This is a genomic window from Variovorax sp. P4_B10 (assembly GCF_056402375.1).
This window is the reverse complement of the sequence record NZ_JBFUHN010000027.1, coordinates 1-57043: the sequence shown is the minus strand read 5'-3', so window position 1 is coordinate 57043 and position 57043 is coordinate 1. Positions and strand designations below refer to the sequence as shown.

Below are 57043 nucleotides of genomic sequence, written 5' to 3'. Positions count from 1 at the left end.
GAGTCGCGGTAGCCGAAGGCGCACTGGGCGGCGTCGAGCGTGAAGCTGCGGCCGGTGTCCAGGTCGACCGCGTCGAGCGACTCGAAGCGGTCCTGCAGCTCGACGCCATAGGCACCGATGTTCTGCACCGGCGAGCCGCCCACCGTGCCCGGGATCAGCGCCAGGTTTTCCAGCCCCGGGTAGCCGCTTTGCAGCATCCACTGCACCGCGTCGTGCCAGGTTTCGCCCGCCCCGGCCTCGACGATCCAGGCGCGCGGCGTTTCCTCGACCAGCCGCAAACCCTTGATTTCCACCTTGAGCACCAGCGGCTTGACGTCGCCGGTCAGCACGATGTTGCTGCCGCCGCCCAGCACGAAGCGGGGACCGTTCTGCCACTCGGGATCGGCGCGCAGCTCGGCGATGTCGGCTTCGTCCGCAATGCGTGCCAGGCGCTGCGCGCGCGCGACGATGCCGAAACTGTTGTACGGCTGCAGGGGGACGTTGTGCTCCACGATCATGGGAGAATTGTCGCATCCAGTACAAGTCAAATCAGGAGAGAGCCCATGCCGTCTTTCGATACCGTCTGCGAGCCCAATCTGCCCGAAGTGAAGAATGCGGTCGAAAACACCGCCAAGGAAATCGCGACGCGCTTCGATTTCAAGGGCACCGCCGCCGCCGTCGAGCTCAAGGACAAGGAGATCACGATGATCGGCGACGCCGAGTTCCAGCTCGTGCAGGTCGAGGACATCCTTCGCAGCAAGCTCACCAAGCGCAGCGTCGACGTGCGCTTCCTCGACAAGGGCGACGTCCAGAAGATGGGCGGCGACAAGGTCAAGCAGGTCATCAAGGTCAAGAGCGGCATCGAGAGCGAGCAGGCCAAGAAGATCACCCGCCTGCTGAAGGACAGCAAGCTCAAGGTGCAGGCTGCGATCCAGGGCGATGCGGTGCGCGTCACCGGCGCCAAGCGCGACGACCTCCAGGCCGCGATGGCACTGATCAAGAAGGACGTGCCGGACATGCCCCTCTCGTTCAACAACTTCCGCGACTGATTTCATGAAAACCCTCGTCGTCGCAGCGCATCTCCTGGCTGCCGTTGCGATGGCGCATGCAGCCAACTCGGTGATGCTCACCGGCACCATCGGCAACCGCGCGATCCTGATCGTCAACGGCGCACCGCCGAAGACGGTGGCGGTCGGCGAGAGCTTCCAGGGCGTGAAGCTGGTGTCRCTGCAGGCCGAGCAGGCGGTGGTCGAATCGGAAGGCAAGCGCGTCACGCTGCGCATGGACACGCCCGTGAGCATCGGCGGCAATGGCGGCGGCTCCGGTGGCGGCAGCCGCATCGTGCTGCCGGCCGACAGCCGCGGCCACTACATGACGCAGGGCACCATCAACGGCCGCACGGTCACCTTCATGCTCGACACGGGCGCCACGTCGATCGCGCTGTCGGCCTCCGATGCACAGCGCATCGGGCTTGACTACAGCAAGGCCCAGCGGGTCCAGATGAGCACCGCCAACGGCGTGACGACGGGCTACCGGCTGCGGCTGCAGTCGGTGCGCGTGGGCGACGTCGAGGTCTACGACATCGACGCCATCGTGTCGCCCGAACCGATGCCCTTCGTGCTGCTGGGCAACAGCTTCATCAACCGCTTCTCCATGCGCCGAGACGCGGACCAGATGGTCCTGGAAAAGCGGTACTGATCGTCAAGCCTGCGCGGCGGTCACCACGACCTCGATCTTGTAGGCCGAATTGGCCATCTGGGCCTGCACAGTCGCGCGCGGCGGCGTGTTGCCGGCCGGAATCCACGCATCCCACACCTCGTTCATCGCCGTGATGTCGGTGATGTCGGCCAGGAAGATCTGCGTCATGAGGATGCGCGACTTGTCGCTGCCGGCCTCGGCCAGCAGGCGATCGACCATGGCCAGCACCTGCGTGGTCTGGCCGCGGATGTCCTGCGTGGTGTCGTCGGGCACCTGGCCCGCGAGGTAGACGGTGCCGTTGTGCACGGCCGTCTCGGACAGGCGCGGGCCAACGTGGAAGCGGGTGATGGAAGCCATGGTGTTCAAGCCTTTTTCTTCGAGCCGAGTTTCGACTCCGTGCCGGCCGCGAGCCGGCGGATGTTTTCGCGGTGCCGCCAGATCAGCAGCAGACTCATGATGATGATCGCAATCAGCACCGTGCGGTGGAGCGGCCACGCAATGTTTCCGCCCAGCAGGTAGTAGGCCGGCGCAAAAAAAGCCGCCACCAGCGACGACAGCGACGAATAGCGGAAGAAGACCGCGATGATCAGCCAGGTGGCGCCGGTGGCGAGCCCCAGCCAGGGCGCAATGCCCACCAGCACGCCCGCCGCGGTGGCCACGCCCTTGCCGCCCTGGAAGCCGAAGAACACCGGGTAGAGATGGCCCAGGAAGGCCGCCAGCCCCGCCAGCGCGGCAACGCCCTCGTCCAGCCCCCACTGCGCGCCGAACAGGCGAATCAGGAACACCGGCAGCCAGCCCTTGAGCGCATCGAGCAGCAAGGTGGCCAGCGCAGCGCCCTTGTTGCCCGAACGCAGCACGTTGGTGGCACCGGGGTTGCCGCTGCCATAGCTGCGCGGGTCGGCCATGCCGAGCGACTTGCTCACGATGACCGCGAAGGACAGCGAGCCGATCAGGTACGAGGCCAGGATGGCCATGAGGGACGGCAAATGAAAGCTCAAGACGGCGCTCCGCGGGGATGGTTGTTTTTCTTGGGTGACGACGGCGGCGTGCCGCAATCAGGTCTCGGGCGGCGATTGGATCACAACGTATTGCTTGCGGAACTCGAAGCCGCGGTCGGGCCATTGCGCCACGTACGCACGCAAGGCCTCCGCGCCGGCGGGCCAGTCCTCGCCGTTGACGCGGCAATCGGCCTGCACCCCGCCCTGCGCATCGCGTGCCGCATAGAGGCGCAGGCCATGGACGCCGTCCGCTTCGATCTGCGGCTTGTAGGCATCCCAGGTGTTGGTGAAGAGGCAGCAGGGGCAGAACGGATGCTCTTCTTCCTCGGTGGCCTCCCGCTCGGCCTGGTGCGCGACCGGCCCGAACAGCACGCGCCGCCGCCGGCCCTGCCCTCGGCCCTTCTCGGGTTCCCATTGCATCTGCAGCGAGGTGCAATGGGCCAGCTCGACCGTCAGCGCGTCCTTGAACACCACCAGATCGACCTGCGCCCAGAGATCGAAACCCCGGGTCAGCGATGCCGCGATGTCGTCGCCGTAGGAATGCTGGTACTCGAAGGTGCCGGCCGGCAGCAGGCTCGCATGCGCCACCTCGATGGTGGTCGAAGTGCGCACGCTCCCGTCGTCGCCAGGCTGATAGCTCGCAATCTGCGGCCACAGCCAGAGCCCTTCGCCCGGCAACAGGAGCCAGCCGTCGCGCTCGCGCACCGGCTTGAAGCCGCGTGCAGCCAGCGTCTCGAACAGCAGCGCGGAGAGATCGAAGACCTCGGTCCACCGCTCCTTGTCGTTCTCGAAGCCGACCTTGAAAGTCGGCCCACCGCCTTCATTGGCCGCGCAGTGGGAAGGAAAGAAATCGGAGGGCGATGACTTCATGGCGCCGGCTATTCTGCCAGCGCACATTGCACCGGCTTCGCCCCCAGCAGCGCCACGCACACCTGCGGGTCGATGCCCACCAGGTAGCCGCGCCGCCCGCCGTTGATCGCGATCTTCGGCAGTTCGAGGATGGTCGACTCGATGTAGACCGGCATCTCGCGCCGCGTCCCGAAGGGCGAGGTGCCTCCCACCATGTAGCCGCTGTGGCGCTGCGCCACGTCCGGCTTGCAGGGCTCCACCGACTTGGCGCCGATCTGCCGCGCGAGGTTCTTGGTCGACACCGTGCGGTTGCCGTGCATCAGCACGATCAGCGGCCTGGCGTCCTGGTCCTGCATCACCAGCGTCTTGACGACGGTGAAGGGGTCGAGGCCCAGCACCTCGGCGCTGTGCTGTGCGCCGCCGCGCTCGAGGTATTCGTAGGGGTGCTCGGTGAAGGCGACCTTGTTCGCGCGCAGCAGTTGCGTCGCGGGTGTTTCGGAGGTGTGGGTGCTTTTCCTGGCCATTCCTGCAGGCGATTCCGTTTTCTTTGGAATTTACTGTTTTACGATAAACTTTGGCCGTCTTGCATTAAGTATTGGCCCCAACATGCAGCATACGCCAGCCTCGATGGCACCCTCTTCGTTCTACCTGCGGCGCCACGCCCAGGTCGTGCACGCGCTCATCCTGGCCGGTGCCGCACTGCTGCTGGCACAGCCCGTCATGCTGCTGGCGTTCAACCAGGGGCTGGGGCCGTTCGGCGGTGCCGATTTTCTCGGCCTGCCGAGCCTGCCGATGGACGACCCGGCGCGCTGGCGCACCGCCGCCGTCAGCCTGCTGCCCGTGGGCGGCGGCCTGTACGCGCTGCGGCAGCTGTGGCGGCTGTTCGACGAATACGGGCATGGCCGGGTCTTCGGCCCCGTGGCCCAGGATGCGCTGGTGCGTTTTGCCTGGGCCGTGCTGCTGCTGGCGCTGCTGCTTCCGCTGGCGCGCGGCCTGATGACGATGGCGCTGAGCATCGGCAATCCGCCGGGGCAGCGCTTCGTGTCGATCACCCTCGCGTGGTTCGACGGCCTGCACATCCTGTTCGGCGCGGTGCTCGTGGCCATCGCACGCGTGATGGCCGAGGCCCGCCGCCTGGCCGACGACAACGCCGGCTTCGTCTGACAGCGCCATGCCCATCGTCGTGAACCTCGATGTCATGCTCGCCCGGCGCAAGATGCGTTCGCGCGAGCTGGCGGAACATGTCGGCATCACCGAGCAGAACCTCTCGCTTCTCAAGGGCGGCAAGGTGCGCGGCGTGCGCTTCGACACGCTGGAGCGCATCTGCGAGGCGCTGCAATGCCAGCCCGGCGATCTGCTCGAATGGCAGCCGGCCTCCGAGCCCTGATGCCGCGCCCCGCCCTGTCGGCGCTGGTGCTGGTCGTGGCGGCCCTGCATGCGGGCGTGCTGTGGCTGCTGCTGGTCGCCAGCCGGCCCCATGTGAAGCCGCCCGCCCCGATGAAGCGCATCGCGATGGCGCTGGTGCAGATCGTCACGCCGGCAAGGCCCATCGCTCCCACGCAGCCAACGACGGCACCGCGGACTGCGCCGACAGCCACCGCGCCGCGCGCCACGCCCCGACGCGCACCGCCCCCGGCACGCGGCAATGCCATCACCGTGACGCCGGAAGCCCCCGCCGAGCCGCCACAGGCAGCAGCCCCGCCCGCAGCAGCGCCGCTGGTGCTGGACGCCGAAGCCACGCGGCGCGCCATCCGCGACGTGGCCCGCCAACGCTCCTTCGCCGATCGCGCGAACCAGGACCTCCACGGCCCCGCACGCTCCGCTTTCGACACGCCGCTCGGCGCAGGCGTTGCCGGCGCGGCGCGGGGCGACTGCATGCGCGGCCAGTTCAAGGGAAGCAACATGGGCCTGCTCAGCCTGCCCATGCTCGCTCTGGCCGCAGCGCAGGGCGAATGTCACTGACCCGAGGTGATGGGCTCAGCACGCCGGGTCGCGGATGTCCCAGCGGATCTTGTCGATCTCGGCCAGCACTTCGGGCGACAGCGTGGTGCCGTACGCATCGAGGTCTTCCTCGAGTTGCGCCACCGAAGTCACCCCGATGATCGTGCTCGCCACCTGCCACTTGGTGTAGCAGAACGCCAGTGCCAGCTGCGTTGGCGTGAGGCCGTTGTCGCGCGCCAGCTGGTTGTAGCGCCGCGCCGCGCGCAGCGAATCGGGCCGGCCCCAGCGTTGCTTGCGCACCGACTCGTAGCTCGAGATGCGCGCGCCCTTCGGTGCGTCCGGCCCCTCGACGCCGCTCTGGTCGTACTTGCCGGTCAGCAGACCGAAGGCCAGCGGCGAATACGCCAGCAGCGACACGCCCAGCCGGTGCATCGTCTCGTCGAGCCCGTTCTCGTGCCCGCGGCCGATCAGGTTGTAGACGTTCTGCACCGACGCCACGCGCGGCAGCCCGTGCACCTCGGCCAGCCGCACGAACTCGTGCACGCCGTAGGGCGTCTCGTTCGAGAGGCCGATGGCGCGCACCTTGCCGGCCTTCACCAGCTTGCCGAGCGCTTCGAGCTGGTCGTGGATCGGCGTCTTCGAGGTTTCCTTGGCGGGGTCGTAGTACATGTTGCCGAAGAGCGGCACATGGCGCTCGGGCCAGTGGATCTGGTAGAGGTCGATGACGTCGGTCTTCAGGCGCTTCAGGCTGGCGTTGCACGAGGCTTCGATGTCTTCAGGCGTCATGCCGCTGCCTTCGCGCACCCAGGGCATGCCGCGCGACGGGCCGGCCACCTTGGTGGCCAGCACGAGCTTCTGGCGCGCACCGGGGTTCGCGGCAAACCAGTGGCCGATGATGGTTTCGGTGACGCTGTAGGTTTCCTGGCGCGTGGGCACCGAGTACATCTCGGCGGTGTCGATGAAATCGATGCCGCGCTCGAGCGAACGGCTCAGGATGGCGTGGGAGGTGGGCTCGTCCACCTGTTCGCCGAAAGTCATCGTGCCGAGGCAGATCGGGGTGACGTGAAGGTCGCTCTGACCGAGTTGGATCTTTTTCATGCGCGGGATGCTACCGCCCTCCACCGCGGCGCGCTGGCCGCACCTGAAAAGCCCGGCAACACCTGTCCTGTGCCGGACTGCGCGAAGGCAAGCGGCTCCTTATCATCGACGCCCATGTACCAAGCCCTCCGTCCCTCGCGCAGCGAATTCGTGCCCGTGCGCAACCTGAACTACCACGTGCGCCTCTGGGGCCAGCCCTCGGCCGAACGCCCGCCGCTGGTGCTGGTGCACGGCTGGATGGACGTGGCGGCATCGTGGCAATTCGTCGTCGACGCGCTGGCGCAAGACCGCTTCATCATCGCCCCCGACTGGCGCGGCTTCGGCCTCACCGACGGCGGCGGCGTCGACAACTACTGGCTGGCCGACTACCTGGCCGACCTCGAATGGCTGCTCGACCACTATGCCGGCGAAGGAGACAACGCCCGCCCGGTCGACCTCGTCGGCCACAGCATGGGCGGCAACGTCGCCATGCACTACGCGGGCGTGCGGCCGGCGCGCATCCGCCGCCTCGTCAACCTCGAAGGCTTCGGCATGCCCGCGCGCAAGCCCGACGAAGCGCCCGCCCGCTACGGCCAGTGGATCGACGAACTCAAGGGCCTGCACCGCGGCGAGAAGGCACTCGCCGGCTACTCGGCCATCGACGGCGTGGCACGCCGCCTCATGAAGACCAACCCGCGCCTCACGCAGGACAAGGCCGACTGGCTGGCCAGCCACTGGTCGGCCGGCCACCCGCAGCCCGACGGCAGCACGCGCTGGCAGATCCTCGGCGACGCGGCGCACAAGATCATCAATGCGCACATCTTCCGCGTCGACGAAACGCTCGCGCTCTATGCGCGCATCGCCGCGCCGACGCTGATGGTCGAGGCCTCCGACGACAGCCTGCACGGCTGGTGGAAGAACCGCTACACGCTCGACGAATTCCACGAGCGGCTGAAGTCCGTGCGCTCGGTGCGCATCGAGCGCCTGGGCGACGCGGGCCACATGCTGCACCACGACCAGCCGCAGCGCGTGGCACAGCTGATCGAGGAATTCCTGGCCAGCTGAACTCAGCCGCAGGGCGCCGCGGCAAGCATCCTTGCCGCGCGCAGGAAGTCGCCCGGCCTCACCGTGCTCGGGTTCCAGTTGCCCGCCACCGGCACCTGGCGCTTGTGTGCGATCACCATGCGCTGCTTCGGGATCACGAGGATGTACTGGCCGTGCACGCCCCACGCCATGTAGGCGCCGCCCAACGGGGAATCCGGCGGCTCTTCCAGCAGCCACCACAGGTAGCCATAGCCAAAACCGCGCCTCGCCACATGGGGCGGGTGCATCTGCGCGGAAGTGGTCACGGGCTGCGTGATCTGCGCGACCCAGGCGGCGGGAATCAATTGCTGTCCGCGCCAGTTGCCCTGGCGAAGCATCAGGTAGCCCAGGCGTGCCATGTCCCGCGTCGACAGGAAGAAGCGATACGCCAGGTGCTCGGACTTCGCGCTGTCGCCGCTGCGCCGGTGGCGGGCGATGTCGAAATCCTCGAGCATCAGCGGCGCCGCAAGATCATCGGCAAAGGTCCGGTAGATGCTGCGGCCTGTCAGCTTCTCGAAGGCGGTGCCTGCGGCGTTGAAGTCCCAGTTGTTGTACAGGAAGTAGCTGCCGGGCGCTTGCGATCCGCGCGCGGGCGCAAACGCGAGATCGTCCCCGCCGTTGGCCGCTGCGTGATAGACCCCTGACCGCGCCGTCAGCAAATCGCGCAGGCGTGCCTCGCGTTCGGTCGCCAGCAGGCCACCCAGGTCGTCGATGCCCAGATCGGCCAGGGTCCGGTCGAGGTCGATGGTGCCGTCGGCCACGTACTTGCCGTACATCATGGACAGCAGGCTCTTGCGCACGGAAAACACGATGCTGGCGGTGCCGACCGGTCCTTCGCTGAACAGCACGCGCCCATCCCGCACCGCCATCAAGGCGGTGGTGTCCAGTGTCTTCAGGTACGCGCGGGTGGCGTCGAGCTCACGGCTGCATGCGGCGCCCAGCTGCGAACGGGGAACGGCCTCCCACGACGAAAGCGGAAAGACTGCCGCGCCTGCATGACCGGCAGGAGACGATGTGCACGCACCTGCGAGCAGCAGGAACACTGCCGCAAGGCAAAGCGTGAAAACGCGCACCGGCTTACTTGCCGCCGCCGGTCGCGCGGCGCAGCGCCGCACGCGCCAGCAGGCGCGTGGAATCGAGCGTCGGCAGCGGCGAATTCGCGTCGCTCATGAGCAGCGGGATCTCGGTGCAGCCGAGCACCACCGCATCGCAGCCATCCTCGTTCTTCATGCGCTCGATCGTGCGCTGGAATGTGCCCACTGCCTCGGGCTTGAAGACGCTGTAGACCAGCTCCTCGATGATCACGCGGTTGATCTCGTCGCGCTCGCCATCGGTCGGACGCCGGTATTGCAGCCCGCGTGCCGACAACTTCCCGGGATAGACCTCGCTGTCGACCAGCCAGCGCGTGCCGGTAATGCCGATGCGCCGGAACCCGCGCTGCACCGCCTCTTGCGCAACCACTTCGGCAATGTGCAGCCACGGCAGCGGCGAGCGCTCTGCAACGTAGTCGAAGGCCTCGTGGATCGTGTTGTCCGGGCAGATCAGGAAGTCCGCGCCGATCTTCGCGAGCTTGTGCGCCGACGCGAGCATCAGGTCGCCCACGCCCTGCCAGTCGCCGCGGTAGATGTGGTGCGTGTAGTCCGACAGCGATGGCGTGTGCATCGACACCTCGGGATGGGCGTGCGGGCCGAGCAGCGCGGCGCCCTCCACGCAGATGGTCTTGTAGCAAAGCGCCGCGCCTTCGGCGGAGCAGCCGACGATTCCGATGTGCTGGGTCATGGCGGCATCCTACAAAAAACGGCGCCGCCACGCCCAACCCGGCCCGCTCAGGCGTGACCCGCTTCGCTGTCCAGGTGCGCCATCTGCGCGGCTGCATAGCGCTCGCCGGCTGCGGCACCCTTGGGCACCGCGCGTTCGATGGCCGCAAGGTCGTCCGCAGTCAGCGCAACGCCCAGCGAACCCAGTGCCTCTTCCAGCCGCGTGCGTTGCCGCGCGCCCACCAGCGGCACGATGTCGTCGCCCTGCGCCGCCACCCACGCAATCGCGATCTGCGCAACCGTGACGCCCTTGGCCTCGGCAATCTTGCGCAGCGCATCGACCAGCGCCAGGTTGCGCTCGACGTTCTCGCCCTGGAAGCGCGGGCTGTGCGTGCGGAAATCCGTGGCGCCCGCGCCTTCCTTCTGCCAGTGCCCGCTGATGAGGCCGCGCGACAGCACGCCGTAGGCCGTGATGCCGATGCCGAGCTCGCGGCAGGTCGCGAGGATGCCGTCCTCGATGCCGCGCGAGACCAGCGAATACTCGATCTGCAGGTCGCTGACCGGGTGCACGGCCGCGGCCCGGCGAATGGTCTGCGAGCCCATCTCCGACAGCCCGATGTGCCGCACGTAGCCGGCCTTCACCATGTCGGCGATGGCGCCCACCGTGTCCTCGATCGGCACGTTCGGGTCGAGCCGCGCCGGGCGGTAGATGTCGATGTGGTCCACGCCCAGCCGCTGCAGCGAATAGACCAGGAAGTTCTTCACCGCCTGGGGCCGTGCGTCGTAGCCGCTCCAGCCGCCGGCCGGATCGCGCATCGCGCCGAACTTCACGCTGACGAGGGCCGCATCGCGCTGCGAGCCCTTGAGGCCCCTGAGCGCCTCGCCGATCAGCATTTCGTTGTGGCCGCTGCCGTAGAAGTCGCCCGTATCGAGCAGGGTGATGCCCGCGTCCATCGCGGCGTGGATGGTGGCGATGCTCTCGGTGCGGTCCGAGGGGCCGTACATGCCCGACATGCCCATGCAGCCGAGACCGAGGGCGGAGACCTGCGGGCCCTTGGCCCCGAGTCGACGTGTGTTCATTGCGGTTCCTTTCGTTGGGGGTCGCTCACGATTGCGAGCGGCATGGCGGTAGTCTGGAAGGAAGCGCCCCGTTCGATAATCCGTCCATGGCCGCACGGGCTGTGCAAAAAAACGCACAATCCCGCCATGACCGACCCGGACCTTTCGGACCTCGGCGCCTTCGTCGCCGTCACGCGCGCACGCGGCTTTCGCGGCGCCGCCGCCCTGCGCGGCGTGTCGCCCTCATCGCTCAGCGAAGCCATGCGCCGGCTCGAAGCGCAGCTGGGCGTGCGGCTCTTGAACCGCACCACGCGCAGCGTCACGCCCACCGAGGCCGGGCAGCGCCTGCTCGACCGCATCTCGCCGGCGCTCGACGACATCGCGGGCGCGTTCGACACGCTCAACAGCTTTCGCGACAGCCCCACCGGCACCTTGCGGCTCAACGTGCCGTCGATCGTTGCGCAGCGCGTGCTGCCGCCGCTGGCCAGCCGCTTCCTGCTTGCGCACCCGGGCATCACGCTCGAGGTGACGACCAACGACACCTTCATCGACGTGCTCGCCGCCGGCTTCGACGCCGGCATCCGCTACGACGAGAGCATCGCGCGCGACATGATCGCCGTGCCGCTGGGTCCGCGCATGCAGCGCTTCGTGGCCGCCGCATCGCCGGGCTACCTCGCGGCGCACGGCACGCCGAAGCACCCGACCGACCTGCTGCGCCACGCCTGCATCGGCCATCGCTTTCCGAGCGGCGTGCTCGCGGCCTGGGGCTTCGTGCGCCGGGGCAAGGCCGTGAAGATCACGCCGAGCGGGCCGATGGTCGCGTCGATGCTCGACCTGGAGTTGCACGCCGCGGAGTCGGGCCTGGGCCTGATCTACACCTTCGACGAATACCTGCGCCCTTCGCTGGACAGCGGCGCGCTGGTGCCCGTGCTCGAAGACTGGTGGCAGAGTTTTTCAGGCCCGTTTCTCTACTACCCGAGCCGCACGCACATGCCGGCGCCGCTGCGTGCGTTCGTCGACTTCCTCAAGGACGAAGCGAAGCGCTGATATCCGGCCAGCGGATATCCAAGCGCACAAAACTTCGTTCGCAGGGCGGGCACCGCGCCCTAGAGTGCGCAGCTCCCCTTGCCATCCCCTGGAGTTGTCGTCATGCGTTTTTCCTCGCGCGCGCCGTCGTGGCTGCGCCGCTCCGCCCCGCTCTTCGGTGGCCTTGCACTGAGCCTGCTCCTTCATGTGTCCGCCCACGCCGACGACCTGCGCGTCGGCTTCATGCCCGGGCCCTACCGCGATGCCTTCACGAACGGCATCGAGCCCCAGCTCAAGAAGCTCGGCTACAGCATCAAGTACATCGAGTTCAGCCAGGGCGTGCAGCCCAACGATGCGGTCGAGCGCGGCCAGATCGACGCCAACATCTTCCAGCACACGCTCTACCTCAACGCCACCAACAAGCAGCAGAACTTCGACCTCGTGCCGGTGGTGCACGTGCCGACGCCGCCGATGGGCCTCTACTCGCAGCGCCACAAGTCGCTGGACACGGTACCCGACGGCGCCACCGTCACCCTGCCCGCCGACCCGGTGAACGCGGCGCGCGCACTCAACATCCTCGCGGCCATCGGCTGGGTGACGATCAAGCCGGGCGCGAACCCGCTGAGCGTGTCGGAACGCGACATCGCGAGCAACCCCAAGCGCCTGAAGCTGGTGCCGCTGGACGCCGCGCAGGCGCCGCGCTCGCTGGCCGATGCCGACCTCGCGGCCGTGCAGGGCAACTTCGCCGTGGCCTCGGGGCTCAAGCTCACCGAGGCGCTCAAGCTCGAGAACATGACGCTGCCCTACGTGAACGTGGTGGCGRTCAAGCGCAGCAACGAGCACGCGAAGTTCGCGAAAGACATCGTGGCTGCCTACCAGTCGGCCGAGTTCCAGCGCTTCTTCAAGGCCAACCCGGCGTGGGCCGGCTACCGGCTGCCGGACTACTTCGTCAGCCCATGAGCAGCAACGGCACCGCACCCCGCAGGCAACTGCACCTCAACGTCAACATCCTGCACTCGGGCTTCGTGCCCTCGGCCTGGCGCCTGCCGGAGAGCGACCCGTGGGCCTTTGCCGACATCCAGCACTACATCCGCACGGCGCAGATCGCCGAGGCGGCCAAGCTCGATGCGATCTTCCTGGCCGACAACGCGGCCATCGTCGACCAGATCCACTTCCGGCCGATCACCGCGCTCGAACCCACCATCCTGCTGGCCTGCGTGGCCGCGGCCACCACGCACATCGGGCTGATCGCCACGGCCTCCACCAGCTACAACGAGCCCTACAACATCGCGCGCCGCTTCGCCACGCTCGACCATGTGAGCGGCGGCCGCGCGGGCTGGAATGTGGTAACCACGGCCGACCTGCCCTCGGCCCGCAACTTCGGCCTCGACGCGACGCCGGACCATTCGAAGCGCTACGCGCGCGCCTCGGAGTTCACCGACATCGTGAAGGCCCTGTGGGACAGCTGGGAAGACGACGCCTTCGTCGGCAACAAGGCCACGGGCAGCTTCATCGACCCGGCCAAGGTGCATGCGATTGCACACCGCGGCGAGCACTTCGCGGTGCAAGGCCCGCTGAACCTGCCGCGCCCGCCGCAAGGCCACCCCGTGCTGGTGCAGGCCGGCGCGTCGGCCGACGGGCGCGAGCTGGCGTCACGCCACGCCGAGGCCGTGTTCTCGGCCTCGCAGTCGTTCGAGGAATCGCAGGCCTACGCGCGCGCCCTCAAGACCCGCGCCGCCGAACTGGGCCGCGGCCCCGATGCGGTGAAGGTGCTGGCCGGTCTCACCACCATCGTCGGCGGCACCGAGGCGGAAGCCCACCGCCGACGCGACGAGCTGGTCGACCTGATTCCGTGGGACTACAGCCTCACCCGCCTCGCCGGCACACTGGGCGTCACGCCCGACCGGCTGAAGCTCGACGAGCGCCTGCCCGACAACCTGCCGCTCCCGGGCAATGGCAACGGCAACCACACCTTCTTCAACGCGGTGGTGGCGGCCGGCCGCACCCACGGCTACACGGTGCGCCAACTGATCCGCGAACTCGCGGGCGGCGGCGGTCACCGCGTGATCGTGGGCACGCCCGAGCAGATTGCCGACGACATCGAGCACTGGTTCAAAGGCGGTGCGGCGGACGGCTTCAACCTGATGCCCGATGCGCTGCCGCATGGGTTGCAGGACTTCGTGGATGGCGTGGTGCCGATCCTGCAGAAGCGCGGGCTCTTCCGCACCGAGTACGAGGGGCGCACGTTGCGCGATCACCTCGGGCTGGTGCGGCCCGGCGGGCGAACGGCGCAGCGGCTGGCGGCCTGAGAGCCCCTCTTTGGGGCCACGCTGGGTGAGAGTTGGGGCGCGCTCACGCCGACGGTGTGCTCTGCTCCGCGAATGTCCCCCGGCGCGGCCTAGGGCCGCAGGCCTCCTCCTTTATTTCGCTGCGCAGAGCACACCATCGGCGTGATCGCTCAGAGCAGCGGTTGATCGGCCAGCACAACGGCCGCGCCTCTCGTGCACAGGGCACCGGGTGCTCCCCGCAGCGAAATAAAGGAGGAGCGAAGCGGGGGACATTCGCGGAGGGGAGCACCCGGTGGCCTGTGCACACGCCCCGAACAACAGCGCTACTCCTCGTCAGCGTCGTTCCCCGTCAGAGACAACACTTCCTCAACGAAGGCCTCGAAGAGCGGCAGCGCATCAGGCAACCCTTCAAGCGACTCCGCCTCACCAGCATCGAAGAAATGCGGCGTGTCCGCCGGAATGGAAACCCATTCACCCGCTTCGAACAGCAGGCCCAGGTACCCCTCCGCTGTCGGCAGATAGAACAACCCCGCACTGTCGAGCGCCTGCTGCCCCTTCTGTGCCTCGCCCCGCCCCCAGCTCACGCCCTGCTGCGCCAGGTGTTCGGTGATCCAGCCGTCGCACACATGCGTGTCGCGCCAGCTTCCTTGGGCATCGAATACGGCGAGCACGGGCATGAGGGGCGTCCTTTGTCTGCGGAGTTACTGCAGGAAGCTGGGCTTGGCGTAGCCCTGGAACTTGGCGTCGACCACCGCCTTGAAGTCCTTCGAATGGTAGGCCTCGACAATGTCCTTGGCCCAGGCAGTGTTCTTGTCGGCGCTCTTCACGGCCACCACATTGAGGTAGTAGTCGGGCGTTTTCTCGAGCACCACCGCCTCGGTGAGCTTCAGGCCCGACGAGATCGCGAAGTTGCCGTTGACGATGGCGTACTCGGTGTCGCCCAGCGAACGCGGCAGCTGCGCGGCTTCGAGCGGAATGAACTTGAGCTTCTTCGGGTTCTCGGCCACGTCCTTCTCGGACGCACGGATCGGGTCGACACCGGCCTTGATGGTGATCAGCTTGTTCTGCTCCAGCAGCACCAGCGCGCGGGCCAGGTTGCTCGGGTCGTTCGGCAGCGTCACGCGGTCGCCCTCTTTCACCTCCGCCAGCGTCTTGCGCTTGGTCGAGTAGATGCCCAGCGGCGCGATCGGGCCCTGCACCAGTTCGGCGAGGTCGAGCTTCTGGTCGGCCGAGAACTTCTTCAGGTAGACCTGATGCTGGAAGAAATTGGCGTCGAGCGAACCCTGGGCCAGCGCGAGGTTGGGCTGCACGTAGTCGTTGAACTCGACCAGCTTCACCTTGTAGCCCTTCTTCTCGAGGATCGGCACGATGCCGAACTTCAGCTGGTCGTAATTGGAGCCGGCGGTGCCGCCGATCACGAGGTTCTTCTTGGCGTCCTGGGCTTGCGCCAGCGAGAGGCCGCCGAACGACAGGGCAACCAGGGACAGGGCGAGGACGGAACGGCGCAGCAATGCGGTTTTCATGGAATGAGCGAGCAGGAAAGAAAAGGAGAAAAGAAAAAGGAAATCAACGCTTGTCGAGCCTGCGCGCCGTGGTGTTGCCCACGAATTGCAGGATCTGTACCAGCACCACGAGCAGCGCCACGGTGAGCACCATCACGTCGGTCTGGAAGCGGTAGTAGCCGTAGCGAATGGCGAGGTCGCCGATGCCGCCTCCGCCCACCACGCCGGCCACGGCCGAGTACGAGAGAAAGCTCACAGCCAGCACCGTCAGCGCCAGCACCAGGCCCGAGCGGGCCTCGACCAGCAGCACGCGCCCGACGATCTGCAGCTCCGAGGCGCCCATGGCATGCGCCGCCTCGATCACGCCGCGCGGCACTTCGCGCAGGCACTGGTCGACCAGCCGCGCCAGGTACGGAATGGCCGCGAACGACAGCGGCACCGCGGCCGCCAGCGGCCCGATGGAGGTGCCCGCGATCACCCGCGTGAACGGCACCAGCGCCACCAGCAGGATGATGAAGGGGAAGGAGCGCACCGTGTTCACGAGCCAGTTCAGCACCAGGAACGCCGGCTTGTTCTCCAGCGACTGCCCGGGGCCGAGCAGGAACAGCAGGATGCCCAGCGGCCCGCCGATGAGCACCGCGGCCGAGAGGCCGATGGCCAGCATCATGAAGGTCTGGCCCGTGGCCACCCACAGCTCGGGGAGGATGGGGGCGATGTTCTCAAACATAGGCCGCCTCCCGCGCGTTGCGCTGTGCGGAGGCCAGACGCGGCTCCACAGGCAGGCGCGCCTCGCGTTCGCGGCGGCGCACCAGTTCGTCGATCTCGCGGCCCAGTGCCGTCTTGCGCTCTTCGCCCGGCGCATCGACCACAGCGAACTGCTCCACCAGCCGGCCCTTCTCGAGGATGGCCACGTTGCGGCACAGCACCTCGACCACCGACAGCTCGTGCGTGACGATCACGATGGTCACCCCGATCTTCTGGTTGATGTCGCGCAGCGTTTCGAGCAGCGCGCGCGTGGTTTCGGTGTCGAGCGCCGACGTGGGCTCGTCGCACAGCAGCACCTGCGGCCGCGGCGCCAGCGCGCGCGCAATGGCCACGCGCTGCTTCTGGCCGCCCGAGAGCTGGGCCGGGTAGGTGTCGATCTTCTCGGCCAGGCCCACGAGGGCCAGGCATTCGCGCACCCGCGCATTGATCTCGGCCTTCGAATGGCGGCCGTGGATCTTCAGCGGGAAGGCCACGTTGTCGAACACCGTGGCGTTCTGCAGCAGGTTGAACTGCTGGAAGATCATGCCGATGTTCTGGCGCGTGTCGCGCAGCTCGCGGCGCGAGAGCGTGGTGAGGTCGCGCCCGCCGACGAAGACCTTGCCCGCATCGGGCCGCTCCAGCAGGTTGATGAGGCGCAGCAGCGTCGACTTGCCGGCGCCGCTCTTGCCGATCAGGCCGAACACGTCGCCCTGGTGGATGTCGAGCGAGAGCGACTGCACGGCGTCGAACACCTCGCCGCTGGGCAAGGCGAAAGACTTCTGCACCGATTGAAGGCGGATGACCGGCGCCGCGTTGCCGCGGGCCGCATCGGGCGAATGGTTGGTCATGGAAAAGAGGCGCAGCCCGCGTGAAAGCGCGGTTGCGGAGTTCGCAAAAAGGTGCCGAGTATGAAAACAAAAGCGCCAAAAGGGAACGAACAAATCGGCTCGTACTTATGCATGAAAACGCATAAGCCTGCCAAAACGCCTCGAACGATCGCCATATCGATATGCGCATTGGTTCGTTCCCAAATGCGCCGGGCAATGCCACATTCGCGCCTTCTTTTTTGAATTGATTTCGCGCCACACCATGCACACCACCACTTTCCGCCGCCGCACCCTCGCCCTCGCCACGCTGGCCGCCGCCCTCTTCGCCGGCAATGCCGCCCTGGCCCAGGACAAGAACACGCTCAAGGTCGGTGTCTCCGTCGGCAACGGCGAGCAGATCTTCGAGGTGGTCAAGAAGGTCGCCGCCAAGGACGGCCTGAACATCCAGGTCGTGGTGTTCAACGACTACCAGCTGCCCAATGCCGCGCTGGCCTCGGGCGACCTCGACGCCAACGCCTTCCAGCACCAGCCCTTCCTCGACAACCAGAACAAGGCGCGCGGCTTCGACATCGTGCCCGTGGGCCTCACCATCACCGCGCCGCTGGGCTTCTACTCGCGCAAGATCAAGGCCATCGACCAGTTGCCCGATGGCGCCTCGGTCGGCATCCAGAACGATCCGTCGAACGGCAACCGCGCCCTGCTGCTGCTGCAGACCGCCGGCCTGATCACGCTGAAGCCCGAGGCGGTGAAGAACAACAACGCCACGCCGCTCGACGTGGTGAGCAACCCCAAGAAGCTGAAGCTGGTGGCGCTCGACGCCGCCCAGCTGCCGCGCTCGCTCGAYGACCTGACCATTGCCTCCATCAACAACGACTACGCCGAGAAGGCCGGCCTTTCGCTCAACAAGGACGCTGTGATCAAGGAGGCCGCGAAAAGCCCCTACGCCAACCTGATCGCCGTGCGCCGCGCCGACAAGGACAAGCCCTGGGCCAAGCGCCTCGTGGCGGCCTACCAGTCGCCCGAGGTGAAGAGCTTCATTGAGACGCAGTTCAAGGGTTCGCTCGTCCCGGCGTTCTGATCCAAACGCAGATTTCCCCCTTGCCCCCTGTGCGCCCGCGCCGCGTACAGGGGGCTTTTTGCTTTTGGCTGCGGTGGGGTCGATATCGGCAAAAAAACCAGAATTCAAACCGGAAATAGATCGTCCGAGCTATCTTCATAAGCCGTTGATTTAAAAAGACTTTCAACCTAAACTAAGCAGAACTCAAACCGGAATCAATGTCCGTCAAACCCACGTCTTTGCTGGTCTACGACCAACCTCACCAGTTCGAACCCTTACTGCCAACGCAAAAACTCGGCGAACTGAGCGAAATCACGCGCCGCATATTCGAGAAGTCGTCCGAGTTGAAAGGCTCTGCAAGTCCGAAAGCACGGGCTGCGCTGCGCGAGATCGTCCGATCGATGAACTCGTACTACTCGAACCGCATCGAGGGGCAAAGCACACATCCCGTGAACATCGAGCGTGCGCTGAGGAGAGATTTTTCAGACAAGCCGGATGTCGCCAGGCGTCAGCGTGTCGCGCTGGCGCACATCGAGGCCGAGCGGGAACTGGAGGAAATCGTCACCACCGAAGCGGGCGCGTTGAGCAGCAGCTTTCTGAAGAAAGCGCATGAGAGCCTGTACCGCCGGCTCCCCGAATCGGATCGCCTCACGAACGATGGTCGGATCATCATTCCAGGGAGCCTCCGGACGCATGACGTCACAGTGGGGCGGCACCAGCCGCCTGCGTGGGAATCGATCCCGCGGTTCCTGAAAAGGATGGACGACGTCTACGGCGGCCTCAAGGGCGTCGACGCAGTGATCTACACCGTCGCCGCTGCGCACCACAGAATGGCCTGGACGCATCCCTTCGAAGATGGAAACGGGCGAGCCGTCCGGCTTCAGACCCATTGCGCCCTGCATTTGATGAGCGGAGGCCTCTGGTCCGCCAACCGCGGCCTGGCCCGTTATCGCGACCGCTACTACGAGATGCTGGACAACGCCGACAGCGCAAGGCAGGGAGACCTCGACGGCCGCGGAAACCTCAGCGAAAAAATGTTCTGGGCGTGGTGCCGCTACTTCCTGGAATTGTGCGAAGACCAAGTCAATTTCATGGCCTCGATGCTTGACCTCTCGAAGCTCAAGGACCGTATTCGCGCCTATCTGCTGGTACGTGGCGCCACAGAGGGCATTACCGAATACCGCGAGGAGGCGCTGCTTCCGCTGCACACGATTGCGGCCGTCGGCGCGGTGTCGCGCGGGGAATTCATCCGGATGACAGGGTTGGAAGAGCGCACAGCCCGAAAAGTGATCTCGCGATTCACCAAGGATGGACTTCTGAAGAGTGACGGCCATCGTTCGGAGCTGAGCATCGGTTTTCCGCTCTCCTCGCTGAACATCCTGTTCCCGAACCTGTACCCCGAGGCTGCCACAGCGATATTGGACTGAGCCAGTTGGCCCGGAAGTCCGCCCACGCCACGCACCGGGGGCTTTTTATTCCGGCGGCGTTCGCCCGAAGGTATCTTCCGGGCTCCATCAAATTCTGAAGGGTACGCAACATGTTTTCCCGACACGGCCTTACTGCCGGCCTGGCCTCGCTGGCGCTGCTTGGCGCCGCCACCGCAGCCTCGGCCCAGCGACTCACGGAAATCAGCCCGACGCCCGGCCAGATCAGCGTGACCGGCTCGGCCGCCGTTCGCGTGGCGCCCGACGAGGTGTTCCTGACCATCGGCGTCGACAGCCGCGACAAGAACCTGCAGGCGGCCACGCGCGACAACAGCGAGCGCATTGCCAAGGCCCTGGCGGTGATCAAGCGCCACGGCGTGCCCGACAAGAGCGTGCAGCTCAACTACATCCAGGTCGAGCCCGACTACGACACCAACGTCAGCCGCATCACCCCCGTGGCCTACCGCGCCCACAAGAGCATCGGCATCAAGATCACCCGGCTCGACAGCTTCGAGCCCCTGCTGACCGAGCTCTACGGCGTGGGCGTCAACCAGGTCGAGAACATCGAATTCCGCAACTCCGACATGCGCAAGCACCGCGACAAGGCCCGCGAGCTGGCCGTGGTGGCCGCGCGCGAAAAGGCCGATGCGCTGACCTCCCAGCTGGGCGTCAAGCGCGGCAAGGCCATGCGCATCAGCGAGAACACGGGCTGGAACTGGGGCGGCTGGAGCGGCCGCTACCGGGGCGACCAGGGCCTGATGCAACAGAACGTGATGCAGTCCGCCCCCCGTTCCGAGGGCCAGGCCGACGGCGCGGACGGCGATCTCTCGGTCGGCCAGATCAGCGTCACGGCCACGATCAGCGTCGACTTTCTGATCGAATAACACCGCCTGGGGGGCTCTTTTCCACCCGTGAGAAAATGCCCGGTTCCCCCGAACACCAACCCTACACAGTCAGGACACCCCATGGACGCAGAACAGATCAACCAAATCGGCGCAATGCTCGCAGACCTGAGCATCCGTACGGTCGATTTACGGAGGTATCTTTGACTACGATGCCAAAGCCGAACGCCTGAGGACGGTCAACGCATCGCTCGAAGACCCCAACGTCTGGAACGACCCCAAGAAGGCCCAGGAACTGGGCAAGGAAAAGAAGTCGCTCGACGACGTGGTCGTCACGCTCGACCGGCTCACCAACGGGCTCTCGGACAACAGCGAGCTCTTCGAGATGTCGAAGGCCGACGGCGACATGGACGGCTTGCAGTCCATCGCCGATGACGCCGCCACGCTCGAAGCCGACATCAAGCAGCTCGAATTCCGCCGGATGTTCAACAACCCGGCCGACCCTCTCAACGCCTTCGTCGACATCCAGGCCGGCGCCGGCGGCACCGAGGCCTGCGACTGGGCCAGCATGCTGCTGCGCCAGTACCTGAAGTACGCCGAGCGCAAGGGCTTCAAGACGCAGATCGAAGACGAAACCCCTGGCGACACCGCCGGCATCAAGGGCGCGACCATCAAGGTCGAGGGCGACTACGCCTTCGGCCTGCTGCGCACCGAGACCGGCGTGCACCGCCTGGTGCGCAAGTCGCCGTTCGACTCGTCGGGCGGCCGCCACACCAGCTTTGCCAGCATCTTCGTGTACCCGGAGATCGACGACTCCATCGAGATCGACATCAACCCTTCCGACGTGCGCACCGACACCTTCCGCGCCAGCGGCGCGGGCGGCCAGCACATCAACAAGACCGACTCGGCCGTGCGCCTGACGCACATCCCGACCGGCATCGTGGTGCAGTGCCAGGACGGCCGCAGCCAGCACAGCAACCGCGACGTGGCGTGGAAGCGCCTGCGCTCGCGCCTGTACGACCACGAGATGCGCAAGCGCCAGGAAGAGCAGCAGAAGCTCGAAGACAGCAAGACCGACGTGGGCTGGGGCCACCAGATCCGCAGCTACGTGCTGGACAACAGCCGCATCAAGGACCTGCGCACCAACGTCGAAGTCTCGGCCACGCAGAAGGTGCTCGACGGCGACCTCGATGTGTTCATCGAAGCCTCCCTGAAGCAGGGCGTGTAACCCGATGAGCCTGACGAGCCTGAAGACTGGCAAGGTCGAAGCCTTCATCTTCGACATGGACGGCACCATGATCGACTCCATGCCCTGGCATGCGCGCTCGTGGGTGGAGTTTGTCGAGCGCCACGGCCTGAAGCTCGACGTGAGCGACATCCTCGCGCGCACCACGGGCCGCACCGGCACCGAGTGCATGCGCGAGCTTTTCGAGCGCGAGCTTTCCGACGCAGAGTGCCAGGCCCTGGTGCACGAGAAAGAAGAGATCTACCGCGCCATGTTCAGCGACAACTTCACCGAAGTCGCTGGCTTCAGCGCCTTTGCCAAGGCCGCCGTTGCACGCGGCCTCAAGGTGGCGGTGGGCACGGCGGGCGACAAGGGCAACATCGAGTTCGCCATGTCGCGCCTGAAGATGGACCCGCTGCCGCTCGCCATCGTCGGTGGCGACGAAGGCTTCAGCGGCAAGCCCACGCCCGCCATCTTTCTCGAGGCCGCACGCCGCATCGGCATTGCGCCCGAGCGCTGCATCGTCTTCGAAGACGCGCCCTTCGGCATCGAAGCCGCCCGCCGCGGCGGCATGCGTGCCGTGGCCGTGTGCAGCACCCATACCGCCGCCGAGCTTGCCGGCCCCCATGTCATTGCCGCGGTTCGTGACTACAACGAACTCGCCCATTCGAATTTTCTGGAGACACTCGATGATGTTGCGTGACGCCCAAGGGCAACCGATTGCCATTCGCCGCGAAGACTATGCCGCTCCAGGCTACTGGATCGACACCGTCGACCTGACCTTCGACCTCGACCCCACCAAGACCCGCGTGCTCAACCGCATGCGGCTGCGCCGCAACCCCGAGGCGCCCATCCAGCCGCTGCGCCTGGACGGCGACGAGCTCAACCTGGCGCGCGTGCTCGTCAACGGCCAGGGCGCCTCGTTCCGCATGGAAGGCGACCAGCTCGTCATCGACGGCCTGCCGTTCGCCGAGGAAGGCGACTTCGAGCTCGAGATCTTCACCACCTGCTGCCCCATCAAGAACACCAAGCTGATGGGCCTGTTCGTGAGCGAAGACACCTTCTTCACGCAGTGCGAGGCCGAGGGCTTCCGCCGCATTACCTATTTTCTCGACCGTCCGGACGTGATGGCGATGTACACCGTTACGCTGCGCGCCGCCAAGGCCGCCTACCCGGTGCTGCTGTCGAACGGCAACCTCGTCGAGCAGGGCGACCTGCCCGAAGGCCGCCACTTCGCCAAGTGGGTCGACCCCTTCAGGAAGCCCAGCTACCTGTTCGCCCTGGTGGCCGGCAAGCTGGTGGCGCGCGAGCAGCGCATCACCGCGCGCAGCGGCAAGGAACACCTGCTGCAGGTGTACGTGCGCGCCGGCGACCTCGACAAGACCGAGCACGCGATGAACTCGCTCATCAACTCGGTGCTGTGGGACGAAGCCCGCTTCGGCCTGCCGCTGGACCTCGACCGCTTCATGATCGTCGCCACCAGCGACTTCAACATGGGCGCCATGGAAAACAAGGGCCTGAACATCTTCAACACGAAGTACGTCCTGGCCAACCAGGCCACCGCCACCGACGCCGACTACAGCAACATCGAAAGCGTGGTCGGCCACGAGTACTTCCACAACTGGACCGGCGACCGCGTCACCTGCCGCGACTGGTTCCAGCTCTCGCTGAAAGAAGGCCTCACCGTCTTCCGCGACCAGGAGTTCAGCCAGGACCTGTGCGCCGACGCCTCGGCCCGCGCCGTGAAGCGCATCGAAGACGTGCGCGTGCTGCGCACCGCCCAGTTCCCCGAAGACGCGGGCCCCATGGCCCACCCGGTGCGGCCCGACAGCTACATCGAGATCAGCAACTTCTACACCGTCACCATCTACGAAAAGGGTGCCGAGGTGGTGCGCATGATGCAGACGCTGGTCGGCCGCAAGGGCTTCGAGAAGGGCATTACCCTTTACTTCGAACGCCACGACGGCCACGCCGTGACCTGCGACGACTTTGCCCAGGCCATTGCCGACGCCAACCCCGATTCGGAACTGGCCCGCCTGCTGCCCCAGTTCAAGCGCTGGTACAGCCAGGCCGGCACGCCCCGCCTGGCCGCGCACGGCGTGTACGACGCGCAGAACCGCAGCTACACCCTGAGCGTGGTGCAAAGCTGCCCGCCCACCCCGGGCCAGCCGACCAAGGAACCCTTCGTCATTCCGCTGAACATCGGCCTGCTCGATGCCGGCGGCCGCGAACTGCCGCTGCAGCTCGACGGCGAAAGCGAAGTGACCCGCGGCACCCGCACCGTGGTGCTCTCGCGCGCCGGCGAGCAGCTCACCTTCGTGGGCCTCGACGCCGAGCCTGTGCCTTCCATCTTGCGCGGCTTCAGCGCGCCGGTGATCCTCGACTTCGCGTACACCGACGCCCAGCTGCTCACCCTGCTGGCCAACGACCCCGACCCGTTCAACCGCTGGGAAGCCGGCCAGCGCCTGGGCCTGCGCGCCGCGGTGCAAGGCATTGCCGCGCTGGCCACCGACACCACCCCGGTGCTGAACGACGCGTATATCGACGCCATGCGCAGCGTGCTGCGCAACCCGCAGCTCGACGCCGCCTTCAAGGAGCTGGTGCTCACGCTGCCGTCGGAAACCTACATTGCCGAACAGCTCGACGTGGTCGACCCGCAGCGCGTGCACCTGGTACGCGAAGCCATGCGCGCCCAGCTGGCCACCGCCCTCTTTGCCGACTGGCAATGGGCCTACGAAGAGAACCACGACACCGGCGCCTACAGCCCCGACCCGACCTCGTCGGGCCGCCGCGCGCTGGCCGGCATGGCGCTCAACTTCCTGTGCCTGGCGGCGCGCAACACCGGCGACGTCGTGTGGCCCGGCAAGACGCTGCAGCGCTTTAAAGACGCAGGCAACATGACCGACCGCTTCAACGCGCTCAACGCGCTCGTGTCGTCGGGCCACACCCTCGCAGCCCATGCGCTTGCGCGCTTCCACGCCATCTTCAAGGACGAGGCGCTGGTCATCGACAAGTGGTTCTCGCTGCAGGCCGGCGCCAGCGACCGCGGCGGCGACGTGCTGCCGCTGGTGAAGCAGCTGATGAAGCACCCCGACTTCTCGCTCAAGAACCCGAACCGCGCGCGCAGCGTGATCTTCAGCTATTGCAGCGCGAACCCCGGCGCATTCCACCGCCCCGACGCGGCCGGCTATGTGTTCTGGAGCGACCGCGTGATCGAGCTCGACGCCATCAACCCCCAGGTGGCCGCCCGCCTCGCCCGCGCGCTCGACCGCTGGAGCAAGCTGGCCGAGCCGTACCGCAGCGCCGCGCGCGAAGCGATTGCCCGAGTGGCCGCCAAGCCCGACCTGAGCAAGGACACGCATGAGGTGGTAACGCGTGCGCTGGCCGGCAACTGAACGACACCCGAAGAAGCGGCCTGCGCTGCTGCCCCGGCCGACCCTCGCGGTGGCGGCGGTGATGCTCTGCGTGGCGATCGCCGGCTGCGCGGGCGGCGGCAGCAGCTCACGCCAGCCGTGGATCAAAACCTCGCAGCTGGCCACCCTGCCCGGCTCGACCGTGCAGGTGGTCGTGCCCGGCATCGGCGTCGAGGTGGAGAGCGACCCCGACGCCGGCTCCAAACGCATGCGCATCATCGGTGCCGGCATGTCGGCGATTCCCGGCGTGGGCATCCTCGGCGCCATGGCGCTCGGCGGCGCGACCGGTGCCGCCAACCAGAGCTACCAGGCCTCGGCGCAACAAGAGATCCAGTCGCGATCGGCCCTCTACCTGGCCGTGGTGGGCAATTACACGCTGGCACCCCAGCTCAGCACCCGCCTCGAGAAGGCATTGCGCACCAGCCCCAACTACCGCGACGCCACGTACCGCGAGCCCGCCACCAGCATGTTCAGGGGCAGCCCGCTGAACCCCGACAGTGCGCAGACCGTGGTCGAAGGCTGGGCCAATGTTTCCGACGACGAGGACGAAGCCGTGGTGCGCGCCAACGTGCGCATCGGCTCCCCCGACAAGCGAACGCTGTGGCACGTGTATGCGTACCGCTCGGCCGTGAGCCTCGCAGACCTCGTCGGCCCTTCGCTGAAGCAAGAGCTGCGCGGCAAGGACGCCAATACACAGCGCAGCACCCGCCGCGCGCTTTGGCTGGCAGACCAGGGCAAGCTGCTGCACGAGGGGCTGCCCAGGGCCACCGCCGACGTTGCGACGCGCATTGCCTACGACCTCGGCGCCCCCTGGCCCGAAGACAACGCCGACTGACTGACGCCCGGCAAACCACCACAACTTCGAATCACACGAATCGAACCCAACACAGGAAGCACAGACCCCATGGCTCAACAAAAGATCTCCCTCACCCGCTACCTCGTCGAACAACAGCGCGCCGACGGCCTCATTCCCGGCCAACTGCGCCTGCTGCTCGAAGTGGTGGCCCGCGCCTGCAAGAGCATCAGCCAGGCCGTCAACAAGGGCGCGCTGGGCGGCGTGCTCGGCACGGCCGAGAGCGAGAACGTGCAGGGCGAGATCCAGAAGAAGCTGGACATCATTGCCAACGAAGTGCTCATCGAGGCCAACGAATGGGGCGGCCACCTCGCGGCCATGGYCAGCGAGGAAATGGACAGCATCTACGTGGTGCCCAACCGCTACCCGCAAGGCGAATACCTGCTCATGTTCGACCCGCTCGACGGCAGCAGCAACATCGACGTGAACGTGAGCATCGGCACCATCTTCAGCGTGCTGAAGAAGCCCGACGACCACCCCGGCGTGCAGGAAGGCGACTTTCTGCAGCCCGGCACCCAGCAGGTGGCCGCCGGCTACTGCATCTACGGTCCGCAGACCACCCTGGTGCTCACCGTGGGCAACGGCGTGGCCATGTTCACGCTCGACCGCGAGCAAGGCAGCTTCGTGCTGACGCAGGAAGACATCCAGATTCCGGCCGATACCAAGGAATTTGCGATCAACATGAGCAACATGCGCCACTGGGACGAGCCCATGAAGCGCTACATCGACGAATGCCTGGCCGGCAAGGAAGGCCCGCGCGGCAAGGACTTCAACATGCGCTGGATTGCCAGCATGGTGGCCGACGTGCACCGCATCCTGATGCGCGGCGGCGTGTTCATGTACCCGTGGGACAAGCGCGAGCCCGAAAAGGCCGGCAAGCTGCGGCTGATGTACGAGGCCAACCCGATGAGCTGGCTGGTCGAGCAGGCCGGCGGCGCGGCCACCAACGGCAAGCAGCGCATCCTGGACCTGAAGCCCACCAAGCTGCACGAGCGGGTGAGCGTGATGTTGGGTTCGCGTAACGAAGTTGAGCGTTTGACCCAGTACCACGCCGAAAAGGCCTGATGGAGTGGTTATAATCTGAGGCTTCGCCGGTGTAGCTCAGTCGGTAGAGCAGCTCATTCGTAATGAGAAGGTCGGGTGTTCGATTCATCTCTCCGGCACCAATAAGCCAAAAGCCCGCTATCCAAAAGATAGCGGGCTTTTGCATTTGGGCCACGAAATAGTGCTCTGTGTGTTGACCCTGTGGCCATCGCACTTCAAAAAAAGCAACCCACCGAGCCCGAAGCAATCTCGATGCTTTGTGCTTTCGTTCAGAAAGCGCTATTTCTGAAGCAAGACCCGCGCTGGAACGTCAGGAGACAAGAATCTCGTGGAAGGCCCGGGCATCGGATGGCGCACCACGCTGATATGTTGACGGGGCCAGGACGGCAGCCCCTTTGCTCATCCATGGCATCGTGCCCAGCCTTCCACTCTGTAGCTTCGAGCGCGTCGACCGCTTTGGCTACATCGTTGAGCCGCAATGGATGTCTAGCACTAGAGCAGATTGAAGACGTATTCGACCTGCCTTCGCTCGCAATGAACAAATGCTTGGGGCCGAAAAAACCGAAAAAACTTGGCCAACGATAGTGCACATCTGTTACACATCCACATGCCTGACGCCGTCCTGACACAAGACATCGCTCCCGCACTCATCCGCGGGCGAGCACGAGATCGCGTTCAGGCAAGCCGGGATTGGAACTGACATGGCGAACGCAGAAGACCTTGCACTCGATGTCGCAAGAGTCCCCATGGTCAGCTCAGAGATCGATCCTATTGAACTTGCCCGCGGGCATTTGGCGCTCTTAGCCTACGAGACGCCAACGCAAGGACAAGAGGTGCATATCCAGCGAATGCGCCACGCGTTCGAGCGCGCCGGCGCGGCCAGCAGTTTGAAGGTTGCAATGCACGTACTTTCTCTGATGAGAGAAGCGCAGCATCTAGGGCACGGCTACTGGTTTGCCACGCCTACTAGGGTCATCGATGCCGACAACATCAAGCTTCTCATATCGGTATCGCCAACTCGAGAGATTGCCCGGCATTTTCCTTCTGTGCATAGGACGGGCTACGGCCGGCTGATCTCTGAGGATGAGGCCAAGGAACTGCCCCACCAAAACCTGTCGCAATGGCTTGGTTCAACCCCACCGTCGGCGAGTGCATATGTGCAAGCGCAACTCGACCAAGGCCACGCATCGCTTGCGCCGACCATCGCTAATGGCGACCTAGAGTTCTTCGGCGTTAAGACATCAATGACTGGGTTCACGACGCCGAACTGGGGTCGTGATCGCAGCAAAGCTCTGGTGCAAACGGGCGGCCTGATTTTCTGCCGCGAGCGAATAGCCGTAACAGCGTTTAAATACTTCTTTGGCAAGTTCGAGCAGCAACGCCTCGTTGCCGAAAGCAACCATGCGATAGACGAGGCGCGTCTCCAGTTCGGACTCGCAACTGCTGCAAATCGCAAACTCTCCATAGCCGTGATTTCTACGCGGGAAGCAGACTTCTATCACTTTCCAATGATGCTGCCACGTCCTGAACGGCGGTTGCTGCTCGCGCTGGCCCGAAGAGATCGCCAAAAACCGGGGCGGACGTACCTTGTGAGCAAGACGGCTAGCAGCGTACTTCGAAAGCACCTCAGGATGCTGGGCGCCGACATCACATCAAAGACATGAACGATTCCAAAGTCTATTCAGCCAAGAACGTTTTTGAAGGTCTCAAAAAGACGTTCCATCAGTACCTTGAAGCTCAATATCACATATGGGATGAGGGGCTCATTCTTGAACGGCAGCGATTGCTGAACCGTTCCGGAGTGACGTTTCAAGAGCCACATCTCGAAGCAACGCCGTTCTACACGTCTGTCAAAGGATTCGATCATCTAGAGATTCCGGAAGCTGCAAAGCAAATTTTGCGACTGGCTTGCACGCGGAAGGGAACTGGGATCTATTCGGAGCCCTATACCCACCAGACCCTTGCGCTCGAAGCGACGCTTGGTCGAGGGGAAGAAATCATCGTTGCAACAGGCACCGGCTCCGGGAAAACAGAGAGCTTTCTGATGCCGATACTCGGCTCTCTCGCGATCGAGTCTTCGGCCAGACCTTCCTCCTGGGAATCGCCAGGAATGCGGGCGCTACTGCTCTATCCGATGAACGCACTCGTCAACGATCAGCTCGCGCGACTGCGACGGCTATTCGGCGACGAAGAGATTGCCGAAAATTTGAGGAAAAGCGGCGGACGAAATGCTACGTTTGGCATGTACACAAGCCGAACTCCGTATCCGGGGCTCAACACGCCTGCGAAAGATCGAGAACGGATCGGCACTCTGCTAGCTCACCTCTTTCACGGCCTCAGTGCGGAAGCACGCGCACTTTTAAAGGCGGAAGGAAAGTGGCCGGCAAAAGATATCGATCTGTACTCGGAATCGCTATTCAAGACGGACGTTAATGACGCAGAGCTGTTCTCTCGTCAGGAAATGCAACGCGCCTGCCCCGATCTTCTTGTCACCAACTACTCAATGCTTGAGTACATGTTGCTTCGCCCGATCGAGCGATCTATGTTCGAACAGACAGCCAAATGGCTGCATCGCGATCCAAAGAACTATTTCACAGTAGTCCTCGACGAAGCCCACATGTATCGGGGTTCTGGCGGCGCTGAAGTTGCTTACTTGCTCAGACGCCTGCACTCTCGACTTGGTGTGGACCGTCACCGCATCCGCTACATCCTGACCAGCGCAAGCTTAGGCTCTGGTGATGAAGCCGCTAGGAAGATCAAGAAATTTGCCGCAGATCTGACCGGCCTTGAAAGCACTACACGCGGGTTCACGCTAATCACCGGGACGCCTGAGAAGAAGATCGGCGCTCGGCTCGCAACCTCAGAAGAATCTGCACTGCTAGAAGCCTTCGACTTCGGAACACTTCACAGTTTGCATGAGGCACCTAAAGAGGCTGAAGCATCGGTCAGAGATCTTCTGGCGGCATTTAATGTCGACTTGACCGCTGGCCCATTCACCCAAGCAGAACTGCAGGGTGCTGTATCCCGCTGGATTGAATCGTTTGGTCCGGCGGCGCTAGCCGCAAACCTGATTACGGCGAAGCCCGAGCAATTGAATCAGGTGGCAAGGCTGGTGTTTCCCGTAGCTAAACATCCCGACAGGTCGATGGAGGCGCTGTTAGCGCTCATGTCATTTGCTAGGGACAACAAGAGCGGTCGAGTCTTTGCGCCAGTCCGTTCACACCTATTTTTCCGAGGCCTCCCCGGCTTATATGCGTGCGTCAATCCGACCTGCACAGAACGAGTTCAAGTTGACAAGAAAGGCGTTCTGGGCCGCCTCTTTTCGCTACCGAAACTCCGATGCGAATGTGGATCGCGCGTCTACGAGCTTCTCACTCACCGCGACTGTGGAGCCGCGTTCATCCGTGGCTTCATAGCCGGTGATCAGGGGGATTTCCTTTGGCACGAACGTTCGAGCGGTCTCTGGAGCGACCTTCAGTTGATGGAAGTCCATCTGTTGGTGGAGCCTGACCGGCGATCGTCTCGCCCGGGCAAAGCTGTTACAGGGTTGCGGTGTTGGCTCCACAAGGGAACTGGGCGTTTGGTCGGATCCGCGCCAACGGCAGAGAACGCTGATCAATATCTGGCCGTACTTAGGCCAGATTCAACGGTACAAGAACGCGGCCGTTTCATCCTTTCCTTCAACAAGGAGTGCCCGGTCTGCGTTCGATCTTGGCAAGGACTGTCAAAAATCATGGATCTCGCCACAAAGGGCGAGGCTCCGTTTGCACACTTAGTGCGTGAACAGGTAGCACTCCAACCGTCGACTCGCGTTAAGAGCGATCGATCGCCTAACGGAGGAAGAAAATCATTGCTCTTCTCGGATGGCCGCCAGAAGGCAGCGCGCCTCGCTCGTGACATACCTCGCGAGATCGAACACGACGTTTTTCGTCAGTTGCTGCTAATGGCTGTGCAAACGCTTGAACGGCTAAAGCACGAACCGGTTCTGAGTCGACGAATCTATATTGCGTTTCTCGACGTTCTATCCCGCACCGGTCTGCAATTATTCGATGGGCAGGATCGCCATGCGCTTCAAACTGGCGTGAGCGACTACCGAAAATGGCACGACGGGAACTTGAACGATGCTCTCAGCGAGTTCGAAGTAAGACCACCGCCTCGGTTCTCTGCGCAACTTCTCAGGCAGCTTGGCTCCCGCTTCTATTCAGTGAACTCGCTGACGTTGGCGTATATCGAGCCCACCAAGGGAGCTTTCCAGGCGTTGACGTCAGCCATACCAGAACTGGACTCCGCCGAACTTCGATCGCTTGCAGTCGTATGGCTACAAGGCCTTGCGAACGAGTTTGCGTTCGACCCCAGTATTCGGCAGGGCATTCGGCAGCAAGCGGCCGGCTACACGATCAGTGCCCCCACAAGTCGAGGCTTTACGCCAAGGCAAACTGCGTTTCTCGCAGCGCGCTCAGGGATCGCACCAAGTGCTCTCGTCAAAGTGTTTGCGGACACACTCTGCAGCGACGACGAGCAAAAGAGATCTTTTATAAATCCCGGTCGAGTCCGACTTACATTGGCACTGGAGAAGCCCTGGTATCAATGCCTTGCTTGCACCGCCGTGTCTCCGATGTCTTTGTGGGGCCACTGCCCGAACTGCCTGGTTCCCGCGGTTACGCCGGTTCTTCCCAATGAAACCTCGTATCTTCGCGCGCGAAAAAGTTTTTGGCGCGACCCCGTTGCGCGTGCCCTTTCCTCGGATGACGCGCCCTTGAACTTGACAGTGGAAGAACACACAGCGCAACTTTCGCATCGCGATGTAAGCGACCCCAGCACTACAACGGAGGAGTACGAGCGCAGGTTTCGAGACATCTTGATTCGCCCCGGAGATTCTTCAATCGACGTTCTTTCGAGCACGACAACCATGGAAGTCGGCATCGATATCGGGTCTCTTGTTGCTGTCGGTCTCAGAAATATTCCACCATTGCGCCAAAACTATCAGCAGCGTGCTGGTCGCGCAGGAAGACGAGGTTCAGCGATCTCGACGGTGCTGACATACGCGCAGAACAGTCCTCACGACAATCATTATTTTTCGAACCCACAACAAATCATTGCCGGCGAACCCACGATGCCAGGAGTCGACACAAGGAACTCTAAGATCATTCAAAGGCACGTGCGCGCTCAGTTGATCCAAGCCTTCTTTCACGCGCACGGAGGAGCACCTGCGACCGGAGATATCTTCTCGATGCTCGGCGATACCTGGGATTTTTATTCAAATGACGGTCCGTTCTCCCTGAAGGCATTCGAGCGATGGCTCAATACATCGGCCGCGGCCGAGCAATGCTTCACCGACATCAAGGATTGGGTGCCACCTGGTCTTTCCATCGATCCGAAGGAGGTTGCAGCAAAACTGCTGGCAACGCTCGACGAACAGCGCCCCTCAACGGAGGAAGAACTCGACCAAGCCGATGAATATTTGATCGAGTTCTTGTTCAGTCACGGCCATCTGCCGTCATACGCGTTTCCGCGGGATCTTTGCGCATTGCAGATTGAGGGAGATCCACCCCGCGAAGGCCGGCGTCGCGTTCCTGTCATTCAGCGACCGCAGCAAGGCCTCAACATCGCACTGTCAGAGTACGCACCTGGTCGTCTAGTCGTCGTGAACAAGAAAACCTACCGCGTTGGTACTGTCGCATCAGGAGGCTCCAGTACTTTGGTGAATCGCGCCGAGCGTCTGTTTGCAGGACGCCGTTTGTACGTCCACTGCAACGCGTGCCTTTTCACGTCTGGGTTCCTGCAAGACAGTGCCGATGGGAAGTCTTGTCCTGTATGCCTTACTGGCCAGCTTCTAGCAGTCACAGTCATCCAGCCAGAAGTGGTTTTCCCCGAGGGAGGGCGCGAGGTAGACGAGTTCGACGATGAACAAACGTACACCCAAGCGACCTCCGCCCAGTTGCCTCTACCCGAAGGGGACGCTCCATTTACTTGGGAACCTGTGCATCACAAAGGTCAACTCGCGACCGCGCACAACCAACAGATGGTGATGGTGAATAAGGGTGAGGACAACGGTAGTGACGAAGGTGGTTTTCTCGTGTGCTCGCGGTGTGGAAAGACATCGCTGGACGGACAGGCGCTAGGTCCGCACAAGCGTGACTACCGCATTGAGACGAAGCGCGGCGAGCCATCGCCTTCGCAACAATGCAACGGCGAGATGCATCGTGTATTTCTTGGATATGCTTTTTCGTCCGATGTGCTGCTGTTTAGGGTTCCAGTCGCAAAGCCATTTCGTTTTGACCCGATTGACAAACGCGCGCGGCAGCCGATGGCGGATGGCCTGCAGTCTCTGTGCGAAGCGATAGTCCTGGCTACCAGCAGAGTGCTTGACATTGATCTTCGTGAAGTGAACGCCGGATATCGATTCGTGCGGCACGGTACCGACAACTTCGCCGACGTGTTCCTCTACGACACCCTTTCCGGTGGTGCGGGGTACGCAACCTTGGCTGGCAAATTTTTCCTACGAATCTTGGACGTCGCAGATGAAATCGTTCAGAAATGTGATTGCACGAGTTCTTGCGACAAATGTCTCCGTCACTATGGGAATCGATTCCATCACGCTTCGCTCGATCGGCACCTTGCGAGCGATCTGATCTCGTTCATCAAGACCGGCAATCCGCCGAAAACGTTTGACGCTTCCCGTCAACAACTGGAACTGAACACTCTCGGACAACTGCTTGAGCTTGCCGGTTGGTCGACCCTGCAAGACCCCCGTGCTCCCTTGGTGATGAAACGTGGCTCACGGACCACCTCGTTCTGGGCAATACCGTCCCTACTTGATCCGAGATCTCTCGGATTTAACGTGGATTCGGAGACCGCTGTATTCACTCCCTATGAGCTAAGCAGAGATCTGCCAGGCGCCTACGCGGAGGTGAACTGACATGGGTGCCGTGATTTCAATCTCCTCGCGTGAGGCCCGCTTAAAAAGGCGGCTGCGTGCTCATTTGCGGGAACTCGGTTTCACGAGAGCAGCAGACGGAATGCTCATTCCTCCATCTATGGACAAGGAAACCTATCGGCAGGTTCACGCCCACCAGCGCGCGGTGAAACTTGAAGAGAACAGTGCTTGGCTAGTTGCAAACGCTCCGAAGCTTATTTCGTATTTCGCGTCTGGCACAGATGTCAACGTTGATCGCATAACCCCACGCCTTGAAGCTGCGCCAGGTGGCTCCATGCAGGGTGACTTATTTCGTTTTGCCAGTATGAACTGGCGAATTCCTGTGTCTGAAGGCTACGGACGACGCTTACGCTTCTTGGTCTGGGACGACAACAACGACAAGCTCATCGGCCTTATCGCTCTAGGCGACGCAGTCTTCAATCTGAAAGCTAGAGATACGATCATCGAATGGGATCACGTGCGCAGAAAGGAAGCCTTAGTGCATCTTATGGATGCCTATGTGCTCGGTGCAGTACCTCCATACAGCATGCTGCTAGGGGGAAAGCTCGTCGCATCCTTGGTTCGATCCAAGGAGGTGGTCCAAGCATTCGATGCTAAGTATCACCACACCGTCGGACTCATATCCCATCAGCAGAAAAAGGCACGACTCGTTGCGGTGACCACTAGTTCGGCACTTGGTCGATCCTCCGTCTACAACAGGCTTACTCTCGGTGGGCGAAAGATCTTTGAGCCGATCGGCTACACATCCGGCTGGGGACATTTTCACATCTCGAATGACCTCTTCGAAGATCTGCGCAGCTATCTCTCTTCGCTAGGCGACCCCTACGCCGACAGCTTCAGTTTTGGACAGGGGCCCAACTGGCGCATCCGCTTGATCAAACGCGCCCTAAACAGGCTCGGTCTGGATCCTGATCTGATTCAGCACGGAATGAAGCGCGAGGTCTTTCTGTGTTCCCTTGCGTCAAACGCCAACCAGTTTTTACGGGGTGACCACGTGCGGGTTCGCTATGGCGATCTTCCGACCGTGGCGGAAATCAGTCAGTTGGCCATCGAACGATGGGTCAAACCACGAGCAGGCAGCCGACCAGAATATCTGTCATGGAAGGCTGAGCAGTTCATCGACGCGTTGGATCATGCGCCCCTCGCGAGTCAAAGCACCCAGTTCCTGAGGCCACCGTGTACTGGGCTCGGGATCAAGTAGGCCGCCTAATCGAGGCTTCCGCCAAAGCTGTCTTCAGCTTTGGCCTGAGGTGCCCAACATGCGACAAGCCAGTATTTCGTCGTGCTGGCGAGCACCGTAGCGCCCACTTCGCGCACTACGGCTACGGAGCAAAACCGGGATGCGAGTCATATCATCCGCCGTCCGCGCTAGACGTGACACCTGCACGTGCGTCCGCACCCACACCAGCGCCAACGAAGGCCGGGGCGGACTCCAAGATCGCAACGCCGACTTTGAGGGGTGGCCTATTCCTCATCTCAAAGAAGAATGGCGGCCCTCAGCTTCTTCTAAGGCTTCCGCAATTCGACTTTGCGGATTCTGTCGACGGTCAGATCCAGTTGCAGACAAGCTTAGGGGTTCGCCACCTCGTTGCAGAGAGTTTTCGAGCTAGGAGCTTTGTGCCGCTAGCGCCAAGAGTACCGCTCGCGGATGTGGGGGGCTGGGGAGCGCTATCGCAAGTCGCGGAGTCAGTTCGGGATGTTCTGTCACAGTTTCAGTCACTAAGCAATTTCTTCAGCGCGACCGACGAAGGCGGCAGGCTAGTTTCGCCCGACGAACCCTTAGAACTTGGAGAGCGCTACCAGTACTTCGGCATCGCGCCACTCTCGCCCCCGCCGGGTCATACGGGAGCTCGTGTCTTGAGATCGGCAAAGGAGCTCGATTGGTACGTCTGCGAATTCCAGCTTCCAAGCGATGCTTCCGACTCTGACTTGGAGGTCATTGCACCAATTGAACGCTGGTTAGGAAGGCCTGTCAGGGCGCCCGCTGCGCGCATTTGGGCGGTCGATCCGCCGCCTCATCACGTTGACCCGGACGGGACGTTGGTATACCCCGTCGGTACTCAGGCCATAAAACTGCGTCGAAGCCGGGAGTGCTCCTCCCGGATCGAGACGTACGGTCAAGCTGACAGAAATGAGGCTATTCATTGGATCACTGCCACCGATGGAGAGCTTCGAAATTTCTCAACGGGTGACGCTTGCATCGTCATCGGTGACAGGATTCAGGTACAGCTTAGGGTCCAAGAATGTCCACTCTTCATGCCCGACGGCATCCGGATCGAAGCGAGCAAAGGCACGTTCGATCTTTTTGCAACGAACACTAGAGATGCTTTTGAGAGTTTTGGTGAATGTCTCGTTGTTTGCCCCTCGGAGCGTGTCGCTCAGTTCGTAGCCAACGCATCGCGACAGTGGCGCCAGTCAGCAAATACATTGGTCTATGACGGTCTCAATCTGCCCCAGGCCGTTCTTGACGGCGAAAACTTTGGTGACGTCCAGCCTATGCTGGTTAGCGACCAGCAGTTGATGCCCGAAGTCTCACCGACTCATATGTGGTTAGAAGGCGTCGCGAAGCGGATCGCCGACGGTGGGCTTTCTCAAAGGATAGGGACGGAGGCCGCGGGACTCAGTTATCCAGTTTCGATTGGCGGTCGCTCTGCAAGTACGGAATGGTTCCGCGTACACCGAGCATATGCAGAAAAGTTGGACAAGTAGAGATGACATACCTAAATGTTGATAAACGACGATTTGAGTATCTCCTGAGTCTGGGCACTGACGAGTTCGAGCTTCGGCGCTTCTTCAGTGAGAGTCGTATAGCGCTTATTCAGAATCGCGGGCGTGTTCAGAATTTACCCGCTGGCCAAAAGGCGAGAACTCGCGCGCTTGCATACGAGCTACCGGCCGCAACGGATTCCGTGCTTCACAACTGGTTCAGCAGAAATTTGAAAATGGTCGATCCCGTCGGGGTGAATCAACTGATCGACGAGTTCAAACTGTACGAAGAACTGAAGGAAGAAATTCCCGAAGACACGGCTAAACGGCTTGCACGGTCTTGTCTTGTCCATCTTTTCAGCACGGATGCGTCCACACCCTTATTGGACTTTCTGCGCAGCCCGATCGGAGGAAACCCGCCTCCCGTGTCGCAGTCGATAGATGGCGAGGCCTCGATCCAGCCTTCGACAGCTCTGTCAGATGCATCTGAAGTAATTGTTGCTCACACACAGTTGCCTGACGCGCTACTGAAACTACTTGTAGATCTTGTCAACGCTCAAGACGTCGATGAGGATCTYGCCCAGTTTCCACCCACCTTTGGCATGTTTGTATCGGGACTTCAGGCAGCACAGCTCGGTCGCCGATCAGAAGCTCGTTCTATTGCCGCAGCATTGCCCAGCGAATCTGTTGCTCGCAAACTTCTGGAGGAGTTCTCAAGGGCCAAAGAAAACTTGCCTTTGCAGATCGGAGGCTCGGTGCGCGGTCTGATAACCCAAAATGAAGCCATATTCAGCGGAGAGTTTTACCAGGAACGTGACGAGGTTCTTGGCTACTGCACCAACTCCGATAGATCAACCGCCGTATTCATCAAGCCCCTTGCAATCGTCCGGTCAGCCCAAGCACTTTTTTTGAACGGAGAGGATCCGAAGCGCCTGTTTCCTGATACCGGTTCGGTTATCGCATTCAACGGCCCAAACTACCCGCGACAGCCCACTCGCGGCGAAGTGGGAGTTTGGCAGGTTGCGGAGCATGAGACAGAAAAGAGAACTCGCTTTCATCTTGCCTCCGACAAGCGCGCCGTTTTTGAAGCGCGGATGGTGCCGTTCCCATCAACAGATCCCGACTCAGTTCGAGATTATCTGAAGCAGAGTTCCCTACACAGCCACAGATCAAGCTCACAGCCATTGATATATCAACTCGCTGATGGGTTGGTGTTGGCTTGTCGCCCCGATCGGGCGGAACTCCATCGTGACGAGACCTATGAGGCAGGATTACTGGCCTGGCAGACAATGCCAGCTATTCGCTTTGATGGTCGGCTGTACGTGATTGGGCCGCTCCCCAAAGAGCAGTTGATCTATGAATGCGGAAGTCTCTTTTCAACGGCAAAGAGTGTTTTTCGGAGCGTCCCTCCAGGCAACGGCTCAGCGAGCAGCATCTCGCGAGCACAGCTTCGCGATCTGGGACGTCTGCTAGAAGCAGAGGAGTTTGCGTTAACCGGTCCGCGTATCGCTCGGCTTGGTGCGGCTTTGGATCGGCTGGTGGAGAACGAAGAGGCGCTAGAGATTCTCGTAAAGGAAGTCGCGCGTCAACCTGAAATCAAGAACAAGGTCGATGCTCTAGTAGCTCTAGAAGCCTCGAAGAAGCTCGAAGAGAAAAGTGAACTTTCCACGGAAATTGATCGCCTGAGAAAGGAGCGAACGGACTGGGAAGATCGCGTGCGCCGAGAGCGCGAAGAACATAAGCGACTGCGAGACGAAACTACTAAGACAGTGCGCAGYGCATTCGAAAAGGCGCGAAACGAGGGGATCCCGAAATTGCTCGCAGATGCAGCTATTTGGGGCTCGCTTATTCCCGCGACGACTAGCGCAGGCGTCCCCGCACATCCTGATAGCGTCAGGGGCACTTTTTCAGCTACGACTCCGTACCAGAGGCGGTTTGATGAGGCGCCGGAAGACTCAGTCGCTGCTTTGCGAAAATTCGGTGTGCCCAAACAGTGCGCGACAGCCTTTGAGATCTTACGCAGGGTTGCTCATGGCGCCGGACTCCTCTTCGGCGTCAAAGGAGCATCCGCAAGATCTGCAGTTCAGACCTGGGCAATCGGCCTTGGCAAGCGCGGAGTACTGCTCGACGTAACTGTCGGTCTGATCGACGATTTTGCCGTGCGCTCTGCAATGGATGCCGAGCCGGTGGAAGTCCTAGTGCTTTTGGATGCAAACTTCTCGGCACTTGATATTTACGCACGCACTTTGGCTGACACGACCTTGACTCACCTCGTACGCCCAAGTAGCCAGGTTCCGCCAAACGTATTTCTTGTGTTGTCGGATGGGTTGGCCTCTTTGCCAATTCCGAAATCGTTCCAGCAAATCATGTTGGAAGTCGACCTTGAGGGCCGATACGCCTTCGCCGACGCCTCACAGTTCGACCAGATCTCTGCTGGCGATCTCATCGCTAACAGCCCTATGCTCTCCAGGCTTTGGTCTTTCGGCGCTCACAAGGTACTGGAGCAAATTGAAAGTTTGCCTGCAGAAGAAAGGACGTTAGCGTTGTCGGTCTTGCAGGATAGCTCTGCACATAGCCGGTAAACGTCGGGGGGTCCAACTAAGCTTTTCATCTGCAAGTAAAAACGATCCGATCGGTGCTCAGATATTGCGATATCAACTGACCTTGAACTCGCCCCGGGTCACGGGATGCAACTTCTTTCCACTTGTTCAAACAACCTTACCGCTTCTGTCGCAAGATCCGCCGCAATCCACATAATGTTGTCCCGATGCGATGCCCCAATCGCATCGAACCATTCACACCCGTCCCCATAGCAGCAACTCAACAGAGATTGCAGTTGGGTCAACTTGTTCTCAAGAATGTCTGACGCATCCTGCTGGTTGGTTGCGTCGTCGGAAACAGGCGTGTTCTGCCCGGCGATAATTCGATCAGCCATCTGGTGTGCTCCTTACCAAAGATCTGCACGTCACTTGGTTAGACGGCCATGGTGTTAGCGCACCTTGGCCGTCGCCTTTTGTGCCTCACATCGACATCGCTGCGATGTGCATCGATGTCCCGCCGTGAGGCGCGGCGGTACTTCAAATGTATGGAGAGAAACGCGCTAGCGGAAGACTCCATGTAGTGAACAAATTGGGGATCGCATCGACTTTGAGCACACGACCACGATCATCGCGACGCTCGACGATGCAGAAGCTCAGGCCTTGATCTGCTTGGCCTTCGCACGACCGAGCACACGTTGCGGCGCCTTGTAGTCCGGGTCAACCGCCCTGAGCGCTTCGGGCATCTTCTCGGCAATGGCGATCAGCGTCTTCGCGGCGCCTGTCGGTTCGCGACGGCCCTGCTCCCACTGCTGCAAGGTGCGCACCGACACACCGAGCAGTTCGGCAAAGCCTGCTTGCGACAGGCCTGCGTTCTCGCGCGCAGCAACAACAGGCGTGTAGACCTTGCGCGTTTTCCCGGCGCCCATTTCGCGCGCCGACTGCACAAGCAAAGCCTCGAAGTCCTGGCTTGCTTCGAAGGCGGCCAGTTCGGCATCACTCATTGGCTTTTTCTGCGGCATCACGCAACTCCTACAAGGGTTTTGGGCATTGATACCGCGTCCCCGCAACCTGTGTCGGCCGCCGCGGGAGAGACTATTTCGCAGGCGAGAAAGAGGTTGGCGCCAAGAACGAGTTGTCCATCTTCGCAACAATCGGTCCGGCTGCCTCGCTCGCCTTTCTGACCTCGACCCATTCGGGATCGACGACAAATTTTCCCCACTTGACCTCACGATCGGCCAGGCTCTCCCAGATGAGCATGTAGGTCAGCGCGTTGCTGTCAGGTCCGACTGCAGTCGTCCAATACCCGAGTTGACGAATTCCCAGCCGGTTCCAGATGCCCACGGTGTGATCGCGAAATCTGGCAAGAACGTCGGGTAGCCGGCCAGGCATTGCGGTATAGACGCGTAGTTCGTAGATCATCGACATCAGTCCTGAAAAGATTGTTGCGAGTTGACGGGGTGGCGGGCGTGACCGCCGAGCTCACATTGTGCTGCCAGAGGTCCATCCGCCGTCAAAGGAGATGATCTGCCCATACGAAAAGTCGCTCTCGATGGGCCGCGAGCGGCCGGCCCTCAACCGCTTCCTGCAAACTCCCGGAACCACCCACCCTCCGAGCCCGCATGGCAGCTGCCAGCCATCGAAGCGCCGCGCCAGAAGATTGGGCGCCACCGGTAGGCGACGCACCGAATCGGTGGTCACCACGTTTGCGCGCCGATAGACAGGGCGCAGGCCTTGGCGTCTGAGACTGCGGCGAACCCGCTCAGCGCCCACGCATTCGCCCTGCTGACGCAACTGCTGGGTGATGCGGGGCCGACCGTAGCTCCTGCGGCTGAGGGCTGCAAGTCCGCTGGCTCGCGCTCGGGTCAGACTGCGTAGTGCCTGACCGCCATGCCGAGTTGCACATGAGGATCCAGCAGGTTTCTCCATCGAAAGTAATCCGGTGACTGGCGAAACCCTTCGAGGTGGTCCCTCAGCGAGCGCCACCAGATCAGAAGCAAGAAATCCCCCTCGATCTCCACGCAGGGGCCTGTCTGGTGCGCCAGGTAACCGGGCGCGTTGCGCAGCAGTTCCAGGGCTTCCGCCAGGGCGTCTGCGAACAGCGCCTCGGCGGTGTCGCGGCGCCGGAAAAGCACGCTTTCCAGCACCGGCCCCTCAGGACGCTCACTCAACGACGCGTCCAGTCTTCAGGTAGTAAAGCGCGAACAGCAGGTAGGCCGTGCCCCAGATCAGTTCGCTGCGGTTCGCATAGCGCTTGGGCTGGTTGAAGCAGCCGTCGAGCAGCACACCGTCCGGCCTCAGGTGGCGCAACAGGCCGTCGAGCATGACCGGCAGTCGCTGCGTGGCCGCCTGCGCGCCCGGCGGGAGCGCAGGCAGCACGGCCATGCGCGCGAGCTGCTCCACCACCACCGCGGCGGCGGAGGTGTCTGGCGGCACCGATGTCGGATCGGTGGCGATCGCGGGATCCTTGAAGTCCCACGGGGGGATGCCGCCATCGTCGGAATTCCGCATCCAGTAGTCCAGCAGCTTGTTGCCGATCGACAGATAGCGTTCGTCGCGCAACGCCTCCCAGGCTCGCAGGTAGCCGGCCACCGCCCAGGACTGCCCGCGCGACCAGCAGCTCTCGTCGTGCGCTCCCAACAGCGTGTAGTGGCGCAGCTTGTCACCGGTGCGCGCGTCGTAGTCGATGAATTCGATGGTCGATCCGTCGTCGAGCACAAAGTCGCGATGGGTCAAATCCAGATGCCTGCGCGCGCCCTCGGCGAAGGTCTCGTCGCCCGTTTCCTTGTAAGCCCACCAGTCGAGGATCAGATTCGGGTGCACGTTGTCCACGCACACCTTGTCGCGGCCCCAGATCTGGGTGGAGCGCACCTGCACCTGTGTGCCGATCGGCATCGCACCGTTGACCTGCATGGCCATCGAACGCACCGCCCAAGCGGCGGCCAGCGCGAGCGTGCGGAACTTCGACTCGCCGGTCCAGGCGAACTGGCGCGCCGCCGAGTAGTAGAAGCGATGCGCGCGGAACATGTCGTCGCGCTCCAGGTAGCGGCGCAGCCGCTCGGTGCGCGCGGCCGATTCGTCGATGAGCCGCCGGTCGCCTCCCAGCTCGCCGACGATGCGCAGGCATTCGACCCAGTGTCCGCCGCACCAGTCACCATCCTCGGTCGTGTCCCATTCGCCGCTGGCAGGCTCGCAGTGGTAGGGCCATTGCTCGCCCACTGCGTCACGGATCTGCAGCACGCGCTCGCACAGCCTGTCGAGGGCCTCCTGCCATCGCGGTTCGAAATTCAGCATCATCAACTCCAGTGAAAAAATCGTCTATTCGTCGAGGGTGAAACCGGTCGCCTTGACGATCGGCCCCCAGTACGCGCGCTGCTCGCGCAGCGCAGCGGCAAAGGCCGTCGGACTGGCTTGCGCGGGCGTGTAGCCCAGCTCGCCGAGGCGTTTCGCGATCTCCGGCTTGCCCATCGCACCAGCCATGGCAGCATTGAGCTTGTCGACCACCGATGCCGCCGTCGCGGCGGGTGCGAAGAGCCCGAACTGTTCGCTGGCGACGAGGCCCTTGAACCCGAGCTCGGCGAGCGTTGGCACGTCGGGCATGAAGGGGGAACGCTTTGCACCGGTGGTCGCCAGCACGCGCACCTTGCCATCGGCGCGATAGGGCAGGAATTCACCCAACACATTGACGCAGGCCGGCACATGCCCGCCGATCAGGTCCTGCATGGCCGGCGCCGATCCCTTGTACGGTACGTGCTTCATCGAGAGTCTGGCCATTGCAGCGAATGCGGCGCCTGCGAAATGCACCGCCGAACCGGCTGCGGGCACGGCGTAAAGGCCATGGACCTCCGGCGCCTTTTTTACTGCCGCGATGTACTCGGCCAGCGAACGGATCGGGCTGCTGCCCGGCACAGCGATTGCGAACTCGTACGACACCACCGGTGCCACCGGTATCAGGTCGCCCTCCACCTTGTAGCCCAGCCGCGTATAGACGAATGGATAGATGGTGAACGGCGAGATCGAGGTGAAGAGCAATGTGTGACCGTCTGGCGCGGCCGCCTTCACCAGATTCAGGGCAATACGCAACGCAGCGCCGGGACGGTTGTCGACGATCACCGGACCGAAGGTCTCGCGCAGCTGGTCCGCGACAAGGCGAGCCGTGCTGTCCATTCCGCCGCCCGGCGGAACGGGGACGATCAGGGTCAGCGGCTTGCCTGATTGCGCTGCAGCAGTTGGATGGAGGCTGCCTGCACCGGCGGCCAGGAGCAGGCCGAGCAGGTCGCGGCGAGAGAGAGGAGTGGTGGTTTTCATGATCTTGAAGTTCGTCTTTGATAAACTTTCATTTGAAACTTTAAATTGATTTCAAATGAAAATAACTGGGGTTTCCACCAGCAAGGCCAAGGGCAAGCCGCGCGGCGCCGAACGGCTCGTGATGGAGCACTACGTGCCCTATCAATTGGCGCTGCTGTCGAGTCGTCTCAGCCTTGCGCTGGAGCGGGTGTGCAAGCGCAAGTTCGACATCTCCCGCACTGAATGGCGGGTGCTGGCACTGGTGGGGCAGGTCGATTCGTGCGCCGCGTCGGAACTGGTGGAGCGCTCGGTGATGGATGCCGTGGCGATCCATCGGGCGGTGAAGCGACTCGAGTCGCTCGGTTATCTGCAGCGCTCCGAATCGGACCGCGACATGCGGGTCCGCCCGCTCAGCCTGACCTCAGCGGGAAGGAAGGTCTACCAGACCATCGTGCCCTATGCCGTCGAGTTGGAAGGGAAGCTGCTGCAAGGGCTGCCCCCATCGCTGGCTGCATCGTTCAAGGAAGCGCTGCAACACCTTGCGGCCATGGACGCGGACTTTGGCTTCCCGGATGCTCCGGGAATGCATGGTCACGCTGCAGTCACAGGTTCTGTTCGGCACCCTTAGTCTTCATACGGGAGAGTCTCGCTGAAGCAATGGCACGCGGCTGTGCTGCAAACTCCCCGAATCACCCACCCTCCGGAGCCCGCATGGCCCCCTCCTCCTCCGCGCCCCACCCCCACTACGACCGCCTGATCGCCGCCGCCCGCGCCCTCCCACCGCTGCGCGTCGCGGTCGTCCACCCGGCCGACGCCGTGTCGCTCGAAGCGGCGCTGGCTTCGGCCGCGCTGGGCCTCATTACGCCGGTGCTGGTCGGTCCGCGCGCAAAGATCGAGGCCGCGGCACGCGAGGCCGGCGCCGACATCTCGCACCTCACCATCGTCGATGCCCCGCACAGCCACGCCGCGGCCGACGCCGCCGTGGCCATGGCCTTGCGCGGCGAGGTCGATGCGTTGATGAAGGGCAGCCTGCACACCGACGAGCTGATGGGCGCGGTGGTGCGGCGCGAAGGCGGGCTGCGCACGTCGCGGCGCATCAGTCACTGCTTCGTGATGGACATTCCGGGCCACGCGCAGCCGCTGATCATTTCGGACGCCGCGATCAACATCGCGCCCACGCTCGAAGAGAAGGTCGACATCGTGCAGAACGCGATCGACCTTGCGCATGCGCTGCAGATGCCGGCGGTGCGGGTGGCGATTCTCTCGGCCACGGAAACGGTCAACACCAAGGTACCCTCCTCGCTCGACGCCGCCGTGCTGTGCAAGATGGCCGACCGCGGCCAGATCACCGGCGCGCAGGTCGATGGGCCGCTGGCCATGGACAACGCCATCGACGCCGAGGCGGCACGCATCAAGGGCATCGCGTCGCCGGTGGCAGGCCGCGCCAACGTGCTGATCGTGCCCGACCTGGACGCGGGCAACATGCTGGCGAAGAGCCTCACCTTCCTGGGCGGGGCGTATGCGGCGGGCATCGTGCTGGGCACGAAGGTGCCGGTGATCCTGACGAGCCGCGCCGACTCGGAGCCGGCACGCCTGGCCTCGTGCGCGGTGGCGTCGATGCTGGCCAAGGCGGGGCGCGAACGGCTCATCAAGGCGGTGGGCTGACCCGCAGCGGCCGCGCGGGCCGCACAGGCCGCGCATTCCTTTCGGCCTAGGTAGTTTTCCGAAGCTGAAAAAACCACAGTGCGTAAGCCAAAACGGCTACAGAAAGCGCATCATCATGACTGACGAACCCACTGTGCAAACTGTGAGCGAGGCAGAGCATGACCTGGTTCAAGAAGGCTTTCTGGTTCGGCGCCGGGCTCGGTGTCGTGGGCGGGCTTTGCTGGTTCACGGTGGACGAGCTGAAAACGTCCCGGCTGCAATCGGCCCTGTGGCGCGACTTTGGCAGCGGTGCCGGCTTCAGCGTCGATGCCGGTGCGAGCGATGCCATCCGCTTTCCCCACACGGGGCCTTATGACGAGCGGATGGGCTACCACGATCTTCCCGCCTTCATCGAACGCCTGGAGCCCCAGGGCTTCGCCATCACCCGCCAGGCCCGCATGTCGCCGCGGCTCATCGAGCTGCAGGAGCGCGGGCTTTTCACGCCCTACCGCGAGAAAAACCAGGCCGGCCTGACCGTGCGCGACTGCCGCAATGCGGCACTGCTGCACACGCGGGTGCCCCAGCACGCCTACGAGCGCTTCGAGGAGGTGCCGCCGCTGCTGGTGAGCGCCCTGCTGTTCATCGAAGACCGCCACCTGCTGGACGCGCAGCCGGCGCAGCGCAACCCCGCCATCGACCCGGAACGCCTTGCCAAGGCCGCGGTCGAGCAGGGGCTGCGGGTGTTCAACCCGGGCGGGTCGGCAACGGGCGGCAGCACGCTGGCCACCCAGATCGAAAAGTACCGCCATTCGCCGCATGGCCGCACCGGCTCGGTGCGCGAAAAGCTGCGCCAGATGGCATCGGCCTCGCTGCGTGCCTACCAGGGCGGCGAAGACACGCTGGCGCGGCGCCGCCAGATCGTGGTCGACTACCTCGACACCGTGCCCCTGGCCGCACGCCCGGGCATGGGCGAGGTGCACGGCCTGGGCGACGGCCTGTGGGCCTGGTACGGGCGCGACTTCGGCGAAGTCAACCGCCTGCTGGCCGACAACGCAGAGGGGGCGGCGCCCACGCCCGAGGCGCTTCAGCGCCAGGCCGAGGCCTTCAAGCAGGCGCTGTCGCTGATGATTGCGCAGCGCCGCCCATCGCAGCACCTGCTCGGCGACGGCGCAGGCCTGGCCCGGCTGACCGACAGCTACCTGCGGCTGATGGCCGAGGCAGGGCTGATTTCTCCCGAGCTGCGCGATGCGGCACTGCCGCTGCCCCTGCGGCTGCGGCCCGAACTGCCGGCAACGCCCCGGCCAGACTTCGTGCAGCGCAAGGCCGCGACCGCGCTGCGCACCCACATCTCCACGCTGCTCGACGTGCCGCGCGCCTACGACCTGGAGCGCCTCGACCTGGAGGCCGAAACCAGCCTCGACGGCGAAGCGCAGGCGCTGGCGACGCGGGTGCTGACCGGCCTGCGGACGCCCGCCGCGGCCAAGGCAGCAGGCTTGTTCGGCCCCCACATGTTCGACCCGGGTGCAGACCCGGGCCCGCTGGTCTACAGCTTCACGCTGTTCGAGCGCGGCGCCAACGCCAATCTGCTGCGCGTTCAGGCCGACAACATCGACCAGCCTTTCGACGTGAACCAGGGCGCGCGGCTGGACCTGGGCTCGACCGCCAAGCTGCGCACCCTGGTGACCTACCTGGAGCTCGTGGCCGAGCTGCACGCGAGCTGGGCCGACCTGAGCCCCGCCCAGCTGTCGGCGCTGGCGCCGAGCCCGCGCGACCCGTTGGGCGCGTGGGCGCGGGAGTACCTCTTGCGCGCCAAGGATCGCCGCCTGGCGCCGATGCTCGAGGCGGCCATGGAGCGCAAGTATTCGGCGAACCCGGGCGAGACCTTCTTCACCGGCGGCGGCCTGCACCAGTTCGAGAACTTCGAGCGCTCGAGCAACAGCCAAACGATGACGGTGCGCGAGGGCTTCAAGCATTCGGTCAACCTGGTGTTCATCCGCCTGATGCGCGACCTGGTGCGCCACCGCATGTTCGGCGGCGCGTCGAATGCCGAGCGCCTGCTGAAGGACCCTGCCGACCCGGGCCGGCGCGAGCTGCTCGCGCGCTTTGCCGACCGCGAAGGCTCAGCCTTTCTCATCCGCTTCTATCGCAAGTACCAGCGCGTGCCGGCCGCGGACGCCGAGGCGCTGTTGCTGCACGGCCGGAAGCCAACGGCGCCACGCCTGGCGAGCATGCTGTTCACGATCGAGCCCGAGGCCAGCGACGCACGGCTCGACGAGTTGCTCACGCAGCAGCTTGGCCGCGGTGCTGGCTCGCCGCGCGCACTGCGGGCGCTGCGCACCACCTACGCCGGCTTGTCGCTCGCTGATCGCGGTTACGTTGCGCGCGTGCATCCGCTGGAGCTCTGGCTGGTCGGTTACCTGCGGCAGCACCCTCGCGCAACACTGACCGAGGTGCTGAACGCGAGCGCAAGCGAACGCCAGGAGGTCTACGCCTGGCTCTTCAAGACGCGCCACAAGAGCGCGCAAGACAAGCGCCTGCGCGAGCTGATCGAGCTCGACGCCTTCGCGCAGATTCATCGCTCGTGGCAGCGCGTGGGGTACCCCTTCGCGTCGCTGACGCCGTCGTACGCGAGCGCGATCGGCGCCTCGGGCGACCGGCCGGCCGCGCTGGCGGAACTGATGGGCATCCTCGTCAACGACGGCGTGCGGCGGCCCACGCAACGGGTCGGCGCCCTGCACTTCGGGCGCGACACGCCCTACGAGACGCGGCTCGAGCCGGGCAACGCGACCGTCGAACAGGTGCTCCCCACCGAGGTGACCGCCACGGTACGCCGCGCGCTGATCGAGGTGGTGCAAGACGGCACGGCACGGCGCCTGAAGGGCGCCCTGGTGGACGCGAACGGCCGCACGATCGAGATCGGCGGCAAGACCGGCACCGGCGACCACCGCTACGGACACACCGGCCTCGGCGGACGGGTGACCTCGGAACGCAAGATCAGCCGCTCGGCCACCTTCGTGTTCATGATCGGCGACCGCTACTTCGGCACCATCATGGCCTACGTGGGCGAGCCCTATGCGGCGCGCTACCGGTTCACGAGCTCGCTGCCGACGCAGTTGTTGAAGTCGCTGGGGCCGCAGTTGTTGCCTGTGCTGCAGAGGGGTGGGTGTGGGGGGGAGTGATGAATCACCTTCGTGATTGGCTGCATCGCCCGTTGCTGAACTCAACCATCTCCATCGAATTGACTGATCGCACTCACTGGCGGCTCCGCCTGCGCAAGTAGCCCAGGCTGACCACGAGTGCCACCACCGCCAGCAGCAGTTTCAGGAACGTCGCGCCGTGACTCCACTTCCGGGCTTCCCGCGCCTGTTCGACCCTGGCATCGATCCGTTGCTCAGCCACGGCTGACTCGGCCAGCCTGTAGACGTCGAGCGGGGTTTCGCCGGCCTCCGCCCGCGAAGGCTGCGTTGGCGCCAGCGCGGCCATGCGCGCCGGATCGGCTGCCGCCACATACTTGCGGTCGGGCGTGTCATTGCGCCGTTGCGCATCCAGAACGCAGCGCTCGGCCACGTCGTCGACAGGCCACAAGGGCTGGCCTCTGGTGTCACGCAGCTGTTCGATCCCGCAGTCGAGCTTCACCCGCATGAAAAGCGGCTGGTTGCGCGCGTCCCGCCACTCGACAGCATCACCGCCGCGCGGCATCGTCGTGACAGGACCTGTCCGGTTTCCGTAGAGAGAGCCGCCCTGGTAGCTGTGAGTCACGTGCAGCTGATCACCCTGCGCATCGATGAAGCGGCCGCGCTCCTGCGCCGTCACCACGGCGACGCCATGGCTCGCGCCCTGGGGTTTGCGCTCCTGGCCGCGCTCGATCAATTCGCGGCCCTTGCCGTCCATCAGGATCGCGCGGCCGCCCAGCGGGTACGCAACCAGCCGGTCAGGCGCCACGACCTCGAGCGAGGCGCGCATCGTATCGGCCGGCACCACCATGCGCCCGGTCTTGTTGATCGCGCCCACGCCGTGGTCGGGCAGTTCCACCGCGGCCAGGCCGTGCAAGAACGAATTGGCCAGCGCATATGTCCGCGCAATGACCTCCTTGCCGCGAAGGTCGATGTAGCCAAAACGGTAGCGTGACTCTCCGTCCTCGCTGTCACGGTTTCCGACCACGGCGAGCCCCTGCGAGAAGGGCCGGGCGCTCTCATAGCGGGCAGGCACCACCACCTCGCCCTTGGCGTTGAGAAATCCGTACTTGCCCCGCGCGTCTTCGAAAGACGCCAGGCCCTCGGAGAACTCGTTGACGCGCAAACCATCGGGGAACTTGCCGGTTTGCCGGCCCTTCGCATCGAAGATGCGCACTCCGCCTTCGCGGTCGGTGGCGAGCCAGTGCGTTCCCGCCAGCTTGAAGGTCTCCGTGTCCGAACGCACGACCCAGCGGCCGGAACGGTCGAGCAGTCCGCAGGTTGACGTGACGGCCTCCACACAAGCCGGCACCAGCGCGTCCGCGGGTACCGGCACGGGTGGTTGCGTCTGCACGGACAGCGCCAGCGCAGGGCCGCACGCCAGCGCAAGCAGCCCTGCGCACCATGCGCTGGCGGTAGCTGGCAGCTTCATCGTTCGCCTCCCACACGCCATTCACAGATCAGCGGCTTCTCGGAAAAACTTTTTCCGGCATCGGCCATGCGCCGAGAAAGATCGACCATCGACAGGGTACGCCCAAGGCGCTCAGTTTCGGTGTGGTTGCTCAAGATGTAGAGGTGCTTGCCGTCTGCGGAGAACTGCGCGGCAATCGGATACCCCACGGTGGGATAGAAGCCCACGTCGAGTCCCGTGTCGAGGTCGGTGACGCGCACCACCGGTTGCTGACCCAAGGCTGCGACGATGTTATGCCCACCCTTGTCGAGGAATGCGGCGGCCACACTGAAGTCGTCGCCCATGTACTGCACCGGGCATCTGAGCCACTGGCGCTTCACCACCTGATCGGCAGTGCCTACCAGCACAACGCTGCCTTCGTAGCCGCGGCGCAGCGACAGTCCGTCGGTGCGTTGCTGCGGGAAAGTTTCGGCGTGGTCGGTTGGGTTGAGTTTCTCGCGCGTCGTAGTGACTGCGCCGGTGTCCAGATTCAGCGTATCGACGATGTCGTTGAACAGGTCCAGCGCCTGCACCTTGCGACCGTCGGCGGACACGCGCAGGGAAGAACTGTTCGACCCTTTGCCGGCGAACTCCCATACACGGCCCGTCGCTTCCTTGTCCGGTACCGGCGGCGGCTTTTGCTTTCGCTGTACCGCGGCGGCCTCCTCTCGCGCCTTGGACGCCTTGTTCTGCTCGTCGACGTCGGCCGCCGCCTTCGTGCGCGCGGCCGCCTCAGCCTTGTCGCGCCGCGCGTCGGCAGACACGCCCTCGTCCCATTCGGCACGCAACTCGCGCAACTGCGGCCACGCGCCGGCATACAGCGCGGCGGCGAGCAGCCCGACGCTTGCCAAGCCGACCAGAGCCAGTCGCCGCAACCGTGGATGCACGTCGGGCTGTCGCCACATGATGCCGATGGCGGCCCCCAACAGCAGACCGGCCAGCAGGCCGCCGAAGTGCGCGRCCTGGTCCACGCCGCGTGTGACGAAGCCCATGACGAGGTTGATGCCGATCACCTGCAGGAGCACGCTGCTGTGGCCCGTCTTCGCGGGCGAGCCCTCGGCAGCGTCTTGCGGACCATCGGACTGCCACAGGCTCGCCACCAGCATCGCCCCGCACAGCGCCATGAGCGCGCCCGATGCACCTACGCTGACGATCAGGTTCAGCGACGGTTGTCCGCCCAAGAAGGCACCGGCCAGCGAGGACGTCGGCTGGAAGGTGCGCAAACCGTTCCAGCAGGCACTCGCCAGGCTGGCCCACAAGCCGCCGATCAGGTAGACCATGAGCATGCCCGTCCGGCCGTACACACGCTCGGCCAGCGGTCCTACCAGCACGAGTAGGTACATGTTCGACAGGATGTGGACCAGGCCGCCGTGCAGAAAGAGGCTGGTGAACAGCCGCCACGCATCACCGGTCAAGCTCAGCATCGCCAGGTTGCCGCCCATGTCCTGCAGGACATGGACGGGAATACTCAGCAGCGAGTGCCCCGCTGCGGCGGCACACAGGAAGACGAAGACGTTGACGGCGATGAGGCCGTAGGAGAGCGACGGCTTGAACGGTGCGGGTGAATTCATATGCATTATTTTTGGTGGTGAACGGTGAACTTCACGGCTGCACGAGTTCGAACGATTTTCCCCAACCTTGTTACCGCCATCCCAGAGCTCCCACGTCCACACTCCCGGCACAAGTTCTGGTTGAGCTTCGGGGTTGAAGATGTCGTAAAAGATTTCTCCCCAGGATACGTCGCCTTCGCTCTCCGGATGGCCGGACCACCCTCTTCCATATAGCGCCGGATGTGCTCCCACAGTTGCCGTTCGGCCTGCGACCAGCCAGCAAGCTCCCCGAGCAACACCACACACCTGCGCTGCGCGTCACCCAGATTTCCCTGTCCGCTCGGTCGCCAGCCGCCCCACTCTGGTCTTGGCTTCGGTCAGCGCCTCCTCGGTGCCCCAGTGGGTCAGGAACTCCACATCGTCCTCCGGGCTGAGCTTGCCTTCGTTGCGATAGACCATGGCGGTCATCACGGCACCCGTCTGTACCGGCCGGTCTTCGGGCTCACCCATGCCCGAATCGCTTTGCCACTCTCTGGGAAAGCGCGGCCACGAGCAGGTCATCTGGCTCATCATGTGGAACAGCGTCTCCATGAAGCCCGGTTTTTGCTCCAGGGTGTACTGCGGACCATCCGGCTTGCCGCAGAAGGTGGTGTAGTCGGGGTGCAGGTACCGGGCAATGCCCTTGTAGTTGGAGGGTGCGTCGGGCGGGATGTGGTCGACCGTGGGGCCGGTTTCCATGTATTGGCGGATGTACTCCCACAAATGGGCAGCGCCTTCCGGACCTGAGACGGCTGAGCCCACAAAAATGCAGTCCTCCCCCGCGGCAGTCGGATCGGCCGAATCGAACGGAGGGTGGTAAAGGGCCAGTGCCTTGATGGTTTGCTTGGCGCCGGCACTTGTGCCTTCGGGCTCGTACAGTGCGACGAGCCGTTCCCAGTCCAGCACCACGTTGCCACCGCAATAGCCCGGGCGCAGCACATACACCTTGCGCGTGAGTCGATTGAAACGAATCCGTCCCCGCGCATACGTGAAGAAGCAGGTGCGCATGCCCATGTAGTAGAACCAGGCGAAGATCAGGAAAGCGCTGGCCAAGGCGAGGGGGAAACCCAGCAGCCATCCAAAGACCAAGTCCCCACCATCAAATCTCGTGGTGGGATACCAAAAGAAGATCAACTGTCCAAATAGAAGCGGATGGATAGTCATCCCGTACCAGAACCAAATAATGAATAAAGCTGGCAGGACTACATAAAGATTACCCATCCCGGCGCGCCACTGCAGATCCCAGCCGGGATTGCACAACTCCAGATAGGAGTCGTTCTGCGCAAAGGCACCGCCCCCTGGCATCGAGACCCCACGCGCACCCGAGCGGTTGATCGGCCATTGCTTCTGCCCGCCCAGATTGATGTGGGCACGGCCTTTTTCGATGGATTTGCGACGTGCAATCGCGTAGCTGTTTTCACGGACGAACATGGGGTGATCTCAGGTGGACTGCAGCGCGCTCTGCGCGTTGATCAATTCCTGCAGCGTTTCCTGCAAGTCTTTGTGGATTGGTTTCTGGCCTTTGCGCTCCTTGTTTAACGGAATGTCGCGCATCCAGGTGATCCACTTGTCCTCGGAGAGCAGCAGTATGAAGATGGCGGCGCCTATGGCGAGCACTGCGCCAACCAAACCCAATGTCGCAGCAGCTGCAGCCCAAGCCGCGCTTTCCACGCCGATGATTGCGGCGCCGGTTCCGAGAATGGTGAACGTGGTTCCTAAAGCGCTTGCGGCCTGCGCACGTGACAACCATTTTTGTCCTCTGTCTCTCGATGTCCCTGCATCTATAGCGTCCAGCACCACAGAGAACACCGCCGCCGGCCCCAGAAACCTGAACGCCGTCAGCCGCAGGCTCTTCAGGTGCGCCGCTTTCATCGCGTCCAGTCCTTCGCTCAGTGCCTTGTACTTGTACAAATCCGTGCCTTTCACACCCTTGAACAGCGTCTCTTCGTAGGCCTTGGCACGCCAGTCGTAGAGGCTGCCGATACCCTGCAGGGTCTGCCCTATGAGATCGAAACCACTGCGCAAGTCCAGCTTGGTGCCGAACTGGCTGCCCTTGATGATCGCGCTGCTCATATCGAACAAGCCACCCAGCATCGCGGCACGCGTGCCGGGGGCGGCGCTGCGTGCGCGCTCCAGTGCTGCGGCCCTTCCGGCCCGCGTGCCCGGATCGGCAGCCCCTTGCAGTTTCTTCGCGCGCAGCGCGATTCGCTTGGCGTTCTCGGCGACATCCACTTTGAGCCGCGCAGTTTCTTTTTGAACGGTGCTGCCCATGGTGCTCATGCCCGCCAACGCCAGGTGCTGCACCAGCCGCGCTTCCAGCGCCGACTTGGGCAGTGCATTGATGCCGGTCAGTGCCCGTGCGCTCAGGAGCGAGAACACGTTGCCGGCCCAGGCGAACTTGCGCAGCGCGGCTGGCGCGTCGCCCTTGCCTGCTTCTTCAATAAAACCCAATGCCTTGTCGCCCAGCGCCAAACGGCCAGCGGTCAGCTTGAGTGCATTGGCCAGCGAGTCGGCCAACTGGGTCTCGGGATCCGGCGTCGGTGTTGACTCCGCAGGCCGCTTGGCATCTTCGATTGCCTTATGGGTCGCCTTCAAGGTCTCGCTGTTGAAGCTCAGCATTCGCGACAGCAGGTTGTCGCCCGAAAATTCCATTTCCTTCAGAACCTCGCGGCCTGCCTCGTGGGCTTCCGTGCCGGCCAGACACTGCGCAGCTTGCAGGCTCAGCGCAGCGCCGCCGCCCGGCCGGTTGATCTTTGTGTCTTGTGCACTGAAGCGCGCCATGGCATCGCGCAGCCCGCTCGCGCGCAGCCATGCGTTCTGATCGCTGCCCAGCGCAGCCACGTTCTTTTGCGCTTGCTCTTGACGCACTTTCTGCTCTTGCAGAATGTCGCGTGCTGCCGCCCGGTCGAGCAACTGATCGCATGCGGATTGGACGGCCGTCTTGGCGTTGAGAAGTTCGCGCTGGTAGTTCACCGTGCGCGCTGCATCGCGGCGCGCACGCTCTTGAGCCGCCTCTTGGGGATCATGCGGCAGTGGCGCCCGGATACGGCCCGACTCTTCAAAGCCCTTGTCGACACGCGCCACCGCGCCCTTCTCCGCCAAATCTATCAGCCCTTGCACTCCTATGGCTGCCTGCAACACCCACTCGTTGCTCACGTCCTTGTGATGGCCGAGGGCACCGGATGCTTGCCAATGGGCATACACCATTTGCGCCTCCGCCTGCAGATGTCCCAGTTCCTGGCAGATTCCAATGGCGTCTTCGCAGGCAATCACTGCTCCTTTTTGATCCTGGAGGAAATCGGCCATCTTTTTCAGGCGCGCACCGTGTGCCACCTCGTAAGTAGGGCCACTGCGTTTGACCATGCTGGTGTCTTCGCCCCCCGTCACATCACCCATCGCCGTGTACTGCGGCGTCTTCACTTCCTCCTCATAGTCGCCCCACCCCCGTTCCTGCGGATTGCTGCCCATCAGGCCGTACATCTGCGGCTCAATCGCATCGCGCACTGTTGGCGTGCTGAGTGCCGAGAACTCCACCACCTGCTCATTGAGCTGTCCAGGCTGGCAAGTGTCTGTCTGGCTCGTTTTGCCATTGACCCAGCCGGCCACGTCGAAGCTCTGCATGTACTCGTCCAGGTTCGGCTCGATTTTCTGCTTCAGATGGTCGTAGTCCACGGCGTCGGGATGAAACATGTACCAGAGCTTCTTCACGCGCTTGGCATCCTTCACCCACACCATGCTGGCGTTGGCCGGGCGGTCGTCGCGGGCGCAGGCGATGTGCACCTTCGCTGCCTCCGGTGCGCTGACGGGGAACGCCGTCAGATAGCCATGCGGGTGTACCGCGTAGCCCTCCCAGCGCTTTTCTCCGGCAACTTCGATCAGCAGGTACAGATAGCCCGCGCGCAGCATGCGCACGTTGTACTGCGCTGTCTTCATGGTCACCCCGCCGGGCTGGGCCTGCAATTGGCCCATCGGGCGCAGTTGTCGCAGAGCAGCCATGCCCTTTTCCTGCACGCTGTAGGCGGCGGCATAGCGGGTAAAGAGGATCGGCAGGCCCGTGCGGTTGCAGTTGCTGCAAGGAGATTCGCAGGTCATGCGGTGGCTTTCTCAAATGGCTGGACGAATTCGTGGAACACGCCGCCAAAGGTGGCATGGGGTTCAATGTGCAGAGCACTCAGCATGCGCGCGAGCAAAGGCGCCCAGCGCGGTGAAGACCACGGGATGCTCTGCAGATCCGCAGCGAAATACTTCGATTGCGAACTGCACCACGCAAAGTCTTCAAGGTTTCTACCGTCCAGGCCAAGGGCCCGGCCTTCGTTCAAGAGAGCGTTCATGACGCGACCTTCAGGTTGAGCTGCCACGTCGACGTCGGCGTCTGCGTAGCGCCTCCATACGCGATTGCCGATGGGCGCTGTGTGCGCCAACGCCCACTGCTTCTCATCGAACAGACGGCGCAAGGGATGATGTCTATCGGGTTCCACGGTCTGTGGGGCTGGAGCGACGGCCTTGAACCATAGAGGCAACGTGGCGTCCGGTTGAGCTCCTCGCTCTTGCGCCCTTTCATCCCAAGCGCCCCACGGCTGCAAGAGCGACCACCATTGCCGCACCGGGCCCATCCAGAGCTTGCGCTGCCACGGTGTGAGCGCGGGCCATACACGTTGCATGACGCGCGGGTCCTGATAGCGAAACATGCGGGCCTGCGATGCTTTCGGCGGCGTTTGGTACCCCAGGTTTGCAAGGTGGTGAGCCACTTCGCGCGCTGATTCGGGGCTGAAGATGACGGCACCGAAGTGCTGGGGCGTCAGGCGCTGCCGGGTTTCATGCCACGACGTTTCGAACCAGTCGCCGAACCAATCCCGAGCCAGCACTTCGGCCAGCGTGCCGTCGGGTGTTGCGCGCCAGAGCACGTCGGGCAGCGGCACGATGCAGGGCGCGTCGTCTTCGCGATCCTTGAAGAAATCGTCGGGCACAGGGCTTCGTGCACCAGCGAGTTCCGGATATTCCGCATCGAAGACTGCGGCCAGCGGGTTGTCGCGCCAGCGCTCGAGCAGTGCATAGGCGCGCAGGGGACGCGTGCCTTCCGGCGGCAACGCCGTGACGAGTTCACGGCACAGGGCAACGAAATGCGAATGAAGCGGCGACACCGGTGCGTCGGCCTCGATGGTGTCGAGCGATGACAGGATTTGAAATGACATGGGGGTGAACCGTCCATTCATCGCGAGAACGATCCGTCGCCAATGCTGGCGGCGTCACCTTCCTGCATGCCGCACCCCTTGTATTCCCCCTTGCCCGCGCTGTTGCTCGCACTGTCCCCCATCGGCCCGACGAAGTTATGCATCCCCCTGAACGTCACCTTCCCCGGCGCATGGATCTTGATGCTCGCGCCTTCGAGCTTGATGTAGGCCCCCGCGCTGGTCAGCAGCACGTGTGTCGGCGCCTCCACCTCGACGTTCTTCGTCGTGCTGGCGATCGTCACTTTCTTGTCGGCAGCAATCTTCGTAGCGCCTTTCTGGCTTTGCAGGCTCACGCTGCCGCTGGCCGCATGCAGCGCAATGCCGCGCTCCTGGTTGGGCTCGTCGCCTCCGCTGGCCTTGGCACCCACGGTGTATAGGCTCACCCCCTTGGCCACGCTCACCGCGATCTGCCCCTGCGCGGGCAGGTCGATGTCCTGGCTCGCGACGATGGCGCTGTGCTTGCCGCTGACGACGATCGCCTCCTTGGGCGTGACGAAGCCGATGCCCATCGGGGCGCTGAACTGCAGGTGCGGCTCGCTGTAGGCGGTGACGCTACCCTGGCCGCCTTCGGTGGCCTTGATACCGTCGCCTGTTCCTGCACCACCCCCGGCCGCTGCGGTTCCCTCTTGCTTGGCGGCAAGGACCTCGGCCACATGCTTCAGCGCCTCGATGGCCGGCAGCTTGTCGGGGGCTTCCTCGCCCTTGAGCTGCGCCTTCTGGGTCTGCGCGCTCTTGGCCAACGAAGTCGCGAGTTCCTCGGCCTGCTGGGTCTGCTGCTGCGCCTCCCGGCTGGCCATGAAGGC

Annotated in this window: 50 protein-coding genes, 1 tRNA gene and 2 pseudogenes (1 of these 53 cut by a window edge); 27 read left to right on the top strand and 26 right to left on the bottom strand. The window is 63.6% G+C overall.

What is annotated here, in order from left to right:
- Positions 1-497, bottom strand: the start of a protein-coding gene (murB, locus tag AC1DXX_RS14695) for a UDP-N-acetylmuramate dehydrogenase (RefSeq protein ID WP_478134937.1). It extends 556 nt beyond the left edge of the window; the window shows 497 of its 1053 coding nt (coding positions 1-497); the start codon lies at positions 495-497; its stop codon lies off the left edge, out of view.
- A 45-nt stretch (positions 498-542) separates the two neighbouring features.
- Between murB and AC1DXX_RS14690 the strand changes: the two genes are divergently transcribed.
- Entirely contained in the window at positions 543-1028 is a 486-nt protein-coding gene (locus AC1DXX_RS14690; RefSeq protein WP_478134936.1) for a YajQ family cyclic di-GMP-binding protein, read from the top strand.
- 4 nt (positions 1029-1032) lie between these two features.
- Positions 1033-1677, top strand: a complete 645-nt coding sequence (locus tag AC1DXX_RS14685) for a retropepsin-like aspartic protease family protein (RefSeq protein WP_478134935.1) — start codon at positions 1033-1035, stop codon at positions 1675-1677.
- Between the two features lie 3 nt (positions 1678-1680).
- On the opposite strand, the gene AC1DXX_RS14680 is transcribed toward AC1DXX_RS14685, so the two are convergent.
- Genes AC1DXX_RS14680 through AC1DXX_RS14665 form a run of 4 tightly spaced genes read right to left on the bottom strand, consistent with a single transcriptional unit; the run spans position 1681 to position 4048 of the window.
- A complete protein-coding gene (locus AC1DXX_RS14680; RefSeq protein ID WP_478134934.1) occupies positions 1681-2034 on the bottom strand; it encodes a RidA family protein in 354 nt (117 codons plus the stop codon).
- Between the two features lie 5 nt (positions 2035-2039).
- The gene (gene plsY / locus AC1DXX_RS14675) at positions 2040-2675 is read right to left on the bottom strand and encodes a glycerol-3-phosphate 1-O-acyltransferase PlsY (protein ID WP_478134933.1); all 636 of its coding nucleotides are present in this window, start codon (positions 2673-2675) and stop codon (positions 2040-2042) included.
- Positions 2676-2732: 57 nt separating this feature from the next.
- Entirely contained in the window at positions 2733-3545 is an 813-nt protein-coding gene (locus tag AC1DXX_RS14670) for a DUF6348 family protein (RefSeq protein WP_478134932.1), read from the bottom strand.
- Between the two features lie 8 nt (positions 3546-3553).
- Entirely contained in the window at positions 3554-4048 is a 495-nt protein-coding gene (locus tag AC1DXX_RS14665) for an aminoacyl-tRNA deacylase (protein WP_478134931.1), read from the bottom strand.
- A gap of 103 nt (positions 4049-4151) precedes the next feature.
- On the opposite strand from AC1DXX_RS14665, the gene AC1DXX_RS14660 reads away from it, so the two are divergent.
- Genes AC1DXX_RS14660 through AC1DXX_RS14650 form a run of 3 tightly spaced genes read left to right on the top strand, consistent with a single transcriptional unit; the run spans position 4152 to position 5486 of the window.
- Complete coding sequence (locus AC1DXX_RS14660; protein ID WP_478134930.1) at positions 4152-4688, top strand: DUF2975 domain-containing protein; 537 nt, start codon at positions 4152-4154, stop codon at positions 4686-4688.
- 7 nt (positions 4689-4695) lie between these two features.
- Positions 4696-4911 (top strand): helix-turn-helix domain-containing protein, encoded by a 216-nt coding sequence (locus AC1DXX_RS14655; RefSeq protein ID WP_478134929.1) that lies wholly within the window; start codon positions 4696-4698, stop codon positions 4909-4911.
- Positions 4911-5486 (top strand): hypothetical protein, encoded by a 576-nt coding sequence (locus AC1DXX_RS14650; protein WP_478134928.1) that lies wholly within the window; start codon positions 4911-4913, stop codon positions 5484-5486. The genes AC1DXX_RS14655 and AC1DXX_RS14650 overlap by 1 nt, the downstream gene beginning before the upstream one ends.
- 15 nt (positions 5487-5501) lie before the next feature.
- Here the strand turns inward: AC1DXX_RS14650 and AC1DXX_RS14645 are convergent, their stop codons facing one another.
- On the bottom strand, positions 5502-6563 hold the full coding sequence (locus AC1DXX_RS14645; protein ID WP_478134927.1) for an aldo/keto reductase: 1062 nt from the start codon (positions 6561-6563) through the stop codon (positions 5502-5504).
- A 114-nt stretch (positions 6564-6677) separates the two neighbouring features.
- Between AC1DXX_RS14645 and AC1DXX_RS14640 the strand changes: the two genes are divergently transcribed.
- Positions 6678-7607, top strand: coding sequence for an alpha/beta fold hydrolase (locus AC1DXX_RS14640; RefSeq protein ID WP_478134926.1), 930 nt, complete (start codon positions 6678-6680; stop codon positions 7605-7607).
- Between the two features lie 2 nt (positions 7608-7609).
- Here AC1DXX_RS14640 and AC1DXX_RS14635 read toward each other — a convergent pair whose 3' ends face one another.
- The 3 genes from AC1DXX_RS14635 to AC1DXX_RS14625 are packed head-to-tail and all read right to left on the bottom strand — an operon-like array spanning position 7610 to position 10462.
- Positions 7610-8668: a serine hydrolase domain-containing protein gene (locus AC1DXX_RS14635; protein WP_478134925.1), complete on the bottom strand. Its 1059-nt coding sequence runs from the start codon at positions 8666-8668 to the stop codon at positions 7610-7612.
- A 34-nt stretch (positions 8669-8702) separates the two neighbouring features.
- A complete protein-coding gene (locus AC1DXX_RS14630; protein WP_478134924.1) occupies positions 8703-9404 on the bottom strand; it encodes an aspartate/glutamate racemase family protein in 702 nt (233 codons plus the stop codon).
- A gap of 47 nt (positions 9405-9451) precedes the next feature.
- Complete coding sequence (locus tag AC1DXX_RS14625) at positions 9452-10462, bottom strand: aldo/keto reductase (RefSeq protein WP_478134923.1); 1011 nt, start codon at positions 10460-10462, stop codon at positions 9452-9454.
- 126 nt (positions 10463-10588) lie between these two features.
- Here AC1DXX_RS14625 and AC1DXX_RS14620 point away from each other — a divergent pair, with 126 nt between their 5' ends.
- The 3 genes from AC1DXX_RS14620 (at position 10589) to AC1DXX_RS14610 (ending at position 13776) form a co-directional block, all read left to right on the top strand.
- Positions 10589-11488 (top strand): LysR family transcriptional regulator, encoded by a 900-nt coding sequence (locus AC1DXX_RS14620; RefSeq protein ID WP_478134922.1) that lies wholly within the window; start codon positions 10589-10591, stop codon positions 11486-11488.
- Positions 11489-11590: 102 nt separating this feature from the next.
- Positions 11591-12427, top strand: coding sequence for a MetQ/NlpA family ABC transporter substrate-binding protein (locus AC1DXX_RS14615; protein ID WP_478134921.1), 837 nt, complete (start codon positions 11591-11593; stop codon positions 12425-12427).
- Entirely contained in the window at positions 12424-13776 is a 1353-nt protein-coding gene (locus AC1DXX_RS14610) for an LLM class flavin-dependent oxidoreductase (protein ID WP_478134920.1), read from the top strand. The genes AC1DXX_RS14615 and AC1DXX_RS14610 overlap by 4 nt, the downstream gene beginning before the upstream one ends.
- 302 nt (positions 13777-14078) lie before the next feature.
- Here the strand turns inward: AC1DXX_RS14610 and AC1DXX_RS14605 are convergent, their stop codons facing one another.
- Genes AC1DXX_RS14605 through AC1DXX_RS14590 form a run of 4 tightly spaced genes read right to left on the bottom strand, consistent with a single transcriptional unit; the run spans position 14079 to position 16849 of the window.
- A complete protein-coding gene (locus AC1DXX_RS14605; RefSeq protein WP_478134919.1) occupies positions 14079-14432 on the bottom strand; it encodes a hypothetical protein in 354 nt (117 codons plus the stop codon).
- 24 nt (positions 14433-14456) lie between these two features.
- Positions 14457-15278, bottom strand: a complete 822-nt coding sequence (locus AC1DXX_RS14600; RefSeq protein WP_478134918.1) for a MetQ/NlpA family ABC transporter substrate-binding protein — start codon at positions 15276-15278, stop codon at positions 14457-14459.
- Between the two features lie 43 nt (positions 15279-15321).
- Positions 15322-15984: a methionine ABC transporter permease gene (locus AC1DXX_RS14595; RefSeq protein ID WP_354356207.1), complete on the bottom strand. Its 663-nt coding sequence runs from the start codon at positions 15982-15984 to the stop codon at positions 15322-15324.
- Complete coding sequence (locus AC1DXX_RS14590) at positions 15977-16849, bottom strand: methionine ABC transporter ATP-binding protein (protein WP_478134917.1); 873 nt, start codon at positions 16847-16849, stop codon at positions 15977-15979. The genes AC1DXX_RS14595 and AC1DXX_RS14590 overlap by 8 nt, the downstream gene beginning before the upstream one ends.
- 241 nt (positions 16850-17090) lie before the next feature.
- Here AC1DXX_RS14590 and AC1DXX_RS14585 point away from each other — a divergent pair, with 241 nt between their 5' ends.
- From AC1DXX_RS14585 to AC1DXX_RS14515, 15 genes and pseudogenes are all read left to right on the top strand, one after another.
- Positions 17091-17906, top strand: a complete 816-nt coding sequence (locus tag AC1DXX_RS14585) for a MetQ/NlpA family ABC transporter substrate-binding protein (protein WP_478134916.1) — start codon at positions 17091-17093, stop codon at positions 17904-17906.
- A gap of 197 nt (positions 17907-18103) precedes the next feature.
- Complete coding sequence (locus AC1DXX_RS14580; protein ID WP_478134915.1) at positions 18104-19312, top strand: Fic family protein; 1209 nt, start codon at positions 18104-18106, stop codon at positions 19310-19312.
- Between the two features lie 110 nt (positions 19313-19422).
- Positions 19423-20193 carry an SIMPL domain-containing protein gene (locus AC1DXX_RS14575; protein ID WP_478134914.1) on the top strand — a complete coding sequence of 257 codons (771 nt, stop codon included), beginning with the start codon at positions 19423-19425 and terminating at the stop codon, positions 20191-20193.
- A gap of 81 nt (positions 20194-20274) precedes the next feature.
- A protein-coding gene (gene prfB, locus AC1DXX_RS14570; protein WP_478134913.1) for a peptide chain release factor 2 occupies positions 20275-21379 on the top strand; the annotation gives its coding sequence in 2 pieces (ribosomal slippage) (positions 20275-20355 and positions 20357-21379; 1104 coding nt in all).
- Positions 21380-21383: 4 nt separating this feature from the next.
- The gene (locus AC1DXX_RS14565; RefSeq protein ID WP_478134912.1) at positions 21384-22079 is read left to right on the top strand and encodes an HAD family hydrolase; all 696 of its coding nucleotides are present in this window, start codon (positions 21384-21386) and stop codon (positions 22077-22079) included.
- Positions 22066-24771, top strand: coding sequence for an aminopeptidase N (gene pepN / locus AC1DXX_RS14560; protein WP_478134911.1), 2706 nt, complete (start codon positions 22066-22068; stop codon positions 24769-24771). The genes AC1DXX_RS14565 and pepN overlap by 14 nt, the downstream gene beginning before the upstream one ends.
- Complete coding sequence (locus AC1DXX_RS14555; RefSeq protein ID WP_478134910.1) at positions 24752-25624, top strand: hypothetical protein; 873 nt, start codon at positions 24752-24754, stop codon at positions 25622-25624. Before pepN ends, AC1DXX_RS14555 begins: the two co-directional genes overlap by 20 nt.
- 69 nt (positions 25625-25693) lie before the next feature.
- Complete coding sequence (locus AC1DXX_RS14550; protein WP_478134909.1) at positions 25694-26707, top strand: class 1 fructose-bisphosphatase; 1014 nt, start codon at positions 25694-25696, stop codon at positions 26705-26707.
- Between the two features lie 25 nt (positions 26708-26732).
- Positions 26733-26808, top strand: a tRNA-Thr gene (locus AC1DXX_RS14545).
- 579 nt (positions 26809-27387) lie between these two features.
- Positions 27388-28350, top strand: a complete 963-nt coding sequence (locus tag AC1DXX_RS14540; protein WP_478134908.1) for a hypothetical protein — start codon at positions 27388-27390, stop codon at positions 28348-28350.
- Positions 28347-33605: a DEAD/DEAH box helicase gene (locus AC1DXX_RS14535; RefSeq protein ID WP_478134907.1), complete on the top strand. Its 5259-nt coding sequence runs from the start codon at positions 28347-28349 to the stop codon at positions 33603-33605. Before AC1DXX_RS14540 ends, AC1DXX_RS14535 begins: the two co-directional genes overlap by 4 nt.
- Position 33606: 1 nt before the next feature.
- Positions 33607-34824 (top strand): Druantia anti-phage system protein DruA, encoded by a 1218-nt coding sequence (locus AC1DXX_RS14530; protein WP_478134906.1) that lies wholly within the window; start codon positions 33607-33609, stop codon positions 34822-34824.
- Positions 34800-34934, top strand: a pseudogene (locus tag AC1DXX_RS14525) (hypothetical protein); the annotation flags it as partial. The gene AC1DXX_RS14530 and the pseudogene AC1DXX_RS14525, both read left to right, overlap by 25 nt.
- 945 nt (positions 34935-35879) lie before the next feature.
- Positions 35880-36332, top strand: a complete 453-nt coding sequence (locus AC1DXX_RS14520) for a hypothetical protein (protein WP_478134955.1) — start codon at positions 35880-35882, stop codon at positions 36330-36332.
- Between the two features lie 233 nt (positions 36333-36565).
- Positions 36566-38911, top strand: coding sequence for a hypothetical protein (locus tag AC1DXX_RS14515; RefSeq protein ID WP_478134905.1), 2346 nt, complete (start codon positions 36566-36568; stop codon positions 38909-38911).
- A gap of 98 nt (positions 38912-39009) precedes the next feature.
- Here the strand turns inward: AC1DXX_RS14515 and AC1DXX_RS14510 are convergent, their stop codons facing one another.
- From AC1DXX_RS14510 to AC1DXX_RS14480, 7 genes and pseudogenes are all read right to left on the bottom strand, one after another.
- The gene (locus AC1DXX_RS14510) at positions 39010-39264 is read right to left on the bottom strand and encodes a hypothetical protein (RefSeq protein ID WP_478134904.1); all 255 of its coding nucleotides are present in this window, start codon (positions 39262-39264) and stop codon (positions 39010-39012) included.
- Positions 39265-39522: 258 nt separating this feature from the next.
- Positions 39523-39888 carry a helix-turn-helix domain-containing protein gene (locus AC1DXX_RS14505; RefSeq protein WP_478134903.1) on the bottom strand — a complete coding sequence of 122 codons (366 nt, stop codon included), beginning with the start codon at positions 39886-39888 and terminating at the stop codon, positions 39523-39525.
- Positions 39889-39961: 73 nt separating this feature from the next.
- Positions 39962-40288, bottom strand: a complete 327-nt coding sequence (locus AC1DXX_RS14500; protein ID WP_478134902.1) for an NIPSNAP family protein — start codon at positions 40286-40288, stop codon at positions 39962-39964.
- A gap of 207 nt (positions 40289-40495) precedes the next feature.
- Positions 40496-40699, bottom strand: a pseudogene (locus AC1DXX_RS14495) (IS3 family transposase); the annotation flags it as partial.
- 32 nt (positions 40700-40731) lie between these two features.
- Entirely contained in the window at positions 40732-41037 is a 306-nt protein-coding gene (locus AC1DXX_RS14490; protein WP_478134901.1) for an antibiotic biosynthesis monooxygenase family protein, read from the bottom strand.
- Entirely contained in the window at positions 41030-42160 is a 1131-nt protein-coding gene (locus tag AC1DXX_RS14485) for a glycoside hydrolase family protein (protein ID WP_478134900.1), read from the bottom strand. Before AC1DXX_RS14485 ends, AC1DXX_RS14490 begins: the two co-directional genes overlap by 8 nt.
- Positions 42161-42184: 24 nt before the next feature.
- On the bottom strand, positions 42185-43174 hold the full coding sequence (locus AC1DXX_RS14480; protein ID WP_478134899.1) for a tripartite tricarboxylate transporter substrate-binding protein: 990 nt from the start codon (positions 43172-43174) through the stop codon (positions 42185-42187).
- A 55-nt stretch (positions 43175-43229) separates the two neighbouring features.
- On the opposite strand from AC1DXX_RS14480, the gene AC1DXX_RS14475 reads away from it, so the two are divergent.
- The 3 genes from AC1DXX_RS14475 (at position 43230) to AC1DXX_RS14465 (ending at position 47976) form a co-directional block, all read left to right on the top strand.
- Positions 43230-43781 (top strand): MarR family winged helix-turn-helix transcriptional regulator, encoded by a 552-nt coding sequence (locus AC1DXX_RS14475; RefSeq protein WP_478134898.1) that lies wholly within the window; start codon positions 43230-43232, stop codon positions 43779-43781.
- Between the two features lie 83 nt (positions 43782-43864).
- Positions 43865-44818, top strand: a complete 954-nt coding sequence (locus AC1DXX_RS14470; protein WP_478134897.1) for a phosphate acetyltransferase — start codon at positions 43865-43867, stop codon at positions 44816-44818.
- A 158-nt stretch (positions 44819-44976) separates the two neighbouring features.
- Positions 44977-47976 carry a transglycosylase domain-containing protein gene (locus tag AC1DXX_RS14465; RefSeq protein ID WP_478134896.1) on the top strand — a complete coding sequence of 1000 codons (3000 nt, stop codon included), beginning with the start codon at positions 44977-44979 and terminating at the stop codon, positions 47974-47976.
- 73 nt (positions 47977-48049) lie between these two features.
- Here the strand turns inward: AC1DXX_RS14465 and AC1DXX_RS14460 are convergent, their stop codons facing one another.
- The 6 genes from AC1DXX_RS14460 to AC1DXX_RS14435 form a co-directional block, all read right to left on the bottom strand.
- Positions 48050-49402 (bottom strand): WG repeat-containing protein, encoded by a 1353-nt coding sequence (locus AC1DXX_RS14460; protein WP_478134895.1) that lies wholly within the window; start codon positions 49400-49402, stop codon positions 48050-48052.
- A complete protein-coding gene (locus AC1DXX_RS14455) occupies positions 49399-50991 on the bottom strand; it encodes a rhomboid family intramembrane serine protease (protein WP_478134894.1) in 1593 nt (530 codons plus the stop codon). Before AC1DXX_RS14455 ends, AC1DXX_RS14460 begins: the two co-directional genes overlap by 4 nt.
- A 297-nt stretch (positions 50992-51288) precedes the next feature.
- A complete protein-coding gene (locus AC1DXX_RS14450) occupies positions 51289-52440 on the bottom strand; it encodes a hypothetical protein (protein ID WP_478134893.1) in 1152 nt (383 codons plus the stop codon).
- 9 nt (positions 52441-52449) lie between these two features.
- Positions 52450-55101 (bottom strand): T6SS effector BTH_I2691 family protein, encoded by a 2652-nt coding sequence (locus tag AC1DXX_RS14445; protein WP_478134892.1) that lies wholly within the window; start codon positions 55099-55101, stop codon positions 52450-52452.
- Entirely contained in the window at positions 55098-56201 is a 1104-nt protein-coding gene (locus AC1DXX_RS14440) for a DUF4123 domain-containing protein (RefSeq protein ID WP_478134891.1), read from the bottom strand. Before AC1DXX_RS14440 ends, AC1DXX_RS14445 begins: the two co-directional genes overlap by 4 nt.
- 17 nt (positions 56202-56218) lie before the next feature.
- Positions 56219-57043 (bottom strand): DUF2345 domain-containing protein (locus tag AC1DXX_RS14435; protein WP_478134890.1); only part of this gene is annotated, 825 nt, incomplete at its 5' end.

Excerpts from the sequence above, each read along its gene's own strand:
- AC1DXX_RS14690 (WP_478134936.1), top strand. The coding sequence starts at position 543 with ATGCCGTCTTTCGATACCGTCTGCGAGCCCAATCTGCCCGAAGTGAAG.
- AC1DXX_RS14520 (WP_478134955.1), top strand. The coding sequence starts at position 35,880 with ATGCCCGACGGCATCCGGATCGAAGCGAGCAAAGGCACGTTCGATCTT.
- AC1DXX_RS14460 (WP_478134895.1), bottom strand. The coding sequence starts at position 49,402 with ATGAAGCTGCCAGCTACCGCCAGCGCATGGTGCGCAGGGCTGCTTGCG.
- AC1DXX_RS14500 (WP_478134902.1), bottom strand. The coding sequence starts at position 40,288 with ATGATCTACGAACTACGCGTCTATACCGCAATGCCTGGCCGGCTACCC.
- AC1DXX_RS14650 (WP_478134928.1), top strand. The coding sequence starts at position 4,911 with ATGCCGCGCCCCGCCCTGTCGGCGCTGGTGCTGGTCGTGGCGGCCCTG.
- AC1DXX_RS14450 (WP_478134893.1), bottom strand. The coding sequence starts at position 52,440 with ATGTTCGTCCGTGAAAACAGCTACGCGATTGCACGTCGCAAATCCATC.
- AC1DXX_RS14610 (WP_478134920.1), top strand. The coding sequence starts at position 12,424 with ATGAGCAGCAACGGCACCGCACCCCGCAGGCAACTGCACCTCAACGTC.
- AC1DXX_RS14645 (WP_478134927.1), bottom strand. The coding sequence starts at position 6,563 with ATGAAAAAGATCCAACTCGGTCAGAGCGACCTTCACGTCACCCCGATC.
- AC1DXX_RS14445 (WP_478134892.1), bottom strand. The coding sequence starts at position 55,101 with ATGACCTGCGAATCTCCTTGCAGCAACTGCAACCGCACGGGCCTGCCG.
- AC1DXX_RS14590 (WP_478134917.1), bottom strand. The coding sequence starts at position 16,849 with ATGACCAACCATTCGCCCGATGCGGCCCGCGGCAACGCGGCGCCGGTC.
- AC1DXX_RS14465 (WP_478134896.1), top strand. The coding sequence starts at position 44,977 with ATGACCTGGTTCAAGAAGGCTTTCTGGTTCGGCGCCGGGCTCGGTGTC.
- AC1DXX_RS14540 (WP_478134908.1), top strand. The coding sequence starts at position 27,388 with ATGGCGAACGCAGAAGACCTTGCACTCGATGTCGCAAGAGTCCCCATG.
- AC1DXX_RS14480 (WP_478134899.1), bottom strand. The coding sequence starts at position 43,174 with ATGAAAACCACCACTCCTCTCTCTCGCCGCGACCTGCTCGGCCTGCTC.
- AC1DXX_RS14605 (WP_478134919.1), bottom strand. The coding sequence starts at position 14,432 with ATGCCCGTGCTCGCCGTATTCGATGCCCAAGGAAGCTGGCGCGACACG.
- AC1DXX_RS14660 (WP_478134930.1), top strand. The coding sequence starts at position 4,152 with ATGGCACCCTCTTCGTTCTACCTGCGGCGCCACGCCCAGGTCGTGCAC.
- AC1DXX_RS14580 (WP_478134915.1), top strand. The coding sequence starts at position 18,104 with ATGTCCGTCAAACCCACGTCTTTGCTGGTCTACGACCAACCTCACCAG.
- AC1DXX_RS14530 (WP_478134906.1), top strand. The coding sequence starts at position 33,607 with ATGGGTGCCGTGATTTCAATCTCCTCGCGTGAGGCCCGCTTAAAAAGG.
- AC1DXX_RS14600 (WP_478134918.1), bottom strand. The coding sequence starts at position 15,278 with ATGAAAACCGCATTGCTGCGCCGTTCCGTCCTCGCCCTGTCCCTGGTT.
- AC1DXX_RS14565 (WP_478134912.1), top strand. The coding sequence starts at position 21,384 with ATGAGCCTGACGAGCCTGAAGACTGGCAAGGTCGAAGCCTTCATCTTC.
- AC1DXX_RS14510 (WP_478134904.1), bottom strand. The coding sequence starts at position 39,264 with ATGGCTGATCGAATTATCGCCGGGCAGAACACGCCTGTTTCCGACGAC.
- AC1DXX_RS14625 (WP_478134923.1), bottom strand. The coding sequence starts at position 10,462 with ATGAACACACGTCGACTCGGGGCCAAGGGCCCGCAGGTCTCCGCCCTC.
- AC1DXX_RS14595 (WP_354356207.1), bottom strand. The coding sequence starts at position 15,984 with ATGTTTGAGAACATCGCCCCCATCCTCCCCGAGCTGTGGGTGGCCACG.
- AC1DXX_RS14655 (WP_478134929.1), top strand. The coding sequence starts at position 4,696 with ATGCCCATCGTCGTGAACCTCGATGTCATGCTCGCCCGGCGCAAGATG.
- AC1DXX_RS14575 (WP_478134914.1), top strand. The coding sequence starts at position 19,423 with ATGTTTTCCCGACACGGCCTTACTGCCGGCCTGGCCTCGCTGGCGCTG.
- AC1DXX_RS14535 (WP_478134907.1), top strand. The coding sequence starts at position 28,347 with ATGAACGATTCCAAAGTCTATTCAGCCAAGAACGTTTTTGAAGGTCTC.
- pepN (WP_478134911.1), top strand. The coding sequence starts at position 22,066 with ATGATGTTGCGTGACGCCCAAGGGCAACCGATTGCCATTCGCCGCGAA.
- AC1DXX_RS14440 (WP_478134891.1), bottom strand. The coding sequence starts at position 56,201 with ATGTCATTTCAAATCCTGTCATCGCTCGACACCATCGAGGCCGACGCA.
- AC1DXX_RS14505 (WP_478134903.1), bottom strand. The coding sequence starts at position 39,888 with ATGCCGCAGAAAAAGCCAATGAGTGATGCCGAACTGGCCGCCTTCGAA.
- AC1DXX_RS14470 (WP_478134897.1), top strand. The coding sequence starts at position 43,865 with ATGGCCCCCTCCTCCTCCGCGCCCCACCCCCACTACGACCGCCTGATC.
- AC1DXX_RS14640 (WP_478134926.1), top strand. The coding sequence starts at position 6,678 with ATGTACCAAGCCCTCCGTCCCTCGCGCAGCGAATTCGTGCCCGTGCGC.
- AC1DXX_RS14630 (WP_478134924.1), bottom strand. The coding sequence starts at position 9,404 with ATGACCCAGCACATCGGAATCGTCGGCTGCTCCGCCGAAGGCGCGGCG.
- AC1DXX_RS14475 (WP_478134898.1), top strand. The coding sequence starts at position 43,230 with ATGAAAATAACTGGGGTTTCCACCAGCAAGGCCAAGGGCAAGCCGCGC.
- AC1DXX_RS14680 (WP_478134934.1), bottom strand. The coding sequence starts at position 2,034 with ATGGCTTCCATCACCCGCTTCCACGTTGGCCCGCGCCTGTCCGAGACG.
- AC1DXX_RS14665 (WP_478134931.1), bottom strand. The coding sequence starts at position 4,048 with ATGGCCAGGAAAAGCACCCACACCTCCGAAACACCCGCGACGCAACTG.
- AC1DXX_RS14485 (WP_478134900.1), bottom strand. The coding sequence starts at position 42,160 with ATGCTGAATTTCGAACCGCGATGGCAGGAGGCCCTCGACAGGCTGTGC.
- AC1DXX_RS14620 (WP_478134922.1), top strand. The coding sequence starts at position 10,589 with ATGACCGACCCGGACCTTTCGGACCTCGGCGCCTTCGTCGCCGTCACG.
- AC1DXX_RS14670 (WP_478134932.1), bottom strand. The coding sequence starts at position 3,545 with ATGAAGTCATCGCCCTCCGATTTCTTTCCTTCCCACTGCGCGGCCAAT.